The organism is Gordonia polyisoprenivorans NBRC 16320 = JCM 10675, assembly GCF_000241325.1.
Taxonomy (GTDB): domain Bacteria; phylum Actinomycetota; class Actinomycetes; order Mycobacteriales; family Mycobacteriaceae; genus Gordonia; species Gordonia polyisoprenivorans.
The window spans coordinates 1-57671 of the sequence record NZ_BAEI01000028.1; the positions used below are offsets into that span (position 1 = coordinate 1).

50 protein-coding genes and 1 pseudogene (1 of these 51 running past the window's edge) are annotated in these 57671 nt (G+C 66.5%); 31 read left to right on the forward strand and 20 right to left on the reverse strand.

The features are described 5' to 3' along the window. Nucleotides 1–354: 354 nt before the first annotated feature. Both GOPIP_RS06825 and GOPIP_RS06830 read right to left on the reverse strand, forming a co-directional pair. Nucleotides 355–2028 carry a carboxylesterase/lipase family protein gene (locus GOPIP_RS06825; RefSeq protein ID WP_138944084.1) on the reverse strand — a complete coding sequence of 558 codons (1674 nt, stop codon included), beginning with the start codon at nt 2026–2028 and terminating at the stop codon, nt 355–357. Continuing rightward, entirely contained in the window at nt 1952–2458 is a 507-nt protein-coding gene (locus GOPIP_RS06830) for a flavin reductase family protein (protein ID WP_006368851.1), read from the reverse strand. Before GOPIP_RS06830 ends, GOPIP_RS06825 begins: the two co-directional genes overlap by 77 nt. 183 nt (nt 2459–2641) lie before the next feature. Here GOPIP_RS06830 and GOPIP_RS06835 point away from each other — a divergent pair, with 183 nt between their 5' ends. Together GOPIP_RS06835 and dapA are read left to right on the forward strand one after the other, a co-directional pair. Further along, nucleotides 2642–3577: an ornithine cyclodeaminase family protein gene (locus GOPIP_RS06835; RefSeq protein WP_006368852.1), complete on the forward strand. Its 936-nt coding sequence runs from the start codon at nt 2642–2644 to the stop codon at nt 3575–3577. Then, complete coding sequence (dapA, locus tag GOPIP_RS06840) at nt 3574–4515, forward strand: 4-hydroxy-tetrahydrodipicolinate synthase (protein WP_006368853.1); 942 nt, start codon at nt 3574–3576, stop codon at nt 4513–4515. Before GOPIP_RS06835 ends, dapA begins: the two co-directional genes overlap by 4 nt. A gap of 64 nt (nt 4516–4579) precedes the next feature. Here the strand turns inward: dapA and GOPIP_RS06845 are convergent, their stop codons facing one another. Next, nucleotides 4580–5362, reverse strand: a complete 783-nt coding sequence (locus tag GOPIP_RS06845; protein WP_006368854.1) for an IclR family transcriptional regulator — start codon at nt 5360–5362, stop codon at nt 4580–4582. A gap of 211 nt (nt 5363–5573) precedes the next feature. Here GOPIP_RS06845 and GOPIP_RS06850 point away from each other — a divergent pair, with 211 nt between their 5' ends. Genes GOPIP_RS06850 through GOPIP_RS06865 form a run of 4 tightly spaced genes read left to right on the forward strand, consistent with a single transcriptional unit; the run spans nt 5574 to nt 9536 of the window. Further along, nucleotides 5574–6437, forward strand: coding sequence for a fumarylacetoacetate hydrolase family protein (locus tag GOPIP_RS06850; RefSeq protein WP_006368855.1), 864 nt, complete (start codon nt 5574–5576; stop codon nt 6435–6437). After that, nucleotides 6430–7002, forward strand: coding sequence for a carboxymuconolactone decarboxylase family protein (locus GOPIP_RS27985; protein ID WP_006368856.1), 573 nt, complete (start codon nt 6430–6432; stop codon nt 7000–7002). Before GOPIP_RS06850 ends, GOPIP_RS27985 begins: the two co-directional genes overlap by 8 nt. Then, nucleotides 6995–8362 (forward strand): FAD-binding oxidoreductase, encoded by a 1368-nt coding sequence (locus GOPIP_RS06860; RefSeq protein WP_006368857.1) that lies wholly within the window; start codon nt 6995–6997, stop codon nt 8360–8362. Before GOPIP_RS27985 ends, GOPIP_RS06860 begins: the two co-directional genes overlap by 8 nt. Before the next feature lie 28 nt (nt 8363–8390). Further along, nucleotides 8391–9536 carry an LLM class flavin-dependent oxidoreductase gene (locus GOPIP_RS06865; RefSeq protein ID WP_006368858.1) on the forward strand — a complete coding sequence of 382 codons (1146 nt, stop codon included), beginning with the start codon at nt 8391–8393 and terminating at the stop codon, nt 9534–9536. 115 nt (nt 9537–9651) lie between these two features. On the opposite strand, the pseudogene GOPIP_RS28200 reads toward GOPIP_RS06865, so the two are convergent. The 3 genes and pseudogenes from GOPIP_RS28200 to GOPIP_RS06880 all read right to left on the reverse strand — a co-directional run. After that, a pseudogene (locus tag GOPIP_RS28200) lies at nt 9652–10140 on the reverse strand (fatty acid desaturase family protein); the annotation flags it as partial. A gap of 302 nt (nt 10141–10442) precedes the next feature. Further along, on the reverse strand, nt 10443–11051 hold the full coding sequence (locus GOPIP_RS06875) for a hypothetical protein (RefSeq protein WP_006368860.1): 609 nt from the start codon (nt 11049–11051) through the stop codon (nt 10443–10445). A gap of 120 nt (nt 11052–11171) precedes the next feature. After that, nucleotides 11172–12113 (reverse strand): Fic family protein, encoded by a 942-nt coding sequence (locus GOPIP_RS06880; protein WP_006368861.1) that lies wholly within the window; start codon nt 12111–12113, stop codon nt 11172–11174. A gap of 782 nt (nt 12114–12895) precedes the next feature. On the opposite strand from GOPIP_RS06880, the gene GOPIP_RS29010 reads away from it, so the two are divergent. From GOPIP_RS29010 to GOPIP_RS06890, 3 genes are all read left to right on the forward strand, one after another. Further along, nucleotides 12896–13066, forward strand: a complete 171-nt coding sequence (locus GOPIP_RS29010) for a hypothetical protein (protein ID WP_006368863.1) — start codon at nt 12896–12898, stop codon at nt 13064–13066. Between the two features lie 193 nt (nt 13067–13259). Then, complete coding sequence (locus GOPIP_RS27990; protein WP_050955239.1) at nt 13260–14354, forward strand: site-specific integrase; 1095 nt, start codon at nt 13260–13262, stop codon at nt 14352–14354. Beyond that, nucleotides 14351–16129, forward strand: coding sequence for a hypothetical protein (locus GOPIP_RS06890; RefSeq protein ID WP_006368865.1), 1779 nt, complete (start codon nt 14351–14353; stop codon nt 16127–16129). Before GOPIP_RS27990 ends, GOPIP_RS06890 begins: the two co-directional genes overlap by 4 nt. A gap of 342 nt (nt 16130–16471) precedes the next feature. On the opposite strand, the gene GOPIP_RS06895 is transcribed toward GOPIP_RS06890, so the two are convergent. Both GOPIP_RS06895 and arr read right to left on the reverse strand, forming a co-directional pair. After that, nucleotides 16472–18136: an FMN-binding glutamate synthase family protein gene (locus GOPIP_RS06895; RefSeq protein WP_006368866.1), complete on the reverse strand. Its 1665-nt coding sequence runs from the start codon at nt 18134–18136 to the stop codon at nt 16472–16474. 105 nt (nt 18137–18241) lie between these two features. After that, on the reverse strand, nt 18242–18670 hold the full coding sequence (gene arr / locus GOPIP_RS06900) for an NAD(+)--rifampin ADP-ribosyltransferase (protein ID WP_006368867.1): 429 nt from the start codon (nt 18668–18670) through the stop codon (nt 18242–18244). Between the two features lie 263 nt (nt 18671–18933). Between arr and GOPIP_RS06905 the strand changes: the two genes are divergently transcribed. From GOPIP_RS06905 to GOPIP_RS06920, 4 genes are all read left to right on the forward strand, one after another. After that, nucleotides 18934–19563 (forward strand): hypothetical protein, encoded by a 630-nt coding sequence (locus tag GOPIP_RS06905; RefSeq protein ID WP_006368868.1) that lies wholly within the window; start codon nt 18934–18936, stop codon nt 19561–19563. A 129-nt stretch (nt 19564–19692) separates the two neighbouring features. Continuing rightward, the gene (locus GOPIP_RS06910; protein ID WP_006368869.1) at nt 19693–22296 is read left to right on the forward strand and encodes an ABC transporter ATP-binding protein/permease; all 2604 of its coding nucleotides are present in this window, start codon (nt 19693–19695) and stop codon (nt 22294–22296) included. Beyond that, a complete protein-coding gene (locus tag GOPIP_RS06915) occupies nt 22293–24050 on the forward strand; it encodes an ABC transporter ATP-binding protein (protein WP_006368870.1) in 1758 nt (585 codons plus the stop codon). The genes GOPIP_RS06910 and GOPIP_RS06915 overlap by 4 nt, the downstream gene beginning before the upstream one ends. Before the next feature lie 46 nt (nt 24051–24096). Then, entirely contained in the window at nt 24097–25320 is a 1224-nt protein-coding gene (locus GOPIP_RS06920) for an IS4 family transposase (RefSeq protein ID WP_035727377.1), read from the forward strand. A gap of 202 nt (nt 25321–25522) precedes the next feature. On the opposite strand, the gene GOPIP_RS06925 is transcribed toward GOPIP_RS06920, so the two are convergent. Next, on the reverse strand, nt 25523–25915 hold the full coding sequence (locus tag GOPIP_RS06925) for a hypothetical protein (protein WP_020172901.1): 393 nt from the start codon (nt 25913–25915) through the stop codon (nt 25523–25525). Nucleotides 25916–26002: 87 nt separating this feature from the next. Here GOPIP_RS06925 and GOPIP_RS06930 point away from each other — a divergent pair, with 87 nt between their 5' ends. From GOPIP_RS06930 to GOPIP_RS06940, 3 genes are all read left to right on the forward strand, one after another. After that, nucleotides 26003–27475: an alpha-amylase family protein gene (locus tag GOPIP_RS06930; RefSeq protein WP_006368873.1), complete on the forward strand. Its 1473-nt coding sequence runs from the start codon at nt 26003–26005 to the stop codon at nt 27473–27475. A 78-nt stretch (nt 27476–27553) separates the two neighbouring features. Continuing rightward, a complete protein-coding gene (locus GOPIP_RS06935; protein ID WP_006368874.1) occupies nt 27554–28666 on the forward strand; it encodes a ferredoxin reductase in 1113 nt (370 codons plus the stop codon). Nucleotides 28667–28757: 91 nt separating this feature from the next. Next, nucleotides 28758–29996, forward strand: coding sequence for a fatty acid desaturase family protein (locus tag GOPIP_RS06940; RefSeq protein ID WP_026920441.1), 1239 nt, complete (start codon nt 28758–28760; stop codon nt 29994–29996). Between the two features lie 322 nt (nt 29997–30318). Here the strand turns inward: GOPIP_RS06940 and GOPIP_RS06945 are convergent, their stop codons facing one another. Next, nucleotides 30319–31227, reverse strand: a complete 909-nt coding sequence (locus GOPIP_RS06945) for an AurF N-oxygenase family protein (protein WP_006368876.1) — start codon at nt 31225–31227, stop codon at nt 30319–30321. An 86-nt stretch (nt 31228–31313) separates the two neighbouring features. Next, nucleotides 31314–32183, reverse strand: a complete 870-nt coding sequence (locus GOPIP_RS06950; protein WP_006368877.1) for a phosphatase PAP2 family protein — start codon at nt 32181–32183, stop codon at nt 31314–31316. Nucleotides 32184–32433: 250 nt separating this feature from the next. Here GOPIP_RS06950 and GOPIP_RS06955 point away from each other — a divergent pair, with 250 nt between their 5' ends. From GOPIP_RS06955 to GOPIP_RS07015, 13 genes are all read left to right on the forward strand, one after another. Next, entirely contained in the window at nt 32434–32817 is a 384-nt protein-coding gene (locus GOPIP_RS06955) for a cupin domain-containing protein (RefSeq protein ID WP_006368878.1), read from the forward strand. Nucleotides 32818–32851: 34 nt separating this feature from the next. Next, nucleotides 32852–33436 carry a dimethylamine monooxygenase subunit DmmA family protein gene (locus GOPIP_RS06960; RefSeq protein WP_006368879.1) on the forward strand — a complete coding sequence of 195 codons (585 nt, stop codon included), beginning with the start codon at nt 32852–32854 and terminating at the stop codon, nt 33434–33436. Further along, nucleotides 33433–34437, forward strand: a complete 1005-nt coding sequence (locus tag GOPIP_RS06965) for a PDR/VanB family oxidoreductase (RefSeq protein WP_006368880.1) — start codon at nt 33433–33435, stop codon at nt 34435–34437. The genes GOPIP_RS06960 and GOPIP_RS06965 overlap by 4 nt, the downstream gene beginning before the upstream one ends. After that, nucleotides 34434–35975 (forward strand): heme-dependent oxidative N-demethylase family protein, encoded by a 1542-nt coding sequence (locus GOPIP_RS06970; protein ID WP_006368881.1) that lies wholly within the window; start codon nt 34434–34436, stop codon nt 35973–35975. The genes GOPIP_RS06965 and GOPIP_RS06970 overlap by 4 nt, the downstream gene beginning before the upstream one ends. Beyond that, nucleotides 35972–37036: a PDR/VanB family oxidoreductase gene (locus GOPIP_RS06975; RefSeq protein ID WP_006368882.1), complete on the forward strand. Its 1065-nt coding sequence runs from the start codon at nt 35972–35974 to the stop codon at nt 37034–37036. Before GOPIP_RS06970 ends, GOPIP_RS06975 begins: the two co-directional genes overlap by 4 nt. Nucleotides 37037–37101: 65 nt before the next feature. After that, nucleotides 37102–38127: a heme-dependent oxidative N-demethylase family protein gene (locus tag GOPIP_RS06980; protein ID WP_035727404.1), complete on the forward strand. Its 1026-nt coding sequence runs from the start codon at nt 37102–37104 to the stop codon at nt 38125–38127. Nucleotides 38128–38169: 42 nt separating this feature from the next. Further along, nucleotides 38170–39519: an ammonium transporter gene (locus GOPIP_RS06985; protein WP_006368884.1), complete on the forward strand. Its 1350-nt coding sequence runs from the start codon at nt 38170–38172 to the stop codon at nt 39517–39519. A 448-nt stretch (nt 39520–39967) separates the two neighbouring features. Next, nucleotides 39968–41314, forward strand: a complete 1347-nt coding sequence (gene glnT, locus GOPIP_RS06990) for a type III glutamate--ammonia ligase (RefSeq protein ID WP_006368885.1) — start codon at nt 39968–39970, stop codon at nt 41312–41314. A gap of 59 nt (nt 41315–41373) precedes the next feature. Continuing rightward, the gene (locus GOPIP_RS06995; RefSeq protein ID WP_006368886.1) at nt 41374–42270 is read left to right on the forward strand and encodes a class II glutamine amidotransferase domain-containing protein; all 897 of its coding nucleotides are present in this window, start codon (nt 41374–41376) and stop codon (nt 42268–42270) included. Continuing rightward, nucleotides 42258–42953 carry a GltB/FmdC/FwdC-like GXGXG domain-containing protein gene (locus GOPIP_RS07000; RefSeq protein WP_006368887.1) on the forward strand — a complete coding sequence of 232 codons (696 nt, stop codon included), beginning with the start codon at nt 42258–42260 and terminating at the stop codon, nt 42951–42953. Before GOPIP_RS06995 ends, GOPIP_RS07000 begins: the two co-directional genes overlap by 13 nt. 62 nt (nt 42954–43015) lie before the next feature. Next, nucleotides 43016–44347, forward strand: coding sequence for an FMN-binding glutamate synthase family protein (locus GOPIP_RS07005; RefSeq protein WP_006368888.1), 1332 nt, complete (start codon nt 43016–43018; stop codon nt 44345–44347). Next, nucleotides 44344–45534 carry an NAD(P)/FAD-dependent oxidoreductase gene (locus GOPIP_RS07010; RefSeq protein WP_006368889.1) on the forward strand — a complete coding sequence of 397 codons (1191 nt, stop codon included), beginning with the start codon at nt 44344–44346 and terminating at the stop codon, nt 45532–45534. The genes GOPIP_RS07005 and GOPIP_RS07010 overlap by 4 nt, the downstream gene beginning before the upstream one ends. A gap of 22 nt (nt 45535–45556) precedes the next feature. Then, complete coding sequence (locus GOPIP_RS07015; protein WP_006368890.1) at nt 45557–46384, forward strand: helix-turn-helix domain-containing protein; 828 nt, start codon at nt 45557–45559, stop codon at nt 46382–46384. 34 nt (nt 46385–46418) lie between these two features. On the opposite strand, the gene GOPIP_RS07020 is transcribed toward GOPIP_RS07015, so the two are convergent. From GOPIP_RS07020 to GOPIP_RS07030, 3 genes are all read right to left on the reverse strand, one after another. Continuing rightward, nucleotides 46419–46907 (reverse strand): hypothetical protein, encoded by a 489-nt coding sequence (locus tag GOPIP_RS07020; protein WP_006368891.1) that lies wholly within the window; start codon nt 46905–46907, stop codon nt 46419–46421. Nucleotides 46908–47344: 437 nt separating this feature from the next. After that, nucleotides 47345–47746: a hypothetical protein gene (locus GOPIP_RS07025; protein ID WP_210739791.1), complete on the reverse strand. Its 402-nt coding sequence runs from the start codon at nt 47744–47746 to the stop codon at nt 47345–47347. A gap of 551 nt (nt 47747–48297) precedes the next feature. After that, a complete protein-coding gene (locus GOPIP_RS07030) occupies nt 48298–49158 on the reverse strand; it encodes an ERCC4 domain-containing protein (protein WP_006368894.1) in 861 nt (286 codons plus the stop codon). A gap of 195 nt (nt 49159–49353) precedes the next feature. Between GOPIP_RS07030 and GOPIP_RS07035 the strand changes: the two genes are divergently transcribed. Then, entirely contained in the window at nt 49354–50541 is a 1188-nt protein-coding gene (locus GOPIP_RS07035) for a lipase family protein (RefSeq protein ID WP_420841420.1), read from the forward strand. A gap of 13 nt (nt 50542–50554) precedes the next feature. Here GOPIP_RS07035 and GOPIP_RS07040 read toward each other — a convergent pair whose 3' ends face one another. Beyond that, complete coding sequence (locus tag GOPIP_RS07040) at nt 50555–51436, reverse strand: TY-Chap domain-containing protein (protein ID WP_006368896.1); 882 nt, start codon at nt 51434–51436, stop codon at nt 50555–50557. 324 nt (nt 51437–51760) lie between these two features. Further along, complete coding sequence (locus GOPIP_RS07045) at nt 51761–52876, reverse strand: protein kinase domain-containing protein (RefSeq protein ID WP_006368897.1); 1116 nt, start codon at nt 52874–52876, stop codon at nt 51761–51763. 153 nt (nt 52877–53029) lie between these two features. Between GOPIP_RS07045 and GOPIP_RS07050 the strand changes: the two genes are divergently transcribed. Further along, on the forward strand, nt 53030–54358 hold the full coding sequence (locus GOPIP_RS07050; protein ID WP_240524049.1) for a ricin-type beta-trefoil lectin domain protein: 1329 nt from the start codon (nt 53030–53032) through the stop codon (nt 54356–54358). Between the two features lie 6 nt (nt 54359–54364). On the opposite strand, the gene GOPIP_RS07055 is transcribed toward GOPIP_RS07050, so the two are convergent. The 4 genes in view from GOPIP_RS07055 to GOPIP_RS07070 are tightly spaced (at most 26 nt apart) and all read right to left on the reverse strand, a layout consistent with a single transcriptional unit that may run on beyond the window. Continuing rightward, nucleotides 54365–55435: a ferredoxin--NADP reductase gene (locus tag GOPIP_RS07055; RefSeq protein WP_006368899.1), complete on the reverse strand. Its 1071-nt coding sequence runs from the start codon at nt 55433–55435 to the stop codon at nt 54365–54367. Then, the gene (locus tag GOPIP_RS07060) at nt 55432–56148 is read right to left on the reverse strand and encodes a TetR/AcrR family transcriptional regulator (protein ID WP_006368900.1); all 717 of its coding nucleotides are present in this window, start codon (nt 56146–56148) and stop codon (nt 55432–55434) included. Before GOPIP_RS07060 ends, GOPIP_RS07055 begins: the two co-directional genes overlap by 4 nt. Beyond that, nucleotides 56145–57635, reverse strand: coding sequence for a pyruvate, phosphate dikinase (locus tag GOPIP_RS07065; RefSeq protein WP_006368901.1), 1491 nt, complete (start codon nt 57633–57635; stop codon nt 56145–56147). The genes GOPIP_RS07060 and GOPIP_RS07065 overlap by 4 nt, the downstream gene beginning before the upstream one ends. Nucleotides 57636–57661: 26 nt before the next feature. Further along, nucleotides 57662–57671: the 3' portion of a coniferyl-alcohol dehydrogenase gene (locus GOPIP_RS07070; protein ID WP_035727386.1), read on the reverse strand. Its footprint extends 863 nt past the window's final position; the window shows 10 of its 873 coding nt (coding positions 864–873); the start codon falls outside the window, past its right edge — the gene reads right to left on this strand; the stop codon is at nt 57662–57664.

Here is a 57671-nt window from a genome sequence, read left to right on the forward strand (position 1 = left end):
ATCGCCGCAGCCACATCCTGGCGACTCTTCGCTGCCGCCAACGCCTCGACCACAGCGACAGCGTCAACCTCAGTCAACACCTCCACGATCACTACCCCTATCGAAACCGATCTGTCTCGATGGAGTAGCCGATCGACCATCAACCCGTATACGGCATCAACACTCGACAGCGGAGCCAAGTCCCACCCACACACAACTACTTGGGGCTAGCCGATCGGGCCTCCCGCAGCGTGGGCGAGACTAGTGACGTCCACATTCGCAAACACCGTGTCTGTTCGGTTCCACGGTGAAAGTCAAACTCGTGAACATTTGACACTCGGGATTGCGAAGATGACCACTGGACCAAGGCTCGGATCAGGCCGTCCAGCCGTTGAGGTCGTCGAGCAGCGCCATCTTTTCGGCGTCATAGCCCGTCTCCCCCACCTCGATGCCGACGTTCCACCGCATTGTCGACGGGGTGCGCCGATCGAATGTCGGCCACGCCGGAACGCCGTCGCCATTGGGGTCACCCGTAGCGACGAAGTTGACCAGAGACGACATCATCGCCGCCGACAGATCCCGATCAGCGTCTTCCCAGGCCCATGAAGGGCGAGCCCGCTCGAGAGCGCCGAACGCGTACAGGACGTCGGAACCATGGAATGCGCCCGCGTAGCTGGCCTCGATCACGTCGTCGGCCGGAGCGATCGGCGGCCGACGCAAGAAGCGGAAGTGCCAGAGCGGCGACACACAACCAGCCTCGTGGCTGCGCGCGGCTGCCCAAGTTGACCAGTTGAAGATGCGGTCGGCTTCGAGGTCCCAACTGGCGCTCCGCGCTCCCCCATTGTCGGACGCCGGGTAGAGCTCCCATGCGCGATCAGCGGCGTCACCGAAGGTCGCACGCAGATGCTCCCGATAGGCGCTGAGCGTGGGGAGATACGGCAGTCCCGAAGCCTCGTTTCCCACATCCCCCAGCAGGAAGGGTACGTCGTGGATCCGGCCGCTCTGGTACGCACGCATCGGAGATTCGAGCAGAACATGCCCATCGATCAGGGGGTACGCTCCGTCGAACAGGTGCAGACTGACCTCTGCACCGGGCGCCAGGTCGAAGTTCCACGATCCGTGCGCCCGGGGAAGTAGTACTGCGTCGATCTGGTGGGGTGACAGCGCCCGCATTGCCGCCGGATCTCGAGCTCCCAGCGTCTCCATGATCTCGGTGCCAGCGGCCTCCCCTGCCGCCAGGGTTTGCACTCCCGCAGGATGGCCAGGCCCCTCCAGGTCCCGCGCGAGACCGGGACCGCTGTGCGCGATCGCCTTATGGAACAGGCCGACCGCTAGGGGCGACGCGCGGAGCACGTGCACTGAGTTGGCGCCGGCGGAAACGCCACCGATCGTGACGTCACCCGGGTCTCCGTCGAACGCCGCGATGTTGCGCTGCACCCACTGCAAGGCGGCGATCTGATCCAACAGTCCGTAGTTGCCGGAAGCCCCGTACTCGGACTCGGCCGAGAGTGCCGGGTGCGCAAGGAATCCCAGACGACCTAGCCGATGATTGACCGTGACCACAACGCAACCTGATCGAGCCAACCGCTCTCCGTCGTACATGGGATTGGCTGCGGATCCGAACTGGTAGGCGCCGAAGTGAAACCACACCAGGACGGGGCGCGGACCGGTCCCCGCTCTCGGCGTCCAGACGTTCAGCGTTAGGCAGTCCTCGCTGAACTCGGCCTCGCCCCCGAAATAGAGGGAGTTCGACGGGGGCGCCGCCTGTGGGGCTGCGGGACCGAACCGGAGCGCATCTCTCACGCCGGACCACGAGTGCGCAGGACGCGGTGCCCGCCAGCGAAGTTCGCCCACCGGCGGCGCTGCGTAAGGCACGCCCAAGAAGGATCGCACGCCGTCGGCGCGGATGTGCCCACGGAGTGCGCCGGTCTCGACCGTGACAGTGGTATGAGTCATTTGCGTGGCCCGCCCGTCAGGATACCCGTGACAGACAACGGAACTCACGACGGTGATACACCGTCGGGTCCGCATCCTCGAGATCCACACCATCGACCCGGCCGATCAAAATCGTATGGTCGCCTCCAGGTAGTTTGTCGAATGCCGAACACTGAAGCGTGACACTCGATCCCGCGAGAAGGGGCTGACCCGCCTCGTCAAGCGTCACACCCCCTATGAACTTGTCCGCTCCTCGCGTCGCGAACAGCATCGCCAATTCGGCCTGGCCGTGCGCAGCGACGTGAATGTTCCAGCGGTCGGCCTCCAGAAAGGCCTCATGACACTCGGCCTTCTTCGCAATGCATACGAGAACCAACGCCGGGTCCGCGGACAGCGAGCAGAAGGAGGTCGCCGTGAAGCCACGAGGGGCACCGCTGGCGTCCGTCGTCGTCACGATCGTGACGCCACTCGGAAAGCGCGTCATCGCATCACGGAAGCGGTCAATGTCGATCTCGACATGGGGCTGGGTTTCGTTGGAAGTCATGAATCTCTCCAGAACTCGAATGGTGAGGGCTGACGGCCGGACGGACAGAGCCCCGTCGGGTCACTCGGACCGCCACTGGTGATCGCCGTCACATCACGCTACAATCCGTCGTAAGGAATGTCCATACCGTAATGCGGGATGACGTCCGACCATCCTGGAACGCATTGAATCGAGGAACCGACCGTGCACCAACCTCCCTGGCTCAGCGAGAACGACGTCGACCGCGCCGTCGACGTCCGAGACGCGATCCCCGCCGTCGCCGCGGCCATCGAACACGAAGCTCGAGGACTAGCCGGGAACATCGCGAAGACGATGACCACGTGGGATCCCGCCAGCGCCGCTCACGCCCTGGGCGGCTTCGACCATGCGACCGCCAGGGTCGCATTCAAGACCTGGGTCAACACCCCCGTCGGCGCCGAGTCGCTGCTCAGCCTGTTCGACGCCACCAACGGCCGCATTCTCGCTCTCATGCAGTCCGTCACGCTCGGTGTCATCCGGACTGCCGCGGTGTCTGGCGTGGCCACGGACCTCCTCGCCGACCCCGGCGCCGACGAGCTCGCGATCATCGGCAGCGGCCGTCAGGCGCTCCGCCAGGTCGCCGCCGTCGCGGCCGTCCGTCCGCTCCGCCGTGTCCGGGTGTGGAGCCCTACCCCGGCAAGCCGCGCCGGCTTCGCGGAGCAGATCTCCGCCGAGCTCGGCATCGTCGCCGAAGCCCTGCCCAGCCTCGAGGCGGCGGTCGCCGACGCGCCCATCGTCACGGTGGTCACTCGGGCTCGAGAGCCGTTCTTCCCGCGCGGAATCCTTGCGCCTGGCGCGCACCTGAACGCGATCGGCGCCATCCTTCCGCACGCGGCGGAATTCGACAGTGCGCTACTTGCAGATTCCTCGATCACGGTGGTGGACAACCTCGAGAACGCGCGTCGCGCGTCGCGAGAGCTCATCGAGTTCTACGGCGACGACTTCTCGCCGGTGCAGACCCTCGGCGATCTCATGACCGGTGCCGCTGCTCGGCCGTTGTCGCCCGCATTGACCGTCTTTAAAGGCATGGGTATGGGCCTTGCCGATCTCGCCGTCGCGAACGTCGCTGCGGCCAACCACGAAGGAGTACCGACCGCATGAGGTTTCGCAGCACACCCGAGTCGATCACCGGATCGATCTCGCCGTTGATCACCCCGTTCGCCGACGACCTCGGGCTGGATCTCGGGAGCCTCGCCACGCTGACGCGGTGGCACCTCGACAGCGGGACGCACGGCGTGTCCATCGGCGGGTCGACAGGCGAGCCCAGCTCTCAGACGGTCGCCGAGCGGATTGCCGCCATCCGCGCCGTCGCCGATGTCGTTGACGACGCCGTTCCCTTCCTTGCCGGCACCGGCTCCGCCAAGCTCGACGAGACGCTCGAGCTAACGGCGGCAGCAGTCGACGCGGGTGCTGACGCAGCCCTCGTCATCACCCCGTACTACGCGCGGCCCACCCAGGAGGCGTTGTTCCAGTGGTACTCAACGGTCGCCGCCGAGTTCCCCGACATGCCGATCGTGATCTACAACGTCCCGTCACGCACAGCGGTCGACCTCGCACCCGAGACCGTGGCGCGACTAAACCGCGCGCACGAGAATATCGTCGGCATCAAGGAGACCACGCGCGACTTTGAGCACTTCTCCCGTGTCCTACACGCCACGGGCCGCGACTTCCTCGTATGGTCCGGCATCGAGCTGCTCTGCCTTCCGCTCATGGCACTGGGCGGACGTGGCTTCATCAGCGCAACCGCAAATCTCGCACCGCGCGCTGTCGCAACGATGTACGAGCGATGGGAAGCAGGCGATTTCGACGGTGCACGCGACATCCACTACGCGTTGCATCCACTCACAGACCTACTGTTCGTCGAGACGAATCCTGCGCCGGCCAAGTGGGTCCTTGAGCGCAAGGGCCTCCTGGCCTCGGGGGCGGTTCGCCCGCCGTTGATCACACCGACACCCAAGGGTCTCGACAAGATCGAAACGCTGCTCGAGCAGGCACAGCCCGCACTGGCGCTTGAGCGGTTTCCCGTTCCATCGGCCTAACTCACCGGCTCCCACACCGGACAGGCCCGCACCGGATTCCGCCGAAGCCGGTGCGGGTCTCCGCCTACTGCGCGCCGAGAGCAACCGAGATCTCGCGCGCGCAAGTGCGCAGCGCCTCAGCATCGGCGGACATCGCCTCGGCAGTGAGGCGGCCGACCGGGCCCGCGACGACCAGTGCGGCCACGATCGCGCCACGCCCGTCGAGAATCGGCGCAGCCATTGTCGAGACGTCGGGGTGCACGCGATTCGCCCCCTCCTCGGGGAGCATCGAGAGCCCGGTGTCGCGCGTTCGCTCGACATCGGCGAGGAACTCTTCCAACTCCGCGTGCTCAATGTCGGGATACCAAGCCTCGACCATGGCTGTCACCGAGTCCGGTTCATCATCCGCGAGCAGCACCCGCGTACCCGCCGTGAGGTCGGCCATCACGACCCGGGTGCCGATCTGCAGGTACTGCCGGATCGTGTACGTCCCGTCGGAGCAGGCGACACACACCTTGGAGTCGCCGGTACGCGTCCACAGGGACGTCGTTTCCATCACTCGCTCACGTAGATCATCCATGTAGGGCTGGGCAATGGAGGCGATGTCCACTTGCTCCGCTCGGCGCTGTGCCAGCTTCGTCACCCCGACTCCCAGGCTGTACCGCTTGGTCAGCGGATTGAACTCGAGAAGGTCACCGTGCGCGAGCGTCACCGCGATCCGGTGCGCCGTGCTGGCGCTGCAGCCGAGTTCGTGAGCGAGCGACTGCATCGTCTGAGGACCCCGTGCCGCAGCGAGCACCTCCAATAGCCTGACCGCACGCTGCACCGACTGGACCCCGGACTTCCCGACGGAATCCTGACCGTCCATCGACGTATCCCTGCCCGTTTCCAACGACATCGTGCCCGCACCGCCTCCCGTGGTTCTTCATGGAGGTTAGCCGCCCCCAGAATTGGCTTCATCATATCCCGCCCAGCGGGTTGCGCTTCCCGCCACACGGATCGTAGAGTGTGACGTGTCACATATTCGTGGGCAATTGTGGCTCGCTTCATTCCTACTTAGCCGATCGAGGTCCTCACTCATGCGCTTAGCAACCCTGCGTGTCGCCGGCCGCACCCGCGCCGCACGCGTCGAATCGGATGGTGGTGCGATCCTCCTGGACGCGCCTGACGTCGGAACCCTGTTGCAGCACCCCAATTGGGAAGATCTCGCCCGTGCGGACGGACCCCGGGCGGACTTCGCTCCAGAGGACCTCGCTCCGCCGATCACGCTCCGCTCGGCGAAGGTCTTCCTCGTTGGATTCAACTTCGGCTCGCACGCAACTGAGCTCGGCCGCGAGCAACCAGCGTATCCGTCAATCTTCGCGAAATACCCCGAGAGTCTCGTTGGCGCACACGACCCCATCGCCCTGCCGCACCACAGCCTCAGCGTCCAAAATGACTGGGAGGTGGAACTGGTCACGGTGATCGGCACTGCAGGTCGGCACATCCCCATCGCGGACGCCCCGCGGCATATCGCCGGATACTGCGTAGGCAACGACACGGGGGTTCGCGACTGGCAGTTCCGCAACCGGCCGCCCCTAATGGGGAAGGCGTGGGAGGCGATGACGCCGATCGGGCCCTGGCTGACCACGGATTCAGGCCCGGTGGACGCCATGCGGCTGACCACCGACGTCGACGGCGAGCGGGTGCAGGACGGCCTCGGCGCCGACATGATCTTCGACCCCGCGACCGTCATCTCATATCTCAGCACCGTCATCACCCTGCAGCCAGGGGACATGATCTTCCTCGGAACCCCGCCCGGCATCGCGCTGGGACAGGAACCCGCGCCGTGGCTGCACCCCGGCCAGACTCTCACCACCGCAATCTCCGGCCTCGGCGAACTCCGCAATCTCTGCGTCGAGTCCCCGGCCCCCGCCACCTCAGATTGGACGATCCATGGGTGACCCCACCACCGCGAAGCCGATCTCACCTCTGGCCTTCGAGGACTTGAGCCTCGCATCGCAGGATCTGCTCCGCCCCCGCTACGAACGGTTGGGCTACCTGGGCGAGATCTTCGGCGTACTCGGCAATGATGACGCCGTCCTGCGCGCATTTGTCGGATTCGCTGACGCCTCGGCTTCCCCAGTTGACCAGGACGTCCGCGAAGTGGTCGCACTGGCCATCGCCGCCGCAACCGACGCAGAACCCGAACTGTTCCAGCATGAACGACGCGCCCTACGGTTGGGGTTCACCTCCGACGAGATCGCCGCGATCGAGACTCTTGACCCGGATCACTCGGACCTGCGCGCCGGAACGAGGGACGTCCTCGCCGCATCCGCAGCGGCTGCGCGCGGGGACTGGGCCGGCGCGCGGGCGGCACTCGCCAAACTGAGTACCGCTGCCGGTCCGAGCGTCGCAGCCGGCGTCCTCCTGCAGATCGGCTACTACCTCATGGCGACGTCGATGGGACACATCCTCGCTCTCACACCGCCGGTCACATCGATCTTCGGGGGACAGTCCGGTGACTAGCGTCATCGACATCGGAATCGGAGCACTCGTCGACGAGCTGCCGTCCGACCTCGTCATCACCGACCCCGATATCACCGCCAGCTACGCGCGCGACCAGTCAAGATTCACGTCTTGGAGTGTTCCCGCGGTAGTCCTCGCACCGCGCAGTACCGCGGAGGCATCCCTCTGTCTCACCGCGGCGCATCGACACTCTGTGCCGGTCGTGATCCGCGGCGCTGGATCCGGCCTAAGCGGGGGCGCAAACGGCGCGTCGGGGGCGGTAATGGTGAGCACTCATCGCCTAAAGACGATCGTCGACATCGACGCCGAAGCGCGGCTCGCCACCGTGCAGGCTGGCGTGGTGACCGCCGACCTCCGGGCCGCGGCGGGAGCCGTCGGGCTCCACTACCCGCCGGATCCGGGCAGCGTTGAGATGTGCACCATTGGCGGCAACATTGCGACGAATGCCGGCGGAATGTGCTGCGTGAAGTATGGCGTCACGCGCGACTACGTTGCCGCACTCACCGTGGTACTCGCCGACGGCACGATCATGCGAACCGGTCACACGACGCGAAAGGGTGTGGTCGGCTACGACACGACCGGACTCATCGTCGGATCGGAGGGGTCACTCTGCATGGTCGCCGAGGCTACGGTCCGATTGGTGCCGGCGCCGGCACCACCGACGACCGTCCTCGCGACCTTCGATGCTCTCGTCGCCGCGGGACGCGCCATCGTCGGAGTCCACCGCTCGGGTACGCCCTTCTCCATGGTGGAGATCCTCGACGGGACCACGGTACGCGCGGTCGAGCACCACACTGGCATGGATCTCGCGGGCGTGAATGCACTGCTGCTCATCCAGTACGAAGGCAACATGCCTCAATCGGCGCAGGACGAGTTGGCCGCGATTCTCTCGGCCAGTGGAGCCACCGATGTCGTGACCAGCTCGGACCCCCAAGAATCAGACATGCTCCTACAGACCCGCCGGATGGCACTCCCCGCACTCGAGGGGCTCGGCGACTGGCTGCTCGACGACGTCTGCGTGCCCGTACCGCGGATCGTCGAACTGATCGCAGCGATCGAACATATCGCGGACCGACGAGGCCTGACCATCGGTGTGTTCGGGCACGCGGGGGACGGAAACCTGCACCCAACGATCATTTTCGACGCCAGCGACGCGGAGGCCGCCGGCGCCGCTCACGCGGCGTTCGTCGACATCACCGACGCGGCTCTCGCCCTCGGTGGTACCGCATCAGGCGAACACGGCGTGGGGCGACTCAAACGCCCCTGGCTGATTCGCGAACTCGATCCGGCGGACCTCGCGCTCCAGCGCCGCCTCCGCGCCGCCTTCGACCCCGAAGGCATGCTCAGCCCCGCGGGTTGAGTCCGGCCAGCCCAACGAAGGAATCCCCATGAAGCACCGCCCCACCAATGCTGACGAGCTCCACCTCGGCTACTTCTTCCCTTCAGGAAAGACCAACTTCCTGTACTCGGACGAAGCGGCCCGCCGCACCCCGGAAATGACAAAGGCCAACCTGATCGCGCTCGCACAGGCGGCCGAGCACACCGGCTTCGACTCGCTGTTCATCGCTGACAACTGGTCAGGACACCAGCGAGCGGCGGAGCTAGCCGGGCATCAGTCACCCGCGTACCATGCACCGTTGCTCGCGATGGCCTTGCTCACCGCTACTGAGCACATTGGCGTGATCTCTACGTTCCACACGACTCACCACAAGCCCGCCCACGTCGCCCGCATGGGGGCGACACTGGACGCGTTCAGCGAGGGTCGTTGGGGCTGGAACGTCGTCACCGGTTTCAGCGCCGACGAGGCAGCGCTCTTCGGCGAGGAATTCGTCGAGCACGACAAACGCTACGACATGGCCAGCGAGTTCACCGACATCGTGATCCGCCTCTGGAACGAGATCGAGCCGATCGACGTCAACGGGGACTACTACCAGGTGCGCGGCCGGATCAAGAAGCCGCGCACAATGCAGGCGCCGACGCCCCTCCTCGTGAGTGCGGGCGCGTCTCCGGCTGGGACGGCGTTCGCCGCCAGGTTCTGTGACCAGCTCGTGACGCTCGCGTCCGACGAGGAGGCGCTGCGCGCCGTCGACGCCCGGCTTTCGGAGGCGACCGCCGCGACGGGCCGGACCGTCGCCACCTGTCCGTTCGCGATCGCACTGGTTCGCGACGAGGAGGGGCGAGCAGAGGAAGAGTGGGAACGGCTGCGTGCGTCGATTAATCCGGAGGCCACGAGGGAGATCGCCGCCGATGTGCTCGGTTCCATCGAGTCCTCTCGCGCTCAGTATGCGAAGATGGGCGACGAGCAGGCCACAATGGCCTTCGGTGGTGCTGGCTCCATGCTCAAGCTGATCGGCACCCCCGATCAGGTGGCCGAGAAACTCGTCTCCATCAAGAAGAACACAGCGGCGTCGAACATCCTGATCAACTTCCCACTGTGGAGCGCGCAGGAGATCGAGGGCTTCGCCCCGGTCGTCGACCGCCTCCGCGACGCCGGAATCTGGACACCTCCCGCGGCCCGCGACTACTCGTGGTGATGACATCGGAACGGTGAGCGGTCACCAGGATTGCGGACATAGTCAGACAGCCCGCGACCTGGTGACGCACGCCGCGCGAGTCGTCCAGGTGGTCCGCATCATCAACCGGTGGCGACTGATTCCGCGTGACCCGGATCGTCTTGAAGCCCACGTCGTCGTCCATGTCCAGGACGTTCGTGTACTTGTGGTGCACGTAGTTGTGGGTGTGCTTCCACAGGCGCGACGTGCCCGCGTGGTCCCACTCCCACGTCGTCGAATGCACCTCGGGATCGTTCATCCAATCCCACTGCCCGTGCATGACGTTGTGCCCGAGCTCCATGTTCTCGATGATCTTCGCAACGCCGAGGGTGGCCGCGGAACCCCACCAGAAGCCCCGCTTGTGCGCCCCCAGCAGCATCAGCCGGCCCGCTACCTCGAGCCCGCGCTGAGCGGCGATGGTGCGCTGCAGGTACTGCACGTCGGTCTCGCCGCGCACGGCCTCGATGTCGCGCCGGATCGCATCCAACTCCGCGCCGAGCGTTTCGACGTCGGCCTCCGTGAGGTGCGCGTACTCGGGGACCACCTCGCTACAAGACACGGTGACCCTCGCGGTCGACGAATTCATCGCACGCATGCACGAGGTCGAGGGATACAGCTCGGCGCTCCAAGCAGCGGAGACCAATCAACAGCGCCGAGCAGGCATCCCTGCGGTCGTGCCGGTATCCCCGGCATCTCCCGACGAGCGCGAACCTCCCCCCGAATGACCCTCTCAGGGCAGCTCAGTGCGACGCTCGACGGATCGGGACTGGGGCGCGAGGCCGGCAGACGTGGGGGATAGACCCATTCGGCGGCCAGTGAGCGAGGCCCATGCCCTGGTGCGCACAGTGATCGGCGGCCCCTGGACGCGGGCGGTCCGGACCAGGTGCGTCACAGTGGCCCGGCTGGATGTCGCCCGCAGCGGCCGCCGGGGGTCGGTGTGGGGCCGCCGCAGAACGTGCACCTGTTCTCGGATTCCTCTTCCGCCCAGTCGATACGCGCGTATGCCGCGTCGGCGACCGAGTCGGGCGTGTGGTCTGGCAGGTTGATGTAGAGGCGGAGCCCGTGGTGCTTCTCCTTGATCGCGGTCACTGTGTACTGCGGTTCGAGTTCGACAAGGTCCTGGTGGAGTTGCATGACGAGCGCGCACCAACCGGAGGGAATTCGAACTCGCGGGCGCCCCGGGAGGGTGTCGGCGAGTTCATCGGCGGCGGGTTGAGCCGCTGAGATCTGCGTGATGGGTGCTGACCGCACCACGTGACGGCGCTGCCAAGGGTCTGAACGTAAAGAGCACTGGAGTACGAACTGATCACCTACGCGGGGCCACTCAATAACCTCGCTGATCAGATAGTGGGTCGGGTGGTCGTCGAAACCGCGTTGAGTGTCCGGCCACGGTAGTGGCCGCCGTTCGTGTGTTCCCGCGTCCAGATCGAGGATGTGGATTGCGTCCTCGGTGTGGATCTTCCAGCGGCCTGTGCCTGAAGGGACGAGTTCGTTCATGTGCTTAGCCCCTCTCGTTGGAGACAAACGTGCGATCGGCGAGAATCCTCGGATCCTCATGGGGTCGCCTGAGCGTGGCAGACCGGGCGGGATTGGTCGACTTGCGGGGATCGAGTCGGGCTACGCGTCCGGATCGGTTCGGCGCCCTATTGCGTCGGAGAGAAGTTCGAGCTCGTTCATCACGTCCACTGCCGCCCAAACGCGGTCGCGTTTGGATTCGGAGATGACCTCGAGGATCCCGGCGTTGGTGAGCTTGTTCAGGGCTCGGTAGGTGGCTGTATCTGATGAGCCGGTGATCTCTTGCGCCGTGTCGGCGGCGAGTACGGGGCGTGCGAGTAGTGCGTCGATGAGCGACTCCTCCGACGAGCCGGATCGCGGGTTCGCGAGGGTGCGCCAGTATGCGGGCATCTGCTCGAGTTGGTCGGCGGCTTTGTCGGCTGTAGCGCAGGCCAGCATCGCAGCGTCTGCTACGTAGGTGACGAACGCTGCAGCATCGCCTCGGCGATACGCGCCGAGTGTGGCGAAGTAGGTGTCGGTGTCGGCGAGCATCACGGAGGCGAGGGGGACGGTGATCTTCCGGGTGAGGCCGCGCCGCCGGAGGATTGCGCTGATCAGTGCGCGGCCGATGCGGCCGTTGCCGTCGGTGTGGGGGTGGATGCTCTCGAACTGTGCGTGAGCGATCGCCGCCTGCGCGACGACGGGTACGTCGGTTCGCGCGACGAAGGCGATCAGGTCATCGATGAGGCCGAGCACCAGCTCCGGAGGTGGTGGCACGAACAGTGCGCCGCGCGGTGTGTAGTCGGACCCGCCGATCCAGTTCTGGACCGTGCGGAAGGTTCCGGCCGTGCGTGCCTCGGCGACGTTGCCTTCCATCAGCTGGCGGTGAGCGCTGAGCAGGTCGGCGGCGGTGATCGTTCCGGTGTCCGCTGCAGCGATCATCGTCGCGAGTGCCTGCACGGCCGCGAGCTGTGACTTCGCCTCGCTACCTGCTTTGACGCCGGCGATGGCGAGCCCGAGCTGTCGCCAGCCGGCGTTGACGTGCTCGATCTTGGATGAGGCCACGGATTCGCTTCGCTTCGCAGGAGGAAGTCACCGAGCGGAGCGAGCGCCTCTCCTCGGCCGACATCGAGCCGCGTAATCGCGATGGTCGCGTTTTCGCAGGCCAGCAGTACGGCGGAGTCTGCCGCGAAAGTCTCAGCGGCGATGAGCGGAGGTATCGCGGTGGTGACCTGCGTGAACAGGCGATCCTCACGATTGCCTGCGCGGTTCGCTGAGACCCATGGTCGAACCTCGAAGCTGTGCGCCGGCCACATGGGTAGCCCCTCCCGTGGTGTCTTCAGTTGGGCAAAGTTGACTACGGCCAGCTGTGTCGAATGTTAGTACAGTGAAGCTGGATTAATGCAGGTCAGAGGTCACGAACTGCGTTGCGTGCGGCGGTCCGCTGGACCGTGAGGGCGGTTCTAAGGTTGACGCGACCGAGTCGTGGCGAACTTTGAGGAGGTCAAGTGGGGCTACGGGGCTTCTTGCTCCCAGATGTCGTCGCCTCGATGGTTTGCGTCGAGTTTGACGACACGCCCTAGGCTCGCACGGGACTTATGTGATGCCTGTCACAAGATCTTTTGTGGGGCCAATTGCGAATCATCCCATCGGCACTCATGCCGCCTGGCCTGCCGACATGAAACTTGTGTGACTGCAGTTGTTACCACCCATGACAAGGATTTCTGAAAAGTCGATCTTCGCGGTCAGAAGTGCTGTGATTGGCAGGTCAGTTTAGGCGCGGAGCTCGAAGTACTGTTTGTTCCGCGCGCCCGGGGAGATCCGGGAGCACCCGGGAGAAGGTTTGTATGGCTATCCAGCGCGAGAAGGCCAAGCGTGTCCGGGTGGAACTGCAGCTGGACCCCGATGTCGCTGAGCGGCTTCGGTCGATTGCTGCAGATGAGCAACGGAATGTCTCGGTCGTGGCGCAGCGGCTACTAGTGGCGGCCATCGATGCCGATGAGCGGGAGAAGGAGTGATCAGCAGGAAGAGATAGTGCGGTAGCGACATGCGCCACAGGCGCTGACATACCGGAAGCCCCGGGCTGGTACCCCAGGGCCTCCGGAGCGGACTGGATCCGCAGATGATCACATTTTCGATCCTCATAAGGAGGACCATGTTTATTTCAACGTACCCAGGTACGACTGTCAAGCGCTGCGCGCGGTGTGTCGGGTGGGTGATGCCCTGATGGTTCGCTACAAGGCGCACCGCGCGCAGCTGGCGCTGCCCGGTATTGCACCAGAGCCGGACGACCTGCCCGATTCGGTAGTCGGACCGCGCACCATCGGTCGATTCACCGGAGACCCGCGGGGATGGGTGCCCGCCGGACAGGAGGAGAGGTTCGAGCGGCTGTCGAAGGCGACGAGCACGGTGGGGAACCCGGATCTCCGGGAGTCGGCAGCGAGGATTGGCGCTGCCCTGGTGTGTCGGCTCAAGGAGGGTACTGAGGCGAACGATATGTCGCATGTCCAGCACGTCATCAGGTTCATCGCTGGGTATGTCGAGCCGCCTCTGCCGATCGACGTCCAGTCAGTGTTCCGTCGGTCAGTGGTGGACGGATATATCAATCACCTGATCGCAACGGGACGCGAGCGGGGCGCCCGGCAGAACCAGTATCTCTACTACGCAGTCGGCCGGCTGGTCCATCCCCGTGAGTACCCGTTGTCAAGGGCGGCGAGCAAGAAGCCGAAACGCCGTACTGCGGCACCGGCGAGCGACACGTTGATCGCGGACTGGTATCGCACCGCCGCATCCCTGTCGGGCGAACAACAGCGGCGCGCGTACGTGAGCCTGGATCTGGCCCTTGGTGCGGGGGTTCGTCAGGGTGAGCTGTCGCGAGTTCGGGGCACGTCGATTTCGTCGACGACCTACTTCGGCCGTGAGCATGCTGTGGTGACCCTTCCCAACCGTGCGGGCGGAGTGCGCCATGTACCTGTGGTTGACGTCGCGCGTTCGGAACGAATCTTGCAGCGTGCCAAAGAGGTGGGTGACGCGAGCATGATGACTCCCGGCATCGGTCCCACGGACCGCAACTTCGGCAATCGTCTCAACGAGTACCTTCGCAGGCACGGGCACACGTCGATCGACTTGCTCGCTGCACGGGAGCGATGGATACACGACCTCGCGAAGACGGTCCCAGCGTGCCTCATGGTCCAACTCGCCGACGTGAGCACGTTCGCATCGATCAAGGACCACCGGCCGTCGTTTCCGATCTACGGTATCCGCGCCACGTTGGTCGCTCTCGATGGACGGGGGGTGCCAGCGTGATCAGCACCTTCCGTCCTACGCTCACGGTGTCGGAGTCGCTGTTCGCCGAGGCGGTCGGAGTGATCGATCGATCCGGCGCTGACCGTCTGATCGATGAGATCCATCAGCAGTCGGTTGGGCCCGGAGGTCGACGAGCTGCCGGAGTCCGGTACACGATTCGAGCAGTGCTGGTATCGGCACTGCTATGCGTGATGCTCAAACGTCCTCCCACGGTTGCTGGCATTCTCCAATTGATCAGTGACTTCACCCCGAAGCAGCTGGCTGAAGTCGGCATGGACGGGCAGGATCTCGATCCTGTTCGGACCAGTTCGCGTACCGAGTACGCCCGGCTCCATGCATTCCTCGCCAGGAGGCTGGCGCCGATCGACCCCGACCCGGACTTGCCAGCACGGCGCATCACCAACGAAGAGCATCAGCAGATCGTCCGCAGGCGGAGTCGCGAACAGAAACAGGCATCGCATCACGCAGCCGAGCTGCTCTCGAAGGTGGCCAACAGCCTGGTGGCTGGCTCAGTCCTGGACCGCGCACCCGAGGGATGCGCAGGCGATCTCGTCGTGGACGAGTCGATCTTCGACCTCGCCACGAACATGACCGGCCTGGGCGTCGCGAGCGATAAGCGGCGTGGTGCCACTCCTTTCGCCAAGCCGTATGGGCGTGACCGCAGTAACAAGGTCCGCACCGACGGTCAGAAGGCTGCTCTCACGAAGAGCGGAGTAGGTATTGGCCTCACAGCGCTCACGCGGATCGGTGAACCCAACCGTATGCACGGCGTAGCTCCCGTCATCATCGGCATCGACGTACACCCCCCGACATCCGGGGACGCTGGCGCGGTCCTCCGGGCGCTGGCACATGCGAAGGAGAACGGACTGACTGCGCGCAAGGACGGCACCCGAACGCGCTGGCCCTATCTCACCGTCGACATGGGATACAACTCCAAGCGAGGCTTCGCCGACTCGATGGTGCGCGAACAGTACGCATACGTGGGGCGGTACCCAAAGCACTGGATCATGATTCATGACAGCCTGCCCGCCACTGAAGGCGGCCGGAAACCCGGGCCAATCATGGTCGCAGGGGACTTTTACTGCCCTGCGATAACCGACATTGCAGAGAAGGTCACGGTGCCGCCAGGGCGAGAGATGTTGGCGTCGAAGCCGCCCGGATTCGCAGACCACGACCGCCGCCTGCAACGGACTCTCCCGCTTCTCATGGGAAGGAACTCGCGGCCAGTTCACGGTGTGATGCAGCGGGGCCAGCCGTCCGACATTCGCCCGAAAGCGCCCGAGCTCGTCAAGACGCAGCTCGTTTGCCCGGCGGCGTTCGGCCGCGTTCGTTGTCCGCTCCGACCGGAGTCGATGGATATCCACGGAGATGTCCCCACGCTCGAACCAACGTGGACAGCGGACCAGTACTCGTGCTGCGACAGCCCAGCAATAACCGTCGGGCTGTCTCCGGATCAGCTCAGGATGGCCCAGTTCGGGCTAACACCAGGTTCGTGGGAGCACATGGTCTACTTCGAAGCCGCTCGAGCGCTCACCGAGCAAAGGTTCAGCATCCTCAAGTCGAGATCGGTAACCGGACTCTCAGACCTGACGTCGGGGCCGCGACGACAACCGATGATCGCGATCACACTCGCACTCGCAGTCGTAGTGGCCAACCTCTCGGCGCAGCGAAGCCACGCTGAGAGACGACCGCGCGGCGAGTCCATCAACCGCCGGATGCGACAACTCCAGGCAGACCTCGGATACCCACCGACCAGAACACCACCGCGCACGTAGATAGTTACCTGAGTGGCCGGCCCAACCAAGTTGGGCCGGCCACTCGTCGTATGACCGTAGACAAAGTAATCGTGGGAAATCTGACCCCCACCAGAAGGCAAGGAGCCAGCTCGCCCGCTCCCGCGCGAAGGGCCAACCGCACCACCGCGACCGCGGGTCGAACTCGCGGCCCCCAAGATGCCCCACAGCTCCCGCTACAGGTACTCCAGGTCGGAGTCCGGCCGCGAAGTAATCGTTGGAATTTCGGCACTTAATCGTTGGAAATCCATCCCGGAATGTGCGATTCACGTGCATTCGAGAACCGCTCACCACGGATCGACACATAACGGTGAGTATGACGTTTCACCCGGATTCCGGGTGCTTCGTCATACTGATCGATTTTTTTTCACCCGTGGTGCACGCCGAGGTCCACATCCGGCTGCCCACATACGGCCGAAACGAGTCCGCATCCGCGCGCTCCCAGTCCGCCCGCCACGACGCCGGCGGATCGGCCAGCAACACCCCCTCGTCGAGCCATTCGAAGATCTCGGCGTAGGAGCGCTGATCGGTCGCCGACAACCGCTTTCGCAGCATGTGCGGGCTCAGTTGCGCCGGGTCGTCGACGCCCATCGATGCCATGATCCGCATGGCCTGGGCGACGGTGGCCTCCTGATAGTTGAAGACGCGTTCGCTCTTGTCGGCGACGTCGAGGGCGCGGGCACGCCGCGGGTCCTGGGTGGCGACGCCGACGGGGCAGTGATTGGTGTGGCAGCGCTGCGACTGGATGCATCCGACCGCCATCATCATCGCGCGGGCGGCATTCGTGTAGTCCGCACCCTGGATCAGTCGTTTGACGATGTCGTTGCCGGAGGCCACCTTTCCGCTCGCACCGATCCGGATGCGGTCGCGCAGCCCCACGCCGACCAGCGCGTTGTGCACCGTCATCAACCCATCGGTCAGGGGCAGGCCGACGTGATCCTCGTATTCCAAAGGCGCAGCGGCGGTTCCGCCTTCGGCACCGTCGACGACGATGAAGTCCGGGGTGGCGCCCTCGGCGAGCATCGCCTTGCACATGGCGAGTACGTCGATCCGCGAGCCCACGCAGAGTTTGAAACCCACGGGTTTGCCGCCCGACAACTCTCGCAGCCTCGCGACGAAGCGGATCAACTCGCGCGGCGTCGAGAACGCCGAGTGAGCGGCCGGACTCACGCACTTCTGTCCTTGCGGCACACCGCGATAGCGGGCGATCTCAGCGGTCACCTTCGCCGCCGGGAGGACGCCGCCGATACCTGGCTTGGCACCTTGGCTCAGTTTGATGTTGATGGCCTTGACGCGCTCGTCGGCGGCTTTCTCCGCGAACGTGTCGGGATCGAAATGCCCGTCGGCGGTGCGGGTTCCGAAGTAGCCGGAGCCGATCTCCCAGAAGACGTCGGCGCCCTGGAGGTGAAACGGTGTCAGCCCGCCTTCGCCGGTCTCGTGGACGAACCCGCCCTTCATCGCGCCTTTGTTCAAGGCGCGCAGCGCATTCGCCGAGAGCGCACCGAAGCTCATCGACGACACGTTCAGCAGCGCCATGTCGTACGGGCGGGTGCAGTCGGGCCCGCCGATGCGGATGCGAAACGGCTCGGGCGGATTCTCGATCGGGGCGGTCGAGTGGACGAGGTACTCGTAGCCGGGCCGGTCGATGTCACGCTCGGTGCCGAAGGCGAGTTCGGCGGCCGTGCCTTTGGCGCGTTCGTAGATCAGCGAGCGGGTGTCGCGGTCATAGGGCCGGCCGTCGAAGTTCCGCTCGACGAAGTACTGCTGCATCTCCGGGCGCAACGCCTCGAGCAGGAACCGCATGTGGCCGAGCACCGGATAGTTCCGCAAGATCGAATGCCGGCGCTGCGTGATGTCGTAGACGGCCACCACGGCGACGGGCACCAGGATCACCGCGGCGACGATCCACGCCCACGACCATTCGACGGCCGCGATCACCGCGGCCACCGCCGCGACAACGAGGACGGCTACTGCGACAAACCGGACCATACGGTGCTCTCTTCTCCGGGCACACCATTTGCAGCCCAACCGGTTTCGGGCTGACGGCGGCCTGGCACGAGTCTAGCCGTCGCAGCGGCCCCCGCCCGCAGACGATCAGTCGTAGATCACCGCCGCGCCGCGTCGGCGCAGATCGGCCAGGCCGGCGCGCCTGGCGTCGATCAGCTCCGGAGAGTGCCCCACCCAGTCGGTCAGTTCGCCGACCACCCGCACCGGTTCTCGCGAGCGGAACGAGCGGGTCGGGTTGCCGGGGAACTTCTTGTCGGTCACGTTCGGGTCGTCCTCGACGGGTCCGGTCGGCTCGACGAGGTAGATGCGGCCCGGTCCGTCGCCGAGAGCCAGCTCGGCACCCCACGCCGCGGCGTCGAGAGTCCGCGTGAAGTAGATGTGGTTGGCGATGCGGCCCTCCTCGTAGTTCGAGCCGTATCCCGGTACCAGGAGGTCGCCGACGTTCAGCGCGGCCTTGGTGCCGTGCAGGTAGGCGCCGGAGTCGTGCACTTCGAAGGGCGTCGGAGCATCGGTCATCAATGGCCTTCCTCAGGTGTGTGGGCGGTGGGCGTATTCGCAGCGCACCGAGTGTGCACCCGCCACCGGCCCTTGCCGCAAGCCCCACCTGCAGTCGTATGGTGAAAGGGGAAGCACACCGAGCCGCCGGCACGGCACGAGTAGTGCACCACCTGCGTTTCGCGCTCGCCGGCACCCGTAGTCCCTCGAGATGACCGAGTGGTGCAAATCGGACGGGGGTGTCCGAAGGTTGAGGGGACCGCCCCCGACCCGAGAGAGCACCCATGTCCTACCCCGATCCTCGCGCGCAGCGCTCCGCTTTCACCGCCCATCCACCCCATCCCGCGCATGCCCATGGGCCGCAATCATTCTCGTACGGTCCCGACGCCCCGACGGTGATCACCCCGGCCGCGCCACCCGTACCCGGCGGGTACGGTCAGCGTTCCGCGATGCCGATGCCGATGCCGATGCCGATGCCGATGGCGCAGGCGGCCGGCGCCATAGGGGTCTCACCGGCGGTCCGCATCATCGCCGCGCTGATCGCAACCACCGGGGCACTCACCGTGCTCGCCGCGTTCCTTCCGTGGGTCAGCGGATTCGTGACGGTCACCGGCGTCGGCAACTCCGAGGTCGGGGACACCGACGGCGTCATCACCGTCGTGCTCGGCGGAATCGCGCTCGCCGCCGGCACGGTCAGCGCACTTCTCGGCAGGAGGTCGGCCCTGCACCTGATCGCCGGCATCGGCGCGCTGCTTCTCGGCGCCGTCACGGTGCTGATCGCCGCCGCCGACATCTCAAGCGTCGGGGACCTCTCCGCACTCGGCATCACCGTCGGCATCGGTTTGTGGCTGACCCTTCTCGCCGGGATCGTGATGTCGCTCGCGGGAGTTGCTGCAATCGTCAAGCGAACCTGAACGACCGACCCAGAACCCTGTGCACCCCACTCCTCGTTTGTTAGCGTTGCCTAAGCTGCGCGGCATTTCGGACACTCGCCCGATACGCGCCGGTCGCGAAGAAGACGCAACGACGATGGGGGTGGGCAGATGTCCCGTGGATTCGGGGGAGCGGTCATGCGCGCGTTCGGCGCTCGTGACCACCTGGCGACGGTCACGAGCGTCGAGCAACGCGCCCCACACCTCGTTCGTGTGCGGTTCCACTCCGACACCCTGTTCTCCGAGGCGTTGACCGGACCCACGTCGTGGATTCGGGGTTGGTTCCCCGACGACGACGGTCGTGAACACCAGCGCGGCTACACCTTTGCCGAGGCCGACGCCGATGCCGGAACCTTCGCCCTCGACTTCGTGCTCCACGAGCCGTCGGGCCCGGCATCGCAATGGGCACGACAGGCACAACCGGGACAGTCCATCTCGGCGATGTACATGAGTTCGGTGCCGTTCGAGGTGCCCGACGAGAACCCGCCCGCCGGCTACCTGGTCATCGGCGACTCGGCATCCATCCCGGCGATCAACTCGATCATCGACGCCGTGCCGCACGACATCCCGATCGAGGCCTACCTCGAGCAGCACGAGCCCGCCGACCGCGAGATCCCGCTCAACAATCACCCGCGGATGCGGCTGCACTGGGTCCCACGCACCGACGCCACCGCACTCGCGTCCGCCCTGGAGTCCCGCGACTGGTCGGACTGGTACGCCTGGGCCGGCCCGGAATCGAACTCGCTCAAAGAGATCCGCAAACGACTCAAGGAGTTCGGATTCCCCAAATCCGAAACCCACGTCCAGGCCTACTGGGCGCAGGGCAAGGCGATGGGTAAAGAGCGCGACCCCGACGCGGAGTCCCCCGACGGACCCGCCGGCGAGCAGACCCCGGTGGTCGAGACGATCGAGCCGCTGGCCGTCACCGCTGCCACAGGTGCGGCCGCTCCCGCAGCCGCCCCACAGGGCCAGTGGCGGGCCAACGCGGCGGGCAAGCTGCTCGCCCCGCTGAAGCCGATCCTCACCACCGCCGGTGTCCTGCAGGCGATCGTCACCCTGCTCCAGCTCGCTCCGTACGTGCTTCTCGTCGAACTGTCCCGCCGCCTGCTGGCCGGCGCCGACTCCGGACAGCTGTGGTTCGTGGGCACACTCGCGGTCACCCTGATCGGGCTGGGCATCCTGCTGGAGTCGGCATTGCTGTTCTGGCTGCACACCGTCGACGCCCGCTTCTCCCGCCATCTGCGCAGCCGGCTGCTGCGCAAGCTCGCACGACTTCCCTTGGGCTGGTTCGACTCCCGCAGCTCCGGTGGCATCAAATCACTCGTCCAGGACAACACCCTCTCGCTGCACTATCTGGTCACACACGCGGTACTCGACGCGGTGTCGGCCGTCGTCGCGCCGATCGCGGTGCTGATCTACCTGTTCATCGTCGACTGGGGGGTGGCACTGTTCCTACTGCTACCCGTCCTCGGTTACGTGTTCACCATGTACCGCATGATCATCGCGTCCGGCTCCAAGATCCCGGTCGCGCACGCGTGGGAAGAACGGATGAACGGTGAGGCCGCATCGTATCTCGATGCGCAACCGGTGATCCGGGTGTTCGGCGGCGCGATGGATTCGCGATTCCGGGCCCGACTCGAGGAGTACATCGATTTCCTCGAAAAGTGGCAACGGCCCTTCGTCCGAACCAAGACCGTCATGGACCTCGTCACCCGGCCCACCACCTTCTTGTGGCTGATCGCGCTGGTGGGCACGGGATTCGTCATCTGGGGCTGGATCGAGCCGATCGACCTCATCCCGTTCCTGTTGTTGGGCACCACCTTCGGCGCCCGACTCCTCGGCATCGGCTACGGTCTGAGCGGGCTCAAGGCAGGTATGCTCGCCGCCCGCGACATCCAGATCACCCTCGACGAGCCCGAACTCGTCACTCGCGACGCGACCACGCCGCGAACAGCGGACGCCGGCGTCGTCTTCGATCGCGTCACCTTCGGTTACCGCCCCGCAGTGCCTGTCCTGCACGACATCTCACTGCACCTGGCGCCGGGAACCGTCACCGCACTGGTCGGCCCGTCCGGCTCGGGCAAGTCCACTCTCGCGGCGTTGTTGGCCCGCTTCCACGACCCCGACGCCGGAACCATCCGAATCAACGGTCGCGACATCGCCACCATGGACGCCGACGAGCTCTACCGCCAACTCGGATTCGTGTTGCAGGACACCCAACTCGTCACCGGGACCGTCGCGGAGAACATCGCTCTGGCGGTCCCCGACGCGAGTCGCGCGCACATCGAGCAGGCCGCTCGTGACGCCAACATCCACGAGCGGATTCTCGCGATGCCCGACGGCTATGACACCCCACTCGGACCCGACGCCGCACTGTCGGGTGGTGAACGTCAGAGGTTGACGATCGCCCGCGCCATCCTCGCCGACGCCCCGGTGCTGATCCTCGACGAGGCCACCGCCTTCGCCGACCCGGAGTCGGAGTTCCTCGTCCAGCAATCGCTGAGCCGCCTGGCCGCCGGTCGTACCGTGCTGGTCATCGCGCACCGGCTGCACACCATTGCCGACGCCGATGCCATCGTCGTCCTCGACGGCGGCCGGATCGTCGAAACGGGAACGCACCGTGAGCTTCTCGCCGCGCGTGGGACCTACGCGACACTGTGGGCCGCGACCGAACCCGTCCAGCAGGACGCACTGACCGAGGGAGCCCGTCGATGATCACCACCTTGATCTCGTTGCTGCCGGATCGGTCTCGCCCGGAGCTGCGGAAGTTCGTCGCGCTGAGTGTGCTCTCGGTGCTGGTGCGCGCGGTCGGCGTCGTGCTGCTCGTACCGCTGGTGTCGGCGCTGCTCGATGGCCGCAACGGCGACGCACTGGCCTGGCTCGCCGCACTGACGGCGGCCACCGTGGCCGGCTGGCTCACCGACTGGGTCGGCTCGCGGGTGGCCTACGACCTGGGATTCACCTTGCTGGGCAGCGGCCAACATGTGCTTGCCGAGCGACTTTCGCGCATCCGGCCGACCTGGTTCGGCGCGGAGAACACCGCCACCGCCCGGCAGGCCATCGCCGCGACCGGCCCGGATCTGGTCGGCGTCGTCGTCTATCTGGTGGTGCCGCTCCTCGGTGCGATCCTGCTGCCGGTGGTCATCGGCGTTGCGCTGCTGGCGATCTCGTGGCAACTCGCACTGGTGGCATTGGCCGGTGTCCCGCTGCTCCTCGGCGCACTATGGGGCAGTGGGGCCATCAGTCGGCGCGCCGACCACGCGGCCGACGCCGCGAACGCCGCCCTGACCGAGCGCGTCGTCGAGTTCGCCCGCACACAACCGGCGCTGCGCGTCGCGCGTCGCGCCGATCCGGAGCGCAGCCTCGCCGGCGACGCACTCGCCCGCCAGCACGGCGCAACGCTGCGGCTGCTGTTGCTGCAGGTCCCCGGTCAACTGCTGTTCGGTCTCGCAGCGCAGATCGCACTGTTCGCGCTCGCCGGCACCGCCGCATGGCTCACCGTGCGCGGTGATCTGTCAACAGCGCAGGCCGTCGCGCTGATCGTGGTGGCCGTCCGCTACCTCGAACCGTTCACCGCGCTCGGCGAACTCGCCGGCGGACTGGAGAGTGTGCGTCTGACCCTGCGGCGCATCCGCACCGTCCTCGACGCCCCGACGCTCATCGACGGACCGACGTCGTGGCCGGCTCCGACGACGGCACCGCGAATCACGTTCGAGGGCATCCGATTCGACTACGACGACCCGGAACACCCCGTCCTCGACGGCCTCGACCTCATCATCGAACCCGGCTCTACCACCGCCATCGTCGGCCCGTCCGGATCGGGGAAGTCGACGATCCTCGGACTCATCGCCGGCCTGCATCAGCCGACGGCGGGGCGCATCCTGTTCGACGGCGTCGATGCCGCCGACCTCGATCACGAGTCCCGTCGCGCGCTGACCAGCGTGGTGTTCCAGCAGCCTTATCTCATCGAGGGCAGCATCGCCGACAACGTCGCCGCCGGCGATCCATCGGCGACACCCGAGCGCCTGCGCAGCGCCACCGCGCTCGCACGGGTCGACGAGATCACCGATCGTCTGGCCGATGGCGTCGATTCGGCGGTGGGAGAGGGAGGTTCGGTTCTCTCCGGCGGTGAGCGCCAACGCGTCAGCATCGCCCGCGCCCTGGTCAAACCCGCGCCCGTGCTGCTCATCGACGAAGCAACGAGTGCCCTCGACAACAGCAACGAGCGCGCCATCGTCGATGCCCTGTCGGCGCAGGACCGCCCACGCACCCGCGTCATCGTCGCCCACCGACAGGCCGGCATCCGCCGCGCCGACCGGGTCATCGTGCTCGACCGGGGCCGCATCGTCGAGGACGGCACGCCCGACGAATTGCTCGCCGCGGGTGGACGTTTCACCCGATTCTGGGAGCATCAGAGCGCAGCGGGACGGTGGAGGCTGACCGACCCGGGAACGAGCGGTCAGGGTTAGCCCCAATACCGTTCAGTTAAGGTTACATGCGTGTAGTTTGTAGGGTATGCCTCGTGCTGGGTGGGTGAAGCCTGAGTCGGATCGCCGGTTGTCGGATTTGGTGTCGGTGGGTGTGTTGACGCGGACTTTTCCGCCGGATCTTGTTGACGAGGTGATCGCCGAGGTGGGTCGGACCGAGGTGCGTCATCGCTCGTTGCCGGCGCGGATGATGGCGTATTTCTCGATCGGGATGGCGTTGTATGCCGAGGGATCGTATGAGGACGTGTTGTCCCAGCTCACCGATGGTTTGTCGTGGGCGTCGGGGTGGCAGGAATCGTATCGTCCGCCGAGTAAGTCGGCGATTTTTCAGGCGCGGGCACGGCTGGGGTCGGCGCCGGTGGCGGCATTGTTCGAGCGGGTCGCCGTGCCGTTGGGGACCGAGACCACCCCGGGGGTGTGGTTGGCGGGGCGGCGGTTGGTCGCGGTAGATGGCACGTGCCTTGATGTCGCGGACACGGCGGCCAACGACGAGCATTTCGGGCGGGCGGGGGTGAGCAAGGGTGAGCGGGCGGCGTTCCCGTTGGCGCGGGTGGTGGCGCTCGCCGAGTGCGGCACGCATGCCATCTTTGGCGCCGCGGTGGGCACCTACGCGCAGTCCGAGGCGGTGTTGGTCGAGGAGCTGTTGCCGCGTCTGCAGTCGGGGATGCTGGTCACCGCTGATCGCGGAGTGTTCTCGTATGCGTTGTGGCGCAAGGCTATAGCCACTGGCGCGGATCTGCTGTGGCGGGTACGTACCGACAAGGGTGGACCGAAACCCCGCCACGTCAAGGACCTGCCGGACGGGTCATGGCTGGCCGAGTTGCAGCAGATCCATTCGGCCGCGGCACGGCGTGCTGAGCCGATGCTGGTGCGGGTGATCGACTACACCATCGATGACGGACGCGAGAACGCCGAACAGTATCGGCTGCTGACCACGATCCTGGATCCGGACGAGGTCAGTGCGGTCGAACTGGCCGCCGCCTATACCGAGCGGTGGGAGATCGAAATCGCGTTCGATGAACTCAAGACCCACCAGCGCGGACCGCGCACCGTGCTGCGGTCGAAATCCCCCGATCTGGTGCTGCAGGAGATCTGGGGACACCTGTGTTGTCACTACGCGATCCGATCGTTGATGGTCGAAGCCGCCAGCCACGCCGGCCGCGACCCCGACCAAGTCAGTTTCGTTGCCGCACTCAGGATTACCCGACAATCCGTCGCCCACCAGGGCGACTTTCCCCCCTCACGACCCTGACGTCTACCACCGCAGCTGGCACACCTTCCTGCGCAGGCTGACCCATCGACTCAACCCCACTCGCCGCCGCAGAGCCAACCCGCGCGTCGTTAAACGCAAATACGTGAAATGGCACGTCAAACGGGCTCATCACGCCTCCTGGCCACAACCGACACAACCGCCGACCTACACAGCGGCAGCCCTTAACTGAACGGTATTGGGGTTAGCCCCGGCGCGCCACCCAGATCCGCTCCGCCTCCCGCTTGCCGACGACACCGACCAGCGGGATGCGATCGATCTGATCGACGGTCAGCATCGCCTCCGGCCGAGCGATCCGCGTCAACTCGTCGGCCGTCGGGAGGCCCACCTCGACGGCCGCCTCGCAGAAGTCCCATCCGGTGATGCTGTCGTGGATCCACCGGCGCTGCGCCTCGGGGCGCTGATGATCCTCCGCAGCGAACCAATTGGCCACCAGCACCGCCTTGTCGGCGAGCAGGGTCCACATCTTGGTCCGGTCGATCCGCGCATGCGCCTTGGGCCGGGTGATCGCGAGCCAACACAGACTCTCGTCCGCCGGATCGAGCAACTGCCAGTACTGCCACCTCAGGTCGACCACCCCCTCAGGGTAAGGACCGCGATATCCGGGGTCGCCGAACCCGACCGCCGAGGTGGCTGACGGCGAGAAATCTGGCACAGTAACGCTGTGCAGCCCCACCCGGTCATCTACGAGATCAACACCTGGCCGTGGTTGGAGCGGATCGGTCGGCGTCTTGGCCACCCGGTCACCCTCGCCACGGTGCCCGAGGACGTATGGGACAGCATCGCCGTCGGACCCGTCGACGCCGTCTGGCTCATGGGCGTGTGGCAGCGCAGTCCGGCAGGAGTGCAGATCGCGTTGGCCGACGGTCCCCTCGTCGACACCTTCCGCGCCGCCTTGCCCGACTACACCTCCGACGACGTCGTCGGCTCGCCCTACTGCATCCGCGACTATGTCGTCGACGAGCACCTGGGCGGGTGCGACGGGCTGGCCACCGCCCGCGCCGCCCTCGCCGCCCGCGGGATCGGACTGATCCTCGACTACGTCCCCAACCATCTCGCGACGGACCACCCGTGGGTCACCACGCACCCCGAACGCTTCGTCGCCGGAACCACCGAGGACCTCGACGCACGCCCGGCCGAGTTCGTCGGGGTCGGCGGGCGGGTTCTGGCCAACGGCCGCGACCCCCACTTCCCGCCGTGGCGAGACGTTCTGCAGCTCAACGCCTTCCACCCGGAGACCGTGGACGCCGCGATCGACGAACTGCGCGGGATCGCCGAGCGCTGCGACGGGGTGCGCTGCGACATGGCGATGCTCATGACGACCGACATCTTCACCCGGACCTGGGGCGACCGGGTCGGTCCGGCACCGGCGCAGGACTACTGGACGCGGGTCATCCCCGCTGTCCGCGAGCAGCACCCCGGCTTCCTGTTCGTCGCCGAGTCCTATTGGGGCACAGAACAGTTGCTACGATCCCAGGGCTTCGACCACTGCTACGACAAGGCATTCACCGATGCCCTCGAGCACCATCCGCACGAGGTCGCCCGCCTCATCCACCACGACCCGGACCCCGCCGGCAAGGTGCGCTTCCTCGAGAATCACGACGAGCCGCGCGCGCAATCGGTATTCGGCCACCGCCATCGGACGGCGGCGCTGACGGCACTCACCCAGCCGGGCGCCCGCCTCGTTCACGACGGCCAGGCCGACGGCCGGACCACCCGGCTGCCGGTGCAGTTGCGGCGCGAGCCCGTTGAACCGGTGGACCCCGACCTCCGCGACTTCTACCGCACCCTTCTGCGCGCCCTCAATGAAAGCCCGATGCGCACAGGGGATTTCGATCCGCTGCACATTCACGGCTGGCCGGATCGGCCCACCGGGGGATTGGTTGCCTGGGCGTGGACCGATGCGTGTGACGCATCGGACGGCGGGGGCCGCCACCTGATCGTGGTCAACCTCGACGACGCCGCGGCCGCCGGTCGTGTACAGACTCCATGGCCTGCGCTGACCGGGTCCACCGCCACCCTCACCGACCTGCTCACCGGCATCGACCATCACCGGCCTGCCGACCCCGACGAGTACGTCTTCGTCATGCTGCCCGGCTGGGGTGCACATCTGCTGGACGTCCACATCCATCCGTGATGCGGACCGCACGGAGTCTGTGATGCGCACCACCAATTGGGTGTACAGTCGTGCACACACATTGCCGGAGGGAGGCCGATGAATCTTCTTCGCTGGAGCAAACGCCCAGCCGCGGGGGTCAACGCAAAGAACCCGCAGGCCAACGTCGTGCGCGGACTCGTCGCACGGGCCACCACACCGCTACTGCCCGACGACTACCTGCACCTGATCAATCCGCTGTGGTCGGCGCGCGAGTTGCGCGGACGCATCGTCGAGGTCCGTAAGGAGACCGACGTCTCGGCGACGGTCGTCATCAAGACGGGCTGGGGATTCCCCTCGGACTACAAAGCCGGCCAGTACGTCGGCATCGGTCTGCAGGTCGACGGACGCTGGCACTGGCGCTCGTACTCGCTGACGTCGTTCGGGGAGAACACCGGCGACACCATCTCCATCACCGTCAAGGCCAATCCCGACGGCTTCCTGTCGACGCACCTCGTCGACGGTGTCGCCCCGGGCACGGTGATCCGCCTTGCCGCGCCCAAGGGCGACTTCCATCTACCCGAGCCGCTGCCCGAGTCGATCCTGTTCCTCACCGCGGGCAGCGGGATCACCCCGGTCATGGGCATGTTGCGCTCGATGAGTGCACGCGGCGAGATCCCCGACACCGTCCACGTTCACTCTGCGCCCACCCGCGACGAGGTCATCTTCCTGGACGAACTCGAGTCCCTCGACGAGCAGGTGCCGACGTATTCGCTTGCGCTGCAACTGACCAGGTCCGACGGTAAGTTCTCCATCGACGAGATCGACGCGAAGGTCCCCGATTGGCGGGAACGGTCCTGCTGGGCATGCGGGCCGGTCGCCTTCCTCGACGACATCGAGTCGGCGTACTCGGCGGCGGACCTCCGCGATCAACTGCACATCGAACGTTTCGCCATCGCGCGGACCGATTTCGGTGGCGAGGGCGGTACCGTCACCTTCGCCAGATCCCAGAAGACCGCCGAACTCGATGGTGCCACCACACTTCTCGAGGCCGGTGAGAACCTGGGAATCCAGATGCCGTTCGGCTGCCGGATGGGCATCTGCCAGACCTGTGTGGTCCCACTGGCCCAGGGATATGCACGTGACCTGCGCACCGGAGAGGAACGTCGCGAGGGCGAACGTATCCAGACGTGTATCAGCGCCGTATCCGGGGAATGCACGCTCGACCTGTAGAAAAATCGGGATCGCGGTCCAGCCCGCGGCCGCATCCCCCCCACGCGGCACATCGCCGCACACCAGTCCGATCATCGGGAGGACGATGCTCATGGCGATCACCGACATCGACACCTATGCCCATCTGACCGAGGCCGACGTCGAGGCGCTCGGCGCCGAACTCGACGCCATCCGGCGCGACATCGAAGAATCGCGCGGAGCGGCCGACGCACGATACATCAAGCGCACCATCACCTTTCAGCGCGCACTGGCCGCCGGTGGGCGGGTCGTGTTGCTGTTCAGCAACCGCAAACCCGCATGGCTACTCGGCGCCGGACTGCTCGGCGCGGCCAAGATCATCGAGAACATGGAGCTCGGCCACAACGTGATGCACGGCCAATGGGATTGGATGAACGATCCCGAGGTCCATTCGTCGTCATGGGAGTGGGACACCACGTGCCCGAGCGTGCAGTGGAAACACTCACACAACTTCGTGCACCACAAATACACCAACATCGTCGGAATGGACGACGACGTGGGCTACGGAATCCTGCGCGTCACCCGTGACCAGCCGTGGGAGTGGTGGAACGTCGGTAACCCGATCTACAACCTGACACTCGGCACGTTCTTCGAATACGGTGTGGCGCTGCACCATCTCGAGACCGAGAAGCTCCGCAAGAAGGAGAAGACCTACCGTCAGGCGGCCAAGGATCTGCAGATCATCGGCCGCAAGGTCGGCAAGCAGGCCGCCAAGGACTACCTGATCTTCCCGGCGCTCTCTGGTCCCAACTGGCGCACCACGATCACCGCGAACCTGACCGCCAACTTCATCCGGAACTATTGGTCGTACATGGTGATCTTCTGCGGTCACTTCCCCGACGGCGCGGAGAAGTTCACCGTCGCCGAGTACGAGGAAGAAGATCAGCCGCGCTGGTATCTGCGACAGATGCTGGGATCGGCCAACTTCCGGGCCGGACCGATCATGCGTTTCATGAGCGGCAATCTCAGTCACCAGATCGAGCACCACCTGTTCCCGGACCTGCCCAGCAACAGGTACGAGGAGATCGGCGTCCGCGTCCGCGAACTCTGCGACAAGTACGACCTGCCCTACACCACCGGCAGCCTCCTGAATCAGTACGCGCAGTCGTTCCGCACGATCCTCAAGCTGGCCCTGCCGAACGCGCTCTTGAAGGCGACCTCCGACGATGCGCCGGAGACCGCGTCGGAACTGCGGTTCGCCATTCGTGGCGGTATGTCGAACCACTTCGGCGTCGATCCCGACACCGGCAAGCGCCGAGGTCTGCGCACGGCATTACGCGAACTGAAGAAGGCGCCCGTCCAGCCCGCGTAGCCGTCGTTTCCGCGGAATACGAATACAGCTTCCACGTGAGCGAGCCGGCACCCGTGATTTCACGGCGTGTCGCCCCGGATCGGTGGAAGTTGTATTCGTATCTCCCGCTGTTCCGGATCCGCACCGATCGGTGGTCGGGTTCGCTCCCGCTGAGTGCCTTCTTCAACCGTTGGTCGCGCCCGCCCCCGCGGGTGTACTTTGATCGTTGGTCTGGTTTGCCCCGCTGGGTCTTCTTCGACCGATGGTCGAGGTGCGACGAGCCCCCTGGGGCGAGGAGCCTCGAGACCCCCTGAGCCACAAACGATCCCAACCCCATCACCACTCAGAGCATATGCACCTTGCGGTACACGCGGGCGGCGGCGGGGGTGAGCAGCCCCACGTCGTCGAGGAACTCCATGAGGTGCGCGCACCCGGTGCGCACCATCGACTGGAAGTGATGGTTGCGCCGCATCTCGCCGATGGCCCGGTGGTGGTCGAGGCCGGCGTCGATGTAGGCCTGCGGGCGCACGAGGCTGGTGAAGATGTACGAGGCGGCGGTGGCGAGGTAGAAGGCGCTCCACTGTCGCTTGATGAAGCCGATGTCGCGCACCGACTTCCGCACCTCCTCGCGGGCGAACTTCATGTGCCGCGATTCCTCGAGGACGTGGATCTCGTTGACCGTCCGGATGAACGGCAGCACCCGCTCATCACGCATGCACCCGCGCTGGAACACGTCGAGGATCTCCTCGGCGACGAGGATGCCCGCGTACGCCACCTCGTCCTTGACCGTGGCCATGAAGAATTTGCCGAAGCGTCCGAGCCGCGGATGCGGTTTATAAGACGTGCCGACCATCTTCTCGCTGGCCTTGGCGAACATTATCGAGTGGCGGCACTCGTCGGCGATCTCGGTGAGCGCGAACTGGAATTCTGGTCGGTGATAGTCGGCGAGGTACTGATCACGGATGACCACGCCCTGCAGCATCATCTCGAACCAGATCCCGATGCACATGATCGACGCGAACTCGTGCCGAGTGAGCTTGATCCGCTGCTCCTCGGTCATCTCCTCCCAGTACGGAGTTCCGTAGAGCGTTGACCATTCGGGACTGCAACCGTACTTCGTCGGATCCATCGGGGCGTCCCAATCGATCTCGGTCATGGCGTTGCGGGACAGGCGCGCCGCGGATTCGAGGAGACGGGCCGAGACCTCGTCGGGACCCGAATCGACGGTGGATGTGAGGGGAGCCACGGTCATGAGTCCATGACAGCATCAACCGTGACATTAGTCAATGGCATCTTTGGGGTGAAGGGTCTGCCCGGACGGAGACAATCGAGCCGCGGTCAGCCCAGCCGTGAGCGATACGCGCACGGACGATATCCACCCAGCGCGATACCCATGACCGTCGCGATACCGACCGCCGTCGCGATCTGTCGCGGGTCGCCGTAAGACGTGCCGACGATCAGCGGTGTGGCGATGACGGTGATGAGAAATGCCAGGCTGCGCATCAAGAACGAACCCCGGGGGGTCGGTGAGTCCGCCCACGGATCGGGCAGCAGCGCGCCGAGACCGATGACGATGAGCACAGAGATCACCACATCGCTGGGCCGATGCCAGCCGTCGGCGACCAGACCGAACTCGATGACCGACGCCCACGTCGCACCGACGGCGACGACGAACGGCCGCAGCCACTTCGGTGACGCCGCGATCAACACCACCACGCACGAGGTGACCGCGGCGGCATGACCCGACGGCGCCGAGTTGGAGGTCTCGGCGATCCAGGAATGCAACCGCGGCCGGACCAGCACACCATCGCGCAGGTAACGGGTGAGCACCACGATGATCACCGGAAAAACCAGCAGCGCGGCGGTTTTGACGAGCGCGATGCCCACTGGTGTACGTCCGGTCACCGCCGGGATCACCGACCCGCCGACGGCAAGCATCGCCGCGATCACCCAGATTCGCGGATCGGTGACCGCCTGCACGGTGAGGATGTGCGGCACATGGGCGACAGCCGAAGCGCGCCGCGCCGCATCGAGGACGTACTGGTCGACGAGCTGGCCCCATGATGTGCGGACCGCAATGCCGTAGACCGCCGCCGCAAGCAGCAGCGCGAGGATCGTGGTGACCACCGCCGCGCCGAGGCCCGTCGGCCGACGAACCTCGCGGCGCGGCGTCACGTCGCCGGGCGGCGTCGTTGCCAGGACACTCATGTGCCCGAGGCTAGGCGACAAATCTGGGAAAAGGCTGGGTCGGGGAATCGGGCGAGTCGCGACACCCCGAGCGTTCTCCGACGCCGGCGCAGTGCCTCAAGACGTCACGAATTTCCCACCGCTGGACATGTTGCCTGTCATTCAACACAGTCGTCACACTCTCGAAACAGTCCCAGAGTCTAATCACAGGCAACAAGTTTCCTACGGTGATCCAGGTCCCTGGAGAACCGACCGACCAGAAGGAGTAGATATGACCGTCGAAACCAACAGCGCACTCGAGTTCCGGGTCACCAGCGGAGCGTGGGAGAACCTGCCGAAGATGCCCGAGTCCGAGTATCCCGGAACCGAAGGCTTCATCGGTGACGTCTATGAAAACCCTGACGGCAGCGAGATGTGCTCGGGCTACTTCGAGCTCCGTCACACCGACGCGCCGCTGTACTACGAATATGCCTATGACGAGATGAAGGTCGTCCTCGAGGGCGAGTTCCTGCTGGAGAACAAGGAGACCGGACAGAAGACGGTGGCCAAGGCCAAGGACGCGATCTTCTTCCCGAAGGGCTCCAAGATCTACTTCAGCACCCCGAGCTACGCGCTCGCGTTCTACGCCGGGCATCGCGACTCCACCCTGCTCTGAACCGCCCGACCCTCCGGAACGGACCAGTTCTGCCATGACCACCTCTGAGATCTCGGCGGAGACCGCCGCCCAGATCCCGTTCAGCAGCATCCCGGCGTGGGCACGCCCCGCCGGGCTCGGCGAGGTCACCCCGCCGAGCGCCGACCGCACGCCCGACGGCGCGTCGTACCTCGTCATCGGAATCGGTGAGGCCGCGCACGCGTGGGCCACCGAGCGGGTCGCCACCCTGCCGTCGGGCAGGCCGAGCACACTCATCTGCGTCGAGACGCCCGCCGAGGCCACCGACGCGCTGCGGGATGCGCTGGCCTCGGCGACGGTCGGCGTGCGCGTGTACGTGGCCGGACCGGTCGGTGCCTGTCTGACGGTGCGAGCGGCGGCGGTCACCGCCGGGCTCGAGGACGACGAACTCGTGGTCGAACCCGTCGGTGCCGGCCCGATCGACGTGTTCTGTTCGCATTGTCGGACGGTCACCTCGGCGCTTGCCGATATCGACGACATCGTCGACTGCACCGGTTGCGGCCGTGGACTTCTCGTGTACTACCACGTCTCCCGCAGGCGCGGCGCGTTCCTCGGGTTCATGGCCGACGCCGAGACCCCGAATCGAGAGGACACCGCATGACCCTCACGACCAGTCGGCCCGCCCGTTCTGTCCCCGAGGACGGCACGATGACGTTGCGCGTCACCTCGATCGTGAAGAGCGGCCGCGACATCCGCACCTTCACCTTCGCCGACGGTGCACGAGGATCCGGCTGCGCCGACGGCGTGCCGCTACCCGGCTTCGTCCCGGGCAGCCACCTGGTGGTGCAGGCCGGCCCGTACACCAACGCCTACAGTCTTGTGTCCGACGGCACCGCGCCCACCGAGTATTCGATCTCGGTTCTGCGCGTCGCCGACGGCGCGGGCGGCTCACGCTGGATGCACAGCCGACTACAGGTGGGCGATGAGATCCGGGTGTGGTTGCCGCGCAGCGCCTTTCCGCCGATCGCTCGCGCCACCAAACACCTGCTGATCGCCGGTGGTATCGGTGTCACGCCGATCCTCTCGCACCTGCGGGCGGCCCGCCGCTGGCACCGTGACACCCAAGTGCTCTACACCTTCCGGCCGGAGAACGCCGCGCACGTCGACGAGGTCACCACCCTCACCGACGGCCGGGCCGAGCTCTACACCGTCCGTGCCGATTTCGTGACCAGGCTGGCCGAGGTCCTGACCACGCAACCGCTGGGAACCCACCTGTACGTCTGCGGACCCGGCGGGCTCATCGACCACGTCGTCGACTCCGCGAAGGCCGCAGGCTGGCCGGAGTCACGAATCCACTTCGAGCGCTTCGGGATCGACGCCCTCGATGCCGGCGATCCCTTCCAGGTGCACCTGACCGGTAGTGAGATCACACTCGACGTCCCGTCGGGCACCAGCATGCTCGAGGCCATCGAAGCGGCCGGCGTGGCCGTACCCAACCGGTGCCGTCAGGGTGTGTGCGGTGAATGCCGCATCCCCGTCACCGCAGGCACCCCGATCCACCGAGACCTCTACCTCAGTGCCGAGGAGAAGAACGCGGGAGACGCAGTGATGCCCTGCGTTTCCCGCGCCGCCGACGGATGCACCCTGGAGATACCACTGTGACCATCGATCTGCCACCTGCCCCGGCCCCCGACGCCGCCGGTGACCTCGTCACCGGCTTCCCGTTCCCCTTCCCCGAGGATCGCTACCGCTACAGCACCAACGTCGAGCCTGCGGGCACACCCAGCGTGACCGCGGCCGGCCAGTGGGGTGCCGCCGTGGTCGACATCGACGCCGAGTACCATCACGAACTCGACGCTCGCGCAGCGGTTCTCGCGTCCGATCCAACCCGCCACGCCGTCCTGCCGCACATGGTGCCCGCCGCCTGGGACGCGATGCTCACACTGATGCGCGAGCTCGCCCTCGCCTACCCCGACCACATGCACCTGACCGCCACCGGCCCCGACACCTGGCAGTGGCGTAACGACCTGCTCGGTGTCGAGGCCGACTTCCGCTACGGCGACCAGGCCACGCTGGGTGAGGAACCGTTGCGCTACATCACCTCTCAGGTCCAGGAGGATGTGGCCCTGCTTGATCAGCGTGACGAGCAACTCTTCGTCGACGCCGGAGTCATCACCTTCGCCGCCGACTGGAGCTTCGGATTCGACGTCGGCATGAGCTTCCTGGAGATCCACGGGCCGGTCCCGCGCGTGAAGAAGATGGGCGTCATCACCCGCGCCCACGAATTCCTCAAACGCCTTCAGCCACATCAGCCCTACCGCCGCACCAACTGGACGCTGACCATCGGCCGCCGACTCGACGTCTCCACCGAGATCTACCCCGAATGGGGTCCCGACCGCGAGACGATCGCGCATGTCGACGACACCGAATTCGGCGCCCTGGTGCATCTTCGCGTCGAGGTCCAGCACCTGATCCGGCTGCCCGACTCGGGTGCGCTGATGTTCCTCATCCGCACATACATGCTTCCGTTGGAACAACTCGCCGGCGTCGAGCCCTGGCGTCGGCGCGCCGCCGACGTGCTCGCCGAACTGCCCGCGGACATGGCCGACTACAAGGGCATCATCAAGTACAAAGACCGTGCCGCCCAATGGTTGCGGGATGCCGCGCCGACGCCACCGAGTCCCGAGCCGCACCCCGGGCTGCCGCGGTGGCCGGCCACGCCACCCGAGGTGAACGTCGAGGCCGCCGCCTTCCTCATCGTATCGATCGGCGGCGATCCGTCGGCCGCACAGACCGCGCGCACCTGGGTCGCCAAGGCGAGCGAATCCGGGGCCACCCGACTGGTGGTCCTCGATACACTCACCGACGCGGACGATGTCGCGACGCTGCGGCGCGCACTCGACGAGTCCGTCACCGGAACCAGGGTGATGATCACCGGTGGTCAGTTCGATGTGATGACCGCACTCGCCGTCGCACGAGCGGCCGGGGCAATCGCCGACGAACTGTCCGCCCATGTCACCTCTACCGACGATCTGCCGGTCTACTGCGCCCACTGCCACACCACCAGCCGCATTCTCGCCCGCCCAGGCGAGACCGTGGACTGCCCGGGATGCTCGATGAGAATCGAGATCCACGAGCATCATTCGGCCACGCGTGGAAGTTTCCTCGCCTCCGCCGCCGACGCCGGGGAGCTGTCATGACCGGAGCTGTGGTGACCCGAGCTGCTTCGAGCGGGGTCGACGACGCCGACGTATCCGCGGCGGGCACACATCTGCACCCGGGTTATCACACCGGACCCCGATTGATGCGCGTCGTCGAGAAACGCGCACTCACCGAGTCGGTCACCCACTTCCGATTCGTTCCGGCCGACGATGACGGTCCGTCGCTGGTGCCGTATCAGCCGGGCAGCCACCTCATCGTCACGATCGGTGCGCCCGGAAGCACTGTGCGCAACGCCTATTCCCTCGTCGACGACGGGCTGTGGCCGACCAGTTACGGTATCTCGGTCCTGCGACGCGGTGAAGGCGGCGGATCGGATTGGTTGCACGACACAGTCACCGAGGGGTCGACGGTCGAGATCGAGGGTCCCCGTTCGATGTTCGCGCCCATCCTCGACCAGCGGCACGCGCTGTTGATCGCCGGCGGCATCGGGATCACCCCCATCCTCTCCCACCTCCGGGCGCTGGCGCGCGATTCTCGGGTGACCGCCGAGGTCATCTACTCCTATCGGCCCGGGCATGGCGCGCACCTCGATGACCTGCGTGCGATGGCGTCCCACGACGGCATCACCGTCCTGGAGGCCTGCGGGATGGAGGAAACCATTTCCGCCATCCGATCGCGAATGGCGGTGCAACCGTTCGGTACCCATGCGTATGCGTGCGGGCCTGCTGCGCTCCTCGACACCTACACCCAATTGGCCGCCGACGCCGGGTGGCCGGCGGCGCGCGTCCATCTCGAGCGCTTCGCCGCACCCGAACAAGACCCGGGGGACCCGTTCTCGGTTCGGCTCGCCTCCACCGGCGAGCGCCTCGACGTCCCCTCCGGGGTCTCACTGCTCGAGCGCCTTCTCGATCACGGCGTCGCGGTGCCCAACCTGTGCCGGCAAGGAGTGTGCGGCGAATGCCGCATCCCGGTGCGGGCAGGTGCCGTGCTGCACCGTGATTTCGTCCTCGACGACGAGGACAAGACCGCGAACACCGCGATGATGTGCTGTGTATCGCGTGCCCTGCCCGACAGCCCTGAGATCGAGGTGGACCTGTGACCCTCACCCCGCCCCTGACCGCATCGACATCCACTCCGCCGAGCCCTGATTCGCCGACCCCTGATCTGTCGAGTCTCGACTCACTGACTCCCGCTGCCCGCGAGTATCTTTCGCAGCCCGTTGACCATTGTGCCAACATCCCGTGGCCGTTTCCCGACGACGCTTCCGAGTTCTCCTACACCGTCAACGTCGAGCCCGCCCGCGTCCCGCGGCGTACGCGCGGTGGGGAATGGGGACGCCACCTCGTCGACCTCGGTGGTGCCGAATATCTCGACTACATGCGCGAACGACGTCGCATCCTCGACGAGGATCCGTCGCGTGTGCGGATCATGCCCGGAATGGACGTCGCCTGCTGGGATCTGTTGCTGTACTACCTCCGCGATCTGGCACTGGCCTACCCCACCGTGATGCATCTCACCGAAGGCGCCGACCGGCGGTTCCACTGGCGCAACGAGTTACTCGGCACCGACGCCGAATTCGTTCTCGGTGACCTCGAGAGCCTCCCGTGCCATCCGCTGGAGTTCCTCGCGCGCGAGGTCCCCGACGACCTGCTCCTCGTCGTCGAACGCGACGGCCGGCTCTACTTCGACGCCGGGATCGTCACCTTCGCAGCCGCCTGGTCGGTGGCCTTCGACGTCGGCATGGACATGTATGAAATCCACGCTCCGGTACCGGGTTTGATCCGCGACGGGATCGTCGCGCGCGCCGAACAGTTCCTCCGTCGGCTACCCGCCGACGCGGTCTATCGGCGGGTCAACTGGACGCTGTCCGCATCGGATTCGCACAAGCTCGACGTCAGCCTCGAACAACTGCCCGAGTGGGGTCGCGACATACCCACGATGATCGCCGACGGCGACTACGGTCGCGCGCGGCTTCGGATCGAACTCGAGCATTTCGTCCGGTTGCCGACCTCCGGTGCGGTGACGTTCAATATCCGCACGTTCATGGCCTCGCTCGACGAGGTCCGGCGCATCCCGGCGTGGGCCGAGCAGTTGGCCACCGTCATCGAAACCCTCGACGAACGCATCGCCGCGTACAAGGGCTTCCTCGACTACCGCGACAACGTCGTCGCCTACCTCCGCGGGCACTGACCGCCCCATCACCCTCCATATCCCTCTCTACCAAGGACTGTCATGGAAGTAGTTGCCGCACACGTGGATCTGTCATGGATGCTGGCCGCATTCGCCTTTCTGGTACTCATGATCCCCGGCCTGGGTCTCTACTACGGGGGCATGCTCGGCGGACGCAACGTCCTGAACATGATGTCAATGGTGTTCGCCACCCTCGGAATCACCTGTGTCATCTATGTTCTCTACGGTTATGGCCTGGTGTCCGGGCCGTCGATCCACGGTTGGGGGATCATCGGCAATCCCGTGCACTACCTCGGGCTCGGTGAGCACCTCACCGACGATCAGTCCGGCGGTATCCAGGTGCTCTACATCGCGGCGTGGTTCATCCTGTTCGCCGCCATCACCGTGGCGATCGTGGCCAGTGGTGCGGCGGGTCGGATGAAGTTCAGCGCGTGGCTGGTGTTCGTTCCGATCTGGCTGACCCTGGTGTACTTCCCGGTCGCGCACTGGGTGTTCGCCGCCGACTCCGACGAGGGCGCAGGAGGCTTCCTGCTCAACAAGATCCACATCCACGACTTCGCCGGTGGTACGGCGGTGCACATGAACTCCGGTGTGGCCGCGCTCGCCCTGGCATTGGTCCTCGGTGCCCGGCGTCGCCGTGCCGAGCGGCCGCACAACGTGCCCATCGTGCTCCTCGGTGGCGGCATCCTCTGGTTCGGCTGGTTCGGATTCAACGGAAGTTGTGCCGGCGGAGCCAATTTCGTCACGCAGTTCGTCGTCCTCAACACCTTGCTCGCCGGCGGTGCCGGCATGCTCGGCTTCTGGGCGATCGAGAAGTGGCGGGAAGGTCATGTCACCGCTCTGGGTTCGATCACCGGCGCGATCGCCGGGCTCGTCGGCATCACCCCGTCGGCCAACACCGTGACGCCGATCGGCGCACTGATGGTCGGCATCCTCGCCGCGGGTGTCGTCGCGTTCTTCCTGAGCTTCAAGCCCAACTTCAAGGTCGATGACAGTCTCGACGCGTTCATCGTCCACGGTATCGGCGGCATCGTCGGCACCCTGTGCATCGTGCTGTTCGCCGCGGGCAGTGCCCCGGCCGGTGTCACCGGTCTCCTGTTCGGTGGACCGATCGACATCCTGTGGCGCGAACTCGCCGGCGTCGTCATCACCTGCACCTTCTCCTTCGTGATGACCTGGCTGATCGCCAAGGCCCTCGACAAGACGATCGGCCTGCGCGTCGACGCCGAGACCGAGACCCAGGGACTCGACTCCTCGATCCACGCCGAGACCGCCTACGAGATCCCCGCGGCCGGCGTCGGTCACGGTGGCCTCTCGGGTATGTCGCCGGCACTGGCCACCCAGAGCGTGGAGAACGGGCTCTCCGAGACCGCTCAGCCCGTCGGCACCTGATCGCTGTGCACGACACCGGGGGCGCATCACACCGTGGTGCGCCCCCGGTGCCATTTTGATCGATGGTCGAGGTGCTCGGCGCCCCAGGCGCCGAGCCTCGAGACCCCTTGCACCGGTGCTGGTTTCGGGTTCCAGCGTCATCTGCGGGGGTCTCGAGGCTCCTCGCCCCAGGGGGCTCGTCACACCTCGACCACCGGGGGAGTGGCGGAGGAGTAGGTGGTGCGGGCATCGGTGGTCACACCTCGACCACCGGGTGGGAGTGGCGGAGGAGTAGGTGGTGCGGGCATCGGTGGTCACACCTCGACCACCGACGACCACCCCACCCAACCCGATACCTGCACCTCACAGCCCCGAAACGCAATCGCAACACAACGGGGGTCTACTACAGGTAGACAAAAGTTCATCGGAGTGGACATACTAGAGCCAACACAACCACCGGAGCCCTGCCATGACTGACACCACCAACGATCTCGCCGAACTCTGCGCGAAGTCGGGGACCAAGTTCATCCTCGCCATGTTCGTCGACTTGCGCGGCAAGCCCTGCGCCAAGCTCGTTCCCGTCGAGGCCGTCGACGAACTCGCCACCGACGGTGTGGGTTTCGCCGGCTACGCGGTCGGTGCAATCGGGCAGGAGCCGCGCGACCCCGACCTCATGGCCATCCCCGACACCTCGTCGTTCCTGCCGATCCCCTTCATCAAGGAAGGGCTGGCAATCGTGCACTGCGACCCGCACGTCGAGGGCAAGCCGTGGCCGTTCGCCCCACGCAACATCCTGCGGGCCCTCATCGCCCAGGCCGAGGACGCCGGCTTCGAGCCGTGGGTGGGCGCAGAGGTCGAGTACTTCCTGCTCAAGCGCGCCGCCGACGGTTCGCTCGTGACCGCCGACGACGCCGACGACTCCGATCAGCCCTGCTACGACGTCCGCGGTCTGACCCGGATGTACGAGCACCTCACCGCGGTGTCCACCGCGATGAATCAACTGGGCTGGAGCAACTACGCCAACGACCACGAGGACGGCAACGGCCAGTTCGAGCAGAACTTCGCCTACTCCGACGCGCTCACCACCGCCGACCGCGTCATCACCCTGCGCTATCTGCTCTCCACGATCGCCGCCGAACGCGGCATGGTGGCCACCTTCATGCCCAAGCCGTTCGCCGAGCGCACCGGAAGTGGCCTGCACCTGCACCTTTCGTTGACTTCCAACGGCCGGCCGGTCTTCCCCGCAGAGTTCGGCGACGACCGCGGGCTCGGCATCTCGCCCACCGCCTACGGATTCGTCGCAGGCGTCCTCGAGCACGCCTGCGCGCTGCAGTCGGTGATGGCTCCGACGGTCAACTCCTACAAGCGGACCGGCGCCACCGCCACCCGCTCGGGTGCCTCCTGGGCGCCTCGGGTGCCCACCTACGGCGGCAACGACCGCACCCACTACATCCGCATCCCCGACGACCAGCGCGTCGAGCTGCGCGGCGGCGACGGATCGGCCAACCCGTACCTCGCGATCGCCGCCGCGCTGGGCGCCGGCCTCGACGGCATCAAGCGCAGCCTCGATCCGGGCGCCCTGGGCACCTGCCCCGAGCACGTCGGCACCCTGCCGCTGACACTGCTGCACGCGGTCGACGCGCTCGAGGCAGACCCGGTCGTGGCCGGCACCCTCGACGCCGCGATGACCGAGGAGTGGCCCGCCGACAAGCAATCGGTCTCGGACTACTTCAGCAAGCTCAAGCGCGAAGAATTCTTCGCCTGGCACTCGGCCGTCTCCCCGTGGGAGGTCGATCAGTATCTCACCGCTTTCTGACCACACACCCGGTTCACATCCCTGATCCGTCCACCCCAGAACCACGAAAGGCCCACACCATGTGCGGAATCGTCGGGTTGCATCTACGCAACCCCGATCTGTATCCCCGCCTCGGGGAACTGCTCACCGGCATGCTCGGTGAAATGCAGGACCGCGGCGCCGATTCGGCGGGCATCGCCGTCTACGGCAACCCCAGCTGGGTGCCCGCCGGCCACGCCTGCGTCTCCCTTCTCGAGATCGACGTCGCCGCCGACGACGCCCAGGCTGCCGTCACCGAGGCGCTCGGCAGTCCGGTCGTCGCCCAGTATGTCGACACCACCCTCGTGCTGTCGGCGCCCGTACCCGCCGAGGAGCTGCTCGGCGCCGCCCGCACCACCTACCCCGGCGCCCTTGTCGCCGGTTTCGGTAGCGACCTGACCGTCCTCAAAGGTGTTGGCGCACCCCGTGATCTGACCGACCAGTGGGGCCTGGCCGCCGCACAGGGCTGGCAGGGCGTCGGGCACACCCGCATGGCGACCGAGTCCGCGGTGACCCCGGCCGGAGCACACCCGTACGCCGTCGGACCCGAACAGTGCCTGGTGCACAACGGATCGTTCTCCAACCACGCCACCATCCGCCGCGAATTGCGCGCGGAGGGAGTTGAATTCGACTCCGAGAACGACACCGAGGTCGGCGCACGCTTCGTCGCCCACCAGCTCGCGCAGGGCAAGGACGTCGAGACCGCACTCAAAGAGGTCTGTGCCACCTTCGACGGCTTCTACACCCTCGTCGTGTCCAACCGCGACTCGTTCGCGGTGGTCCGCGACGCCATCGCCTGCAAACCCGCCGTGATCGCCGAGACCGACGACTGGGTGGCGATGGCCAGTGAATACCGAGCCCTGGCGCACCTGCCGGGCGTGGAGAACGCACGAATCTGGGAACCAGAACCGGAGGTGGTCTACGCATGGACCCGCTGAACACCGATCGCACCGTCTTCGATCTGTCCGAAACCTCGCTGCGCGAAGTCAATTCGGCGCTGCACGGGGAGATCACCGGAGAGATCGAGATCAACTCACCGGCCGGTGCGCACAGCGTCGCCGCCGGGGTCAACGCCCCGGTGAAGATCACCGTCAACGGTCACGTCGGCTATTACGCCGCCGGCATGAACCAGCAGGCCGAGATCACCATCAACGGCAACGCCGGCACCGGTGTCGCCGAGAACATGATGAGCGGCACCGTCGTCGTCAAGGGCAACGCCTCCCAGTCGGCCGGTGCCACCGCACACGGCGGCCTGCTCGTCATCGAGGGCGACGCCGCCGCGCGCTGCGGAATCTCGATGAAGGGTATCGACATCGTCGTCGGCGGAAACGTCGGTCACAACAGCGCTTTCATGGCCCAGGCGGGCCGCATGGTGATCCGCGGCAACGCCGGTGCAGGCCTGGGTGACTCGATCTACGAGACCCGTCTCTACGTTCGCGGTGAGGTCGCCTCCCTCGGCGCCGACTGCATCGCGAAACCCATGCGCGCCGAGCACCTCGACGAGCTCGCCGGCCTGCTCAAGGCCGCGGGCTTCAAGGACGACGACCCGACCGAGTACTCGCGATACGGATCGGCCCGCGAGCTCTACCACTTCCACGTCGACAACACGTCGGCGTACTGACCCCCGGCGAACCCACCGCTCGGCCCCTCGTCCGACGACCCAACGCCGCACCCGGAGACATCATGAACCTCAGCAACGAACAGCGCGGTCTACGCGAATCCGCGACCTTCGACCGCACCACCATCGCCGCCATCCAGCGTGCCGCCGACACCGGTGTCTACGACATCCGTGGGTGGGGCGCCAAGCGCAAGCTGCCGCACTTCGACGACCTGCTCTTCCTGGGCGCGTCGATGTCGCGGTACCCCCTGGAGGGCTATCGCGAGCGCTGCGACACCGACGTCGTGCTCGGCAGCCGAAATGCCAAGTACCCCTTGCACCTCGACACCCCGGTCACGATCGCGGGCATGAGCTTCGGTGCGCTGTCGGCCGGCGCCAAGGAGGCACTCGGGCGTGGTGCGTCGGAGGTCGGCACGTCCACCACCACCGGCGACGGCGGAATGACACCGGAGGAGCGGGGGCAGTCGAAGAACCTGGTCTACCAGTACCTGCCGTCGCGTTACGGCATGAACCCCGACGACCTGCGCAAGGCCGACGCCATCGAGATCGTCCTCGGCCAGGGCGCCAAGCCCGGCGGCGGAGGAATGCTGCTGGGGCAGAAGATCTCCGAGCGGGTCGCTCACATGCGCACCCTGCCGGAGGGTATCGATCAGCGCAGCGCATGTCGCCACCCCGACTGGACCGGCCCCGACGATCTCGCCATCAAGATCAACGAGCTGCGTGAGATCACCGACTGGGAGAAGCCGATCTACGTCAAGGTCGGTGCGACCCGCACCTACTACGACGTCAAGCTCGCCGTGCACTCCGGTGCCGACGTGGTGGTCGTCGACGGCATGCAGGGCGGTACCGCAGCCACGCAGGAAGTGTTCATCGAGCACGTCGGCATCCCGACACTCGCCGCGATTCCGCAAGCCGTGCAGGCACTTCAGGAGCTCGGTGTGCATCGCGAGGTCCAACTCATCGTCTCCGGTGGGATTCGTAACGGTGCCGACGTGGCCAAGGCCATGGCGCTCGGTGCCGACGCCGTCGCCATCGGCACCGCCGCGCTGATCGCCCTGGGCGACAACGATCCCCGGTATGCCGAGGAGTACGAGAAGATCGGCTCGGCGGCCGGCTTCTACGACGACTTCCAGGACGGCCGCGACCCGGCCGGCATCAGCACCCAGGATCCCGAACTGTCCGCCCGGTTCGATCCGATCGTCGGCGGCAAGCGCCTGGCCAACTTCCTGCGGGTGACGACGATGGAAGCCCAGACCATCGCCCGCGCCTGCGGCAAGGCACACCTGCAGCACCTCGAACCCGAAGACCTGGTGGCGATCTCGATCGAGGCCGCAGCGATGGCGCGCGTCCCGCTGGCCGGCACCAGCTGGATTCCCGGAGCAGGGGCGGTGTTGTGAGTACCGAGACCGCATCCATCGTCATCATCGGTGGCGGCCTGGAGGGCGCGGCCACCGCCTGGGCGCTCGCGCAGCGTGGCGTCACCGATGTGGTTGTCTGCGAACGCGATACCGTGGGCGCGGGTATGACGGGCAAGTCATCGGGCATCGTCCGCTGCCACTACGGCGTCAGTTCGCTGGCGGCGATGGCAGCCGTCGGGCTCGAGGTGTTCGAGAAGGCCGAGGAGATCTTCGGCACCGACATCGGGTTCCGGCAGACCGGCTACGTCGTCGGAGTCGGTGAGGCCAATGTGGGCAATCTCCGCAAAAGCCTTGCCGCGCAACGCGAGGTCGGTGTGCAGACCGAGGAGATCGGGGTCGACGAGGTCGCCGCGATGTGGCCGGCCGCCGATCTCGAGCCGTTCGCGGCGTTCGGCTGGGAGGAACGCGGCGGGTACGGCGATGCGTATCAGACCGCGCAGGCCTTCGCCGCATCGGCGCGTTCCGGTGGAATCCGCATCCGCCAGAGCACGCCGGTTGCCGGTCTCATCGTCGACGGCGACGCCGTCACCGGCGTGAGACTGGTTGACGGATCGACGATCTCGGCCGAGACCGTCGTCGTCGCGACCGGCGCCTGGACGCGCCCGTTCCTCGCCGCCCACGGCATCGATGTCCCCATCGAGGTCCACCGCGAGCAGATCGTGATGATCCACCCCGGAATGGAACTCGGCAAGGTGCCGGTGTTCTCCGACCTCGTCTCACTGCAATACGTGCGGCCCGATGTCCGCGGTGAGATCCTGTTCGGCAACAGCGATCTCGCCGAGCTGGAGATCGCCGACCCCGACAACTACCTCAATCGTGCCGACGAGGCGTTCCTGGATCTGACCGTCGACAAGGTCGGTACCCGCTTCCCGCAGTTCACCGACGCGGCCATCACCAGTAGTTACGCCGGGTGTTACGACGTGACCCCGGACTGGAATCCGATCATCTCCACCGGTCCGCTCGAGGGACTGGTGATCGCCGCGGGCTTCAGCGGGCACGGTTTCAAGATCTCGCCGGCCGTCGGGCGGCTCGTCGCCGACCTCGTCGTCGATGGTCACAGCAACGACCCGCGCATCCCGGAGTCGGACTTCCGGTTGTCCCGGTTCGCCGAGGGCGACCTGCTCAAGACCCGCTTCCCCTACGTGGGCGCGGGGGAGATGCGGTGAGACCTGTCGTGCGGGGTACACCATGTGCGCCCTGAACGGCGGGGTCCGCGTCGCCGAGCTGCCCGAGGACCGGCGGTCGGGACTCATCGCCGAGCTGCCACGGTTCCCCACAGTGGACGACGTCTCCCGATATGCTGGCCCGGTGGCGGAGTCCGACGAATCGACGGGGATCGATCAGGCAGTGGCGGTGCAACCGGCAGGAGTCGGTGACGATCCGCTGATCCGTAACCAGTCCGGCATCGCCCGTGACCGGCCCACCGATCAGTCCGTCGAGGAACTCGAGCTCGAGACCGCGATTGCCGCCAACGTCCGGCGCCTGCGTCAGCAGCAGGGTCTCACCGTCGGCGACATGGCGTTACGCGTCGGCATCTCCAAGGCGATGCTCTCGAAGATCGAGAACGCCCAGACCTCGTGCAGTCTCAGCACTCTCGCGCGGCTGGCGACAGCCTTCGACGTCGCCGTGACCTCGCTGTTCCGGGGCGCCGACGTCGAGCGATCGGCGGTGTACGTCAAGGCGGGGGAGGGTTCGCGGATCGTGCGATCGGGGTCCAAGGAGGGCCACGAGTACGAGCTACTCGGGTCGTTGCGCGGTGAGCACAAACGTCTCGAATGCCTCCTCGTGACGCTCAACGAGGACTCGATCACCCAGCCGCTGTTCCAGCACCCCGGCACCGAGTTCCTCTACATGCTCGACGGCGTCATGGACTACGCGCACGGCCGCAGCGTCTACCGCCTCGCGCCCGGCGATTCCATGCAGCTCGACGGTGAGGCCCCGCACGGGCCGGTCGCCCTCATCGAACTGCCGATCCGCTTTCTGTCGGTCATCGCCTTCCCGGATTCGGCGGTCTGAGGGCGGTCCCCGTCGGACGGCGACCGGCTATCGGCTATCGGGCGACGACGCTGGCCCGGTCGGCGACCGGACGCAATGCGATCACCAGTGTCCCGGTGGCGATGACGCCGGCCGGCAGCTCGGCATGCACCGTCCGTCGATGTCCGGCGGTATCGATGACGGTGATGTCGGCCAGGGTGGCTCCGGCCAGGCCGACGCCGACGAACGCCACATCGGAGATCGCGGTGGTCAACGGCAACGCCGCATCGACTCGCACCACCGCGCGGCCACCTGTGACGTGCGCCGCGATGATCCTGGTGACCAGAACCGGGTGTGCCGCATCGCATTCATCGGTCGACGGGCAGCGCGGCTCGCCTGCGGCGTCGACGAAGAATCCCGTTGTGTGACGCAGTGATTCGGCACGCAGGTCGGTCTCACCGATGAAGAGGTCGGTCCCCGACGAGTGAATCGGGACCGGCCAGAGCGTGGGATCGAAAGATCGGGACACCAGAACGCCTTTCAGAGAGGGCAGCAGCTCGAACAAACTCACCTCTTCGGTCTACCCGGGTCTGCGGCGTAGCAACAGGGACTCCGGCGCCAAGATGTCGTCAAGATCCGCCTGCCGGCTCGCCGACACCCCGATCACGGTGACTCACGCCACATTTCACTAGAAACAGCAACCCCCAAGGCGACGGGCATCGTGCGTCAAGCCTGGCCGTGCATCGTGGAACACGTCAGAGAGAAACGCACACAGCGGATCTCGGAAGCACCAACGAAGAGGAGCCGATCATGGCCGCACCCCGTCGCAACAACAACCCCGCCCCCGTCCAGCGCCGCCGCCGCGTCCGCCGCTACGACCCGCGTTCGCGTCAGTGGCTCTGGGTGTGGCAGTGAGCGAGCGCTCTACGCGCTGACCCGTGCGCGACACGAACAACCCCGCCCACCGACGCCGGGCGGGGTTGTTCACGTGTGCGGGCGCGATCAACTCGTGGCGAGCGCCACGTTCAGGATGACGATGAGCACAATCAGCACGATCGGGATGACCGAGATCGCGATTGCCAGACCGACCCCGTTGTACTGCTGTGGTGCAGGGCCGAGCGAACCGCGGGAGTATGCCCACACCGGCGCGCGATACTCCAGCTCGACGCCCTGTCCGGGCTGCACGAGCACCGGGAAATCGGCGGGCCCGATGCGCGGGGGCAGGAAGTACGGAACGTGGACGTGCACGTGATGCTGTCCCGGCGGCAGCGGGATCTCGTTGCGGCCCCACGTGCCGGGAAGCTCGTGGCCGTCGATGACGATCTTCGGCTTGATGAAGAACAGCAACCACATCAGCGGGAAGAACTTCGCGTCGATGGCGACACCCTGCTGCTGACCCGCCATCACCGGCGGCGCGCCCTGCCCACCGCCCGGATGATAGGCGCCCGGAGCCGGATTCTTCTGCAGTGGAGCCGGATTCGGGGGTTGCTGCGCCGGCGGCCGGCCGTACTGGGATGGAGCCGACGGGGGCGGAGCAGATGGGGGCGGAGCAGATGGGTGAGCACCGTACTGGGGTGGGCCCGCCGGGGGCGCGCCGTACCCCGGGCCGGGCGGCTGTCGATACTGGGGCTGCTGGCCGTACGACGGTTGACCCGGGCCAGGCGGCTGCCCGTAGTGGGGTTGCCCGTACCGGGGTTGGCCCGGCTGCTGTTGCCCGTACGGGCCGGGTTGCCCGTAGGGCGGGTTCGGAGTGTTCACCATTTCCCCCTCGATCGTGCGAGCCGCGCGGCGTCGGGCCATCGTGGCTGGCAGTCAATCTACGCGATGACGGTTGCGCAGCAACGGTTTGCGACCACTTCGGGTGCAGAAGCGGACGCGATCCGTTGCGAATCTAGTCGCGGGTGCGGCGTGCGGCGGTCAATCGAACCGCTTTGCGGCAAATGTCCGACCGAGATTCATTCGATCGACGTCGACGCGCTCACGTCCCCACCACTGAGCTGCGTCGGCGAACTCTTTCCCGCCCGGTCGAGATCCCACTCGGCCAGGCAGGCACCGAACCAGCGGTACAACCACTCCTGTGCGAGTGCACGCGTTTCGCAGAACACGATCGGCACCGTCGGGAACCGGGCCTGCGCCTCGGCGACGGCGTCGGCCACCGAGGAGGTCGGGGCGTGTTCGAGTTTGAAGATCTTCGAGTACCCGGAGTCGACGATCACCGCGCCGCGCGGCTGTGCGGCGAGATCGGCCAGCAGGTAGGTCATCTTGCCCGACAACAGGCTCGACGCGAGGTCCTCGATGCTCTTGCGTTCGGCGGTGGCCACCAGATCGTCGCCGTCGAAGACCGCGTAGTCGCCGACCGGCAGGCCCCGCTTGCTGGTCTGCGCCTGCTGCGCAGAGAACTTGTAGCCGTAGCGTTCTCGGGTGTCGACGACGATGTCGACCACGCGACCGTGCGCCCGCGCCTTGGGGACCGTCACGTTCGGTCGAGCCTGTTTGGCGGTGCGTCGCGACTGCCAGAACACCATCTCGCGCCCGCGGGCGCGGGTGAGCACGAACTGCGAGCGGTTCTCCCGTCCGCGTTCGAGCACCAGGTCGATGGCCGCGCCGCGCCGGCTGATCGAACGCACCGCCAGGCATTCTACGATCTCGGGGTCGTCCGGCCACTCGGCGACGCGCTGGCAATACACCTTGGTGGTGCGCGGCCACGTCTCCCGGGTCTTCAACACGATCCCGTCCGCGCCCAAGGGCAAACGCACGAGGTAGGGCAGCGACGTGCCCTCCTCGGGATTGCGCGCGATCAGCAGGTCGTCCGGCACACGACCAGGGTGCCGGATCGAGGGGGCGCAGTCACCCCGACCGGCCGAGGAGACGCTCTCATCTGCAACAACCTGCTCTGGTCCATCCCGCCCGACCGGACCCGCAGCCGCTTAGGTTAACCTAACCGACATTGGGGAAGTCCGGTGTGCTGCGGGCCGCGGCCCGCGAGCGAAGAGGAAGAGGGGACTGCTGCAGTGCGTCGACGAGGACTGGTGCTGGGTGCACTACTGATCGGAGTGGTCGCCCTGTTGTGGTCGCCCCTGCCCGGGTCACCAACTGCACAGGCGGCGCCGAGTGTCACGTCCAAGGCCGGCGCGGGCACGGTGCTCGGTTCCACCGACATCACCGACGAGAAGGACGCCCGCATGACCGGCGCCCGCCAGGTGATCGCGATGACCTATCTGTCGGAAAACGCGCAGGGCACGCTGATCCCGGTCCGCGCCACCGTCTCGATACCCGAGAAGAACCCGCACGGCGGTGACTACCGCATCTTCGCGTGGGCGCACGGCACCGCCGGACTCGGCGACGGCTGCACGGTCACCGACCGGATGGGCGTCCGCGTCGACGGCAAGGAACGCTGGCACGACTGGATGGGCCCCTGGCTCGACGACGGCTACGTCATCACCGCCACCGAGTACGCGGGTGTCGGCGGACCGGGCGTGCATCCCTACGCCGACGGAGAGATGCAGGGCAAGAACGTGATCGACTCGGTACGCGCCGCGCGGACCGTCGTCGCCCAGTACTCCGATACCCGAGCCGGCACCGACTATCTCACCTCCGGCGGCTCCCAGGGCGGCCAGAGCGCGGTCTGGGCCGGACATCTCGCACCCACCTACGCACCCGAACTCCACAACGTGGGGGTTGCCGCCAGCTCGGTGCCCGTCGACACCTCGCAGCTCCTCAAGGTCGTCGCTCCCGGCGTCCCGCCCGTCGCGATTCCCGACTACGTCACCTATGTCTCCTACGTGCTCGCCGGTGTGAAGGCCGCGCGACCCGACGTCGACGTCGATTCCTACCTCACGCCGTTGGGTGAGAAACTCGTCGAAGATGCTGCGACACAGTGCTATCCGGAGTTCAGTCCGTCGACGCGCCAGTACAACGTCGGCCAGATGGTGACCAAGCCGCTCGCCGAGGGGCCGCTGATCGGCGTGGTGCACGAGCTCTCCGCCGTCCCCGACACCGGCTACCGCGCTCCGATGCTCATCCAGCAGGGCACGCTCGACGTGGTCGCGCCGGCCCCGCTGACCTCGGCGTGGGTCGACCGTGCTCGCGCCGACGGCGCCCGCATCGACTATCAGACCTACAACGACCAGCACGGACTCGGCGCATACTCCGAGACCGCGGCACTCAAGTGGGCCAACACGCTGCAGTGGGCGCGGTAGGTCGGGACGCGCCTCAGAGATCCGGCCCGCAGGCGTCGTGGGTGAGTGCCGCGACGATCTCCGGGCGCACCTCCTCGACGAACTGCAACCACTGGCCGATGCCGGCCGCGACGTTGTGTCGTGAGAACGCCGTGGCCTCCACCGTCAGCACGGCGACGATGCAGGTGTCGTGCACGACGAGCTTGATCCCGGTGTAGGGCAGCGTCTCGGTCGCCACGAAGCGGTAGGCCGCAGGCAGATCCGTGACGTGCTCGACGACGGTGCCGAAGAACTCCAGTGTCGGGCGTGTGGGCAGGATTCGCAGCCACGACTTGACCTCACCGGTCGGCAACGGAATGTCACCGTCGTCGTCGACCAGCACCGGATGCCCCGACATCGTTTCGAGCGCCTCGAGCACCATCGCCCGCAGGTCACTGTGCCGTGCGGGTAGGGCGATCACCTCGAGCGCCGGCTCGTGCCGGGCCGGCACATCCCCGGTGAGGAAGGCCGGATGCCCGACTCCCCAGATCTCGATCAGTGTGGTGGTGGCCAGCGCGGCGAGAGCATCGACCTGCGCGCGGTCGGCCTCGGAGGTGAACGATCCGTCACCATCGTCGCGATCCCAGCCGAGCAGTTCGAGATCGGCGATGTTCTCTCGCAGCACGTCGGGATGCGGATGCAGATCACCCTCGACGATCGTGCACACGATGCGGTCCTCGCAGGCAGAGAAGCTCAGCACCCCGTGGGAACCCTCGGGGATCTCCAGGTTCTGTTCGACGATGAGTTCCTGCCCGTCGTCGAGGTCGGACAGAAGAGCGGCGAGCAGGTGCCGGTACCGGGCCCAGGCCTCGTTGACGGCCGTGTCGAAGTCGACGTCCCCACGCATGTCGTCTGCACGCATGTCGTCTGCGCCCATGGCACACCTCTCATCCGGGTGAAACCTCTGCTGGCCCACGTTCGGCGATCCGGCTCCTCTACGGCCCGACCAATTCTGACCGGCTGCATCATGACCGGGCTTGCATCATGATCTGCTTGCGAGGTTACGGATCCCCACCACCGAGTGCCGCATCGCGCACGAGGATCCCCCCATTCGTAGGACCCGGGCGCACACCGTCGCTGTAACGCGATGTCGACGACTCGTCGCCACCGCGACACCCACTGTTTCAGCACGGCCCGACACAGTCCGGTGCCGGTGTGATCGGCGCGACACCGCCCCGCGTTACAGGACCCCACAGGGGACTCAGACGGGAGTCAGCCCGATCAGCCGACACAGACGGTCCTCGTCGATCACGTGCAGTGCCTGGCCGCGCCGTTTGCGTTCCCGCGCGGCAAACAGCTTGCGGCCCTCGTGCGCCCCGAGGCCGCCGTCGATCTGATGGGCGCGCACGAGGACGGTGGTGTCGTCGCCGACCATCGACTGCACCGCCGCCCCGGATTCCTCGATGAGCGTGGTCAGTTCCTGTTGGGTGCCGGTGCTGAACCGGCCGGTGATCACCACGCGGTGTCCGGCCAGTCGTGCCGGCCCGCGTGCCGGACTCATGTCGACCTTGTGGAGATCGGTCAGTGCGCGCAGAGCCTGTGTGCCGTCGACGTAGCGGGTGCCCTTGGCCGCGGTCGCGTGCCAGATCCAGCACTTGAGATCCTCGGGCGCGTCGAGGTCGCGGATGCGGGAGATGTCGTCGTTGGTCCAGTCCGCCCCGGTCAACAGGGTGCAGGTGAGCAGGCCGAGCTGGTAGATGTCGAACCACGTCGCCCAGTGGCGGTAATCGTCGACGTCGGCGGGCATGTACGCCGGCGTGTAGGCGTCCAGCGGTGAATGCCGGGGTGTCAGAGCGTGTTTGGCGATCCCGAAATCGCCGAGAGCCAGCCGGCCGTCGCGCAGGAAGACGTTGTCGGGCTTGATGTCGCGGTGGGTGACACCGGCCGCGTGCATCACGGCGAGCAGACCGAGCAGGCCGCGGACCTCACGGCGGACCCGTGCCGGACGCCATCCCGCCCACGCACCATCGGCCACGAGATCGCCGACCGTGCCCTCACGCATCCACTCGGTGACGATGACGTAGCGGGTCGTGCGTCCGGGCCCGGAACCGAAGGCGAAGGCATCGAGGAGCGCGACCACCTCCCGGCGCCCGGCGAGCAGGTGCCCCATGTGCGCCTCGCCGTGCCAGTCCGCAGCGTTCGCACACACCTTGACGCAGACCTTGCGGGTCACCCGATCGCTCGATGACGCCAGCCGTGAGGCGCGATAGACATGGCCGAAGCCGCCGCCGTCGAGGAGCCCGTCGACCCGGTAGCGCAGTCCGGTGTCGCCGACGATGATCTGACCCGCACGGAGCGGCTGACGTGCCCCAGTCACGCCACCACGGTAGGGCATGGGTCCGACGGGCTCTCGCCGTACCGGCAGCACGACACACGCGTCGCCGAGGGTGGCTCGCGCATTCTGTCGGTTTCGTACTGTTTTCCCAAATGCAATCATTCCCACGGCAGGAATGCCAAATAATCATCAGGTATGAAGCGAGGAATCAGGAACGGGCCGGTGCGAAAAGCGGTGTGCGTTGTTGTCTGCAGCATTCTCGGCATTGCCGGAATGGTGCTCGCCAACGGACCGGCATCGGCCGCCGATTCGACATTCATGGTCAAGTCCGTCCTCAACGGCCAATGCCTCGACAACTCCGACGCCGCGGCCCGCTCCGGCAACCGGGTACTGCTGTACGAATGCCACGACGGGATCAATCAGCAGTGGACGGTCGGTGCCGACGGCCGGGCCCGCGTGCAGGGCTTGTGCTTGCAGCCGGTCGGGGCGGTCATCGCCAACGGCCGCAACCTCGAGATCGCGACCTGCTCGACCTCGCCGGCCCAGGTCTGGGGTCAAGGCGCCAACGACTCGCTACGCCCCAACTACGGCAACTACTGCCTGACCGCCGCAAACGGCGCCGTCTCGCTGCGGACCTGTGCAGGGACGACGGCACAACGATGGACACTGACCTCGGCCGCGGCAACACCCACCACAACCACAACAACGACACCCACGACCACGACACCGACGACCACGACACCCACGACCACGACGAGCACTCCCGCCGCGGTGACCAGCCCGTCCGGCCAGACGGCACCCACCGCGGACCTCGCCGGCTGGCGCCACATCTTCGCCGACGAATTCACCAAGAACGCGGCACTCGGCTCGTGGGCCAATTCGTGCGAGCCCGACAAGATCGTCTACACCGGCGCGCAGGGCCAGAAATGGCGCACCTATCCCCAGTGCTATCTCGACACGTATCAGAAACGCCCCTATCGCCCCGACGCGGTGCTCTCGGTCGACGGTGGCATGCTCGATTTCTTTCTCCGCCAGGTCGACGGAAAACCCGCAGGCGCGAATCCGTCACCGCTGATCACCGGATCGAGCCAATACCAGACCTACGGGCGCTATTCGGTGCGAATGCGCGTCGACCGACCGGGACTCTCCGAATACTATGTGGCCTTCCTGCTCTGGCCGCAGTCCGAACAATGGCCCGCCGGCGGTGAATTCGACTTCCCCGAGGGATCCCTCGCGGGCACCGCCAAGGGCTATCACCACTACTCCGGTCTCGGTTCGTGCGTCAGCTGTCAGGCCGTCGCCACCGACATCGGGGCCACGTTCACCAGCTGGCACACCTACACGATGGAATGGAGTCCCGGCCGCATCCGCTACCTGCTCGACAACACCGTCGTCCTCGACACCACCGCCTGGGTGCCCTCGGGCCCGATGCGGTGGCAACTGCAGGCCGAGACCAACGGCAACGGCACCAGCTCCGGGCACCTGCAGGTCGACTGGGTCTCGGTCTGGGCCTACAACGGCTGACGCCGACTACTCGATCTCGATCTCCACCTCGGCCGAGCGAGGCGTCGCCTGACACGCCAGGAGGTAGCCGTCGTCGATGTCCTCGGGTTCGAGCGCGATGCCGTTCCCGTGATCCACGGTGCCCGAGACCAGCCGGGCGACGCAGGACCCGCAATCACCCTCCCGACACGAGTAGGGTGCGTCGATCCCCTCCGACAGCATCGCGTCGAGCAGGGGAGTCGTCGTGGCGCAACCGATTTCGGTGACGCTACCGTCGATGTGGACGGTCAGTGCGCACGGTGCGGAGCCCTCGTCGGCCACCGACAACGTGAAGGGGTCGCCGGTCAACGACACATATCGCTCGATGTGCAGATCGGTGTGCGGCACCCCCGCCGCAAGCGCTTCGCGCTCCACCAGATCCATGAACGGCGCCGGTCCGCACACGAAGACCTCACCGCCGGCGACCTCACCGCGGGCCGCGGCGCAGAGCGGGGCGACGGCGTCGGCGGTCGGTAGCCCGTCGGAGTCCTCCCGCCAATGGTGCACGCGGAGCCGCCCCGGATGGCGTGCGACCAGCCGGTCGAGCTCGTCGGCGAAGATGGTCGACGGCCGGTCGCGGTTGGCGTAGAAGAGGGTGACCGGACAGGTGTGCAATTCCAGCGCCGACCGCAGGATCGACATGACCGGTGTGATGCCACTGCCCGCGGCGAACAACGTCAGCCGGTGGTCCCACGAGTGCGGGGTGAACACCCCCGACGGTGCGATGATGTGCAGGACATCGCCCGCGGAGATGTTGTCACACAACCAGTTCGAACCGTAACCGTCGGTGACGCGTTTGATGGTCACGGCCGGGATGTCGTCGACCCCGGGTGCGGTGCTCAACGAGTAGCTGCGCGCCACCGAACCGGTCCGGTCGCTGGGGATGCGGATGGTGACGAACTGTCCCGGGCGTTGCTCGATCCCGTCGGGCAGCCGAAAGCGAATGGTGCGGGCATCGGCGGTCTCGTCGACGACCCCGACCACCTCCACATCGATACCCAGAGTGCGCGAACGCGATTCGACCGGCGCTCCGCCGGTCCCCGTGGTCGCCGCCGTCATCGGTGCACCTCGCTGCCGGACGCCACGAGTGGCAATGCGCGGTACCACAATTCGCCCAGCGCGCGACCGAGATCCTCGATCCGTTCGCGTCGCGGAGCGGTCACCGGCAGGCCGACATGCACGTAGGCCATCTGCTCGGTGGCGCAACCGAGGGTCTCGGCCAGCAGGTTCTTGTCACAGTGCGCGATGACGCCCTGATCCTCAAGCCGCGTCAGCCACCGCTCGGTGCGCCGGACGAAGTCGCCGCGCAGGTTCAGCCACAACTGCTGGAATCCCTTGTTCTCGCTCGCGGCGGCCGCCTCACGGAGCAGGCGCAGCATGTGCCGGTTGCGTGAATAGGACTGCAGGTAGGTCGTATTCACCTCGATGAGTGATTCGAGTTCGCCGTGCGCGTGATCCGGTCGTAGTCGCGCGGCGGCGAGCTCGGTGAGCGACGGCCGCAGAGCTGCGAGGAAGATGTCGTCGAGGCTGGTGAAGTGTCGGTAGAAGTTTCCCTGCGCGGTGTCGGCGTGGTGGGTGATGTCGGAGATCCTGGTGCGGGTGTACCCGTACTCGGTGAAGCACTCGACCGCGGCCTTGACCAGCTTGTCCCGGGTCTGTTCGCCACGTCGGTTGGGGCGCTTGGCAATCGACGGCGACTCGTCCATCAGTCCGGCGGCGGTGTAGACCGCATCGATTCCGTCGGTGCCGGGGTTGCCTGACTCGGATGTCATCGGGCTGAGTCCTCCAGGGCGGGTTGCGCGAGCAGCGCGAGCGGATGGTCGGCGGGCAGCGGATCGGGCAGGAACCCGGCCAACGCGGTCAGGTACTCGTCCTGTCCGTCGCCGGCCGCGAGGGTGTCGCCGTCGTAGATCGTTCCGGTGGTGCCGTCCACGGTGACGGTGCGACCGTCGAGTTCCGCGCTGAGCCCGGTGCCGCAGCCGACCACGCAGGGCACTCCGATCTCGCGGCAGACGAGGGCGGCGTGCGAGGTGGTGCCCCCGACCTCGGTGACCACCGCCACGGACTCGAACATCGCCGGAACGTCCACCGGTGAGGTCGACGGACGTACCAGCACCACCGACTCGCCCTCGGCGGCGGCCGCGCACGCGGCATCGGTGTCGGTGTAGACGGTGCCCGTTGCGGCTCCGGGTCCCGCACCGACCCCCCGCGCGATCGGTTCGCCCGCCCCGCTGACGGTGGAGTCCTCGAGAAGTGTGCGCACCTGCTCGGCGCTGACCCGTTCGAGTGCCTCGGCCTCGGAGATCGCGCCCTCGCGCACCAGTTCCACCGCGATCCGCACCGCCGCACGTGCCGACCGTTTGCCCGAACGGCATTGCAGCATGTAGAGACGTCCGGATTCGACGGTGAACTCGATGTCGACGAGGTCGCGATGTTCCTGCTCGAGGATCTCGGCGATCTCGGCCAGCTGCCGATACAACTCGGGGTCGTGCGCGGCGAACTGCGTGATCGTCTCGGGTGTGCGCTCGCCGGACACCACGTCCTCGCCCTGTGCGCGAGACAGCCACTCGCCGAACAACTTACGTTCACCGGTGGCCGGGTCGCGGCTGAACACCACGCCGGTTCCCGAGTGCTCGTCGCGATTGCCGAAGACCATCGCCTGGACGGTCACCGCGGTGCCTCCGCCCGCTCCGAGGCCATGGCGCCGTCGGTAGGCGGCCACGCGGTCGTTGGTCCACGACCCGAAGACAGCGCCGATCGCCTCCCGCAGCTGGTCGTAGGGATCCGCCGGTGGCAATGCGGCCTTGTCGCCGAGCACGATCTCGCCGTAACCGGTGCAGAAGCGCTGCCAGGTGTCGTGGGCCCACGCCGGGTCGCCGGTCGCCGCCCCGAGGTCGGTCACCAGCGCTTCGGTCAGGCCGAGATTGAGCACGGTGTCCATCATGCCCGGCATGCTCTGGGCGGCTCCGGACCGCACCGACACCAACAGCGGGAAGGGGCCCTGCCCGAAGCGCTTTCCGGTCTCCCGTTCGAGTTGTTCGAGCGCGGCCAGGGTGTCGCGCCAGACGTCGTCGGGTAGGTGACCGCCGGCGTCGTGATACGTGCCGCACAGCGGGGTCGCCAGCGCGAAGGCCGGTGGGACCGGGAGGCCGAGCGCCTGCATCCGGTTGACGCTGAAGGCCTTGCCGCCCAGCAGTTCACGGTCGGCGGGAGCCGAACCATCGAGTGCGAGTACGTGTCGGGTGTGTGTGGTGGTCATCGGGGGGATCCTTTGGTCCGGTGCGTTCAGACGGGC

Excerpts from the sequence above, each read along its gene's own strand:
- GOPIP_RS06905 (WP_006368868.1), top strand. The coding sequence starts at position 18,934 with ATGTCCTACCCCGATCCTCGCGCGCAGCGCTCCGCTTTCACCGCCCAT.
- GOPIP_RS07065 (WP_006368901.1), bottom strand. The coding sequence starts at position 57,635 with ATGACCACCACACACACCCGACACGTACTCGCACTCGATGGTTCGGCT.
- GOPIP_RS06875 (WP_006368860.1), bottom strand. The coding sequence starts at position 11,051 with ATGAACGAACTCGTCCCTTCAGGCACAGGCCGCTGGAAGATCCACACC.
- GOPIP_RS06920 (WP_035727377.1), top strand. The coding sequence starts at position 24,097 with ATGCCTCGTGCTGGGTGGGTGAAGCCTGAGTCGGATCGCCGGTTGTCG.
- GOPIP_RS06950 (WP_006368877.1), bottom strand. The coding sequence starts at position 32,183 with ATGAGTGTCCTGGCAACGACGCCGCCCGGCGACGTGACGCCGCGCCGC.
- GOPIP_RS06895 (WP_006368866.1), bottom strand. The coding sequence starts at position 18,136 with ATGGTCCGGTTTGTCGCAGTAGCCGTCCTCGTTGTCGCGGCGGTGGCC.
- GOPIP_RS06830 (WP_006368851.1), bottom strand. The coding sequence starts at position 2,458 with ATGACTTCCAACGAAACCCAGCCCCATGTCGAGATCGACATTGACCGC.
- GOPIP_RS06940 (WP_026920441.1), top strand. The coding sequence starts at position 28,758 with ATGGCGATCACCGACATCGACACCTATGCCCATCTGACCGAGGCCGAC.
- GOPIP_RS06910 (WP_006368869.1), top strand. The coding sequence starts at position 19,693 with ATGTCCCGTGGATTCGGGGGAGCGGTCATGCGCGCGTTCGGCGCTCGT.
- GOPIP_RS06960 (WP_006368879.1), top strand. The coding sequence starts at position 32,852 with ATGACCACCTCTGAGATCTCGGCGGAGACCGCCGCCCAGATCCCGTTC.
- GOPIP_RS07015 (WP_006368890.1), top strand. The coding sequence starts at position 45,557 with ATGTGCGCCCTGAACGGCGGGGTCCGCGTCGCCGAGCTGCCCGAGGAC.
- GOPIP_RS07005 (WP_006368888.1), top strand. The coding sequence starts at position 43,016 with ATGAACCTCAGCAACGAACAGCGCGGTCTACGCGAATCCGCGACCTTC.
- GOPIP_RS06945 (WP_006368876.1), bottom strand. The coding sequence starts at position 31,227 with ATGACCGTGGCTCCCCTCACATCCACCGTCGATTCGGGTCCCGACGAG.
- GOPIP_RS06975 (WP_006368882.1), top strand. The coding sequence starts at position 35,972 with ATGACCGGAGCTGTGGTGACCCGAGCTGCTTCGAGCGGGGTCGACGAC.
- GOPIP_RS06955 (WP_006368878.1), top strand. The coding sequence starts at position 32,434 with ATGACCGTCGAAACCAACAGCGCACTCGAGTTCCGGGTCACCAGCGGA.
- GOPIP_RS06915 (WP_006368870.1), top strand. The coding sequence starts at position 22,293 with ATGATCACCACCTTGATCTCGTTGCTGCCGGATCGGTCTCGCCCGGAG.
- GOPIP_RS06985 (WP_006368884.1), top strand. The coding sequence starts at position 38,170 with ATGGAAGTAGTTGCCGCACACGTGGATCTGTCATGGATGCTGGCCGCA.
- GOPIP_RS06845 (WP_006368854.1), bottom strand. The coding sequence starts at position 5,362 with ATGGACGGTCAGGATTCCGTCGGGAAGTCCGGGGTCCAGTCGGTGCAG.
- GOPIP_RS06995 (WP_006368886.1), top strand. The coding sequence starts at position 41,374 with ATGTGCGGAATCGTCGGGTTGCATCTACGCAACCCCGATCTGTATCCC.
- GOPIP_RS27985 (WP_006368856.1), top strand. The coding sequence starts at position 6,430 with ATGGGTGACCCCACCACCGCGAAGCCGATCTCACCTCTGGCCTTCGAG.
- GOPIP_RS07025 (WP_210739791.1), bottom strand. The coding sequence starts at position 47,746 with ATGGCGGGTCAGCAGCAGGGTGTCGCCATCGACGCGAAGTTCTTCCCG.
- GOPIP_RS07060 (WP_006368900.1), bottom strand. The coding sequence starts at position 56,148 with ATGACATCCGAGTCAGGCAACCCCGGCACCGACGGAATCGATGCGGTC.
- GOPIP_RS07000 (WP_006368887.1), top strand. The coding sequence starts at position 42,258 with ATGGACCCGCTGAACACCGATCGCACCGTCTTCGATCTGTCCGAAACC.
- GOPIP_RS06825 (WP_138944084.1), bottom strand. The coding sequence starts at position 2,028 with ATGGTGTGGATCTCGAGGATGCGGACCCGACGGTGTATCACCGTCGTG.
- GOPIP_RS06965 (WP_006368880.1), top strand. The coding sequence starts at position 33,433 with ATGACCCTCACGACCAGTCGGCCCGCCCGTTCTGTCCCCGAGGACGGC.
- GOPIP_RS06935 (WP_006368874.1), top strand. The coding sequence starts at position 27,554 with ATGAATCTTCTTCGCTGGAGCAAACGCCCAGCCGCGGGGGTCAACGCA.
- GOPIP_RS07040 (WP_006368896.1), bottom strand. The coding sequence starts at position 51,436 with ATGGGCGCAGACGACATGCGTGCAGACGACATGCGTGGGGACGTCGAC.
- GOPIP_RS06865 (WP_006368858.1), top strand. The coding sequence starts at position 8,391 with ATGAAGCACCGCCCCACCAATGCTGACGAGCTCCACCTCGGCTACTTC.
- GOPIP_RS06850 (WP_006368855.1), top strand. The coding sequence starts at position 5,574 with ATGCGCTTAGCAACCCTGCGTGTCGCCGGCCGCACCCGCGCCGCACGC.
- dapA (WP_006368853.1), top strand. The coding sequence starts at position 3,574 with ATGAGGTTTCGCAGCACACCCGAGTCGATCACCGGATCGATCTCGCCG.
- GOPIP_RS07055 (WP_006368899.1), bottom strand. The coding sequence starts at position 55,435 with ATGACGGCGGCGACCACGGGGACCGGCGGAGCGCCGGTCGAATCGCGT.
- GOPIP_RS07050 (WP_240524049.1), top strand. The coding sequence starts at position 53,030 with ATGAAGCGAGGAATCAGGAACGGGCCGGTGCGAAAAGCGGTGTGCGTT.
- GOPIP_RS29010 (WP_006368863.1), top strand. The coding sequence starts at position 12,896 with ATGGCTATCCAGCGCGAGAAGGCCAAGCGTGTCCGGGTGGAACTGCAG.
- glnT (WP_006368885.1), top strand. The coding sequence starts at position 39,968 with ATGACTGACACCACCAACGATCTCGCCGAACTCTGCGCGAAGTCGGGG.
- arr (WP_006368867.1), bottom strand. The coding sequence starts at position 18,670 with ATGACCGATGCTCCGACGCCCTTCGAAGTGCACGACTCCGGCGCCTAC.